58 protein-coding genes (2 of these 58 cut by a window edge) are annotated in these 56219 nt (G+C 51.0%); 36 read left to right on the forward strand and 22 right to left on the reverse strand.

All coding sequences use genetic code 11. The annotated features are described in order from the left end of the window. Positions 1–995 carry the 5' portion of a SulP family inorganic anion transporter gene (locus BM231_RS19415; protein ID WP_093521973.1) on the reverse strand. Its footprint begins 592 nt before the window's first position, so the window shows 995 of its 1587 coding nt (coding positions 1–995); its start codon is at positions 993–995; the stop codon falls past the left edge of the window. Between the two features lie 372 nt (positions 996–1367). Between BM231_RS19415 and BM231_RS19420 the strand changes: the two genes are divergently transcribed. From BM231_RS19420 to BM231_RS19430, 3 genes are all read left to right on the forward strand, one after another. Further along, positions 1368–2186 carry a nucleotidyltransferase domain-containing protein gene (locus BM231_RS19420; protein ID WP_093521975.1) on the forward strand — a complete coding sequence of 273 codons (819 nt, stop codon included), beginning with the start codon at positions 1368–1370 and terminating at the stop codon, positions 2184–2186. Between the two features lie 914 nt (positions 2187–3100). Next, positions 3101–4273 (forward strand): aminotransferase, encoded by a 1173-nt coding sequence (locus tag BM231_RS19425; RefSeq protein WP_093521977.1) that lies wholly within the window; start codon positions 3101–3103, stop codon positions 4271–4273. Between the two features lie 219 nt (positions 4274–4492). Further along, on the forward strand, positions 4493–5515 hold the full coding sequence (locus BM231_RS19430; RefSeq protein ID WP_063288143.1) for an asparaginase: 1023 nt from the start codon (positions 4493–4495) through the stop codon (positions 5513–5515). Positions 5516–5549: 34 nt separating this feature from the next. Here the strand turns inward: BM231_RS19430 and BM231_RS19435 are convergent, their stop codons facing one another. The 7 genes from BM231_RS19435 to BM231_RS19465 form a co-directional block, all read right to left on the reverse strand. Continuing rightward, a complete protein-coding gene (locus tag BM231_RS19435; protein ID WP_093521979.1) occupies positions 5550–6920 on the reverse strand; it encodes a TIGR03808 family TAT-translocated repetitive protein in 1371 nt (456 codons plus the stop codon). 19 nt (positions 6921–6939) lie between these two features. Further along, positions 6940–7938: a methylmalonyl Co-A mutase-associated GTPase MeaB gene (gene meaB / locus BM231_RS19440; protein ID WP_093521981.1), complete on the reverse strand. Its 999-nt coding sequence runs from the start codon at positions 7936–7938 to the stop codon at positions 6940–6942. Positions 7939–8080: 142 nt separating this feature from the next. Next, positions 8081–8401 carry a heavy metal-binding domain-containing protein gene (locus BM231_RS19445; RefSeq protein ID WP_063295737.1) on the reverse strand — a complete coding sequence of 107 codons (321 nt, stop codon included), beginning with the start codon at positions 8399–8401 and terminating at the stop codon, positions 8081–8083. Between the two features lie 161 nt (positions 8402–8562). Beyond that, complete coding sequence (locus BM231_RS19450; protein WP_093521983.1) at positions 8563–9321, reverse strand: ion transporter; 759 nt, start codon at positions 9319–9321, stop codon at positions 8563–8565. Between the two features lie 150 nt (positions 9322–9471). Then, positions 9472–10323, reverse strand: coding sequence for an SDR family NAD(P)-dependent oxidoreductase (locus BM231_RS19455; protein WP_093521985.1), 852 nt, complete (start codon positions 10321–10323; stop codon positions 9472–9474). Between the two features lie 304 nt (positions 10324–10627). Next, the gene (scpA, locus tag BM231_RS19460) at positions 10628–12793 is read right to left on the reverse strand and encodes a methylmalonyl-CoA mutase (RefSeq protein WP_093521987.1); all 2166 of its coding nucleotides are present in this window, start codon (positions 12791–12793) and stop codon (positions 10628–10630) included. Continuing rightward, positions 12793–14787: a methylmalonyl-CoA mutase family protein gene (locus BM231_RS19465; protein ID WP_208860513.1), complete on the reverse strand. Its 1995-nt coding sequence runs from the start codon at positions 14785–14787 to the stop codon at positions 12793–12795. Before BM231_RS19465 ends, scpA begins: the two co-directional genes overlap by 1 nt. A gap of 747 nt (positions 14788–15534) precedes the next feature. Between BM231_RS19465 and BM231_RS27385 the strand changes: the two genes are divergently transcribed. Continuing rightward, positions 15535–16236, forward strand: coding sequence for a LuxR C-terminal-related transcriptional regulator (locus tag BM231_RS27385; RefSeq protein ID WP_057465853.1), 702 nt, complete (start codon positions 15535–15537; stop codon positions 16234–16236). Positions 16237–16356: 120 nt separating this feature from the next. On the opposite strand, the gene BM231_RS19475 is transcribed toward BM231_RS27385, so the two are convergent. Further along, positions 16357–16746 carry a DUF2780 domain-containing protein gene (locus BM231_RS19475; RefSeq protein WP_093521991.1) on the reverse strand — a complete coding sequence of 130 codons (390 nt, stop codon included), beginning with the start codon at positions 16744–16746 and terminating at the stop codon, positions 16357–16359. A gap of 379 nt (positions 16747–17125) precedes the next feature. Between BM231_RS19475 and BM231_RS19480 the strand changes: the two genes are divergently transcribed. Both BM231_RS19480 and BM231_RS19485 read left to right on the forward strand, forming a co-directional pair. Next, positions 17126–18514, forward strand: a complete 1389-nt coding sequence (locus BM231_RS19480; RefSeq protein ID WP_093521993.1) for a dipeptidase — start codon at positions 17126–17128, stop codon at positions 18512–18514. Between the two features lie 97 nt (positions 18515–18611). After that, positions 18612–19193 carry an LOG family protein gene (locus BM231_RS19485; RefSeq protein WP_093521995.1) on the forward strand — a complete coding sequence of 194 codons (582 nt, stop codon included), beginning with the start codon at positions 18612–18614 and terminating at the stop codon, positions 19191–19193. A gap of 75 nt (positions 19194–19268) precedes the next feature. Here the strand turns inward: BM231_RS19485 and BM231_RS19490 are convergent, their stop codons facing one another. Together BM231_RS19490 and BM231_RS19495 are read right to left on the reverse strand one after the other, a co-directional pair. Next, positions 19269–20132, reverse strand: coding sequence for a DMT family transporter (locus tag BM231_RS19490; RefSeq protein ID WP_208860514.1), 864 nt, complete (start codon positions 20130–20132; stop codon positions 19269–19271). 231 nt (positions 20133–20363) lie between these two features. Next, on the reverse strand, positions 20364–21026 hold the full coding sequence (locus tag BM231_RS19495; RefSeq protein ID WP_093521999.1) for a haloacid dehalogenase type II: 663 nt from the start codon (positions 21024–21026) through the stop codon (positions 20364–20366). 566 nt (positions 21027–21592) lie between these two features. Here BM231_RS19495 and BM231_RS19500 point away from each other — a divergent pair. Next, positions 21593–22462, forward strand: a complete 870-nt coding sequence (locus BM231_RS19500) for a branched-chain amino acid aminotransferase (protein ID WP_093522001.1) — start codon at positions 21593–21595, stop codon at positions 22460–22462. A 59-nt stretch (positions 22463–22521) separates the two neighbouring features. Here BM231_RS19500 and BM231_RS19505 read toward each other — a convergent pair whose 3' ends face one another. Then, positions 22522–23736 carry a YbfB/YjiJ family MFS transporter gene (locus tag BM231_RS19505; protein WP_093522003.1) on the reverse strand — a complete coding sequence of 405 codons (1215 nt, stop codon included), beginning with the start codon at positions 23734–23736 and terminating at the stop codon, positions 22522–22524. Between the two features lie 236 nt (positions 23737–23972). Between BM231_RS19505 and BM231_RS19510 the strand changes: the two genes are divergently transcribed. The 5 genes from BM231_RS19510 to BM231_RS19530 all read left to right on the forward strand — a co-directional run bounded on the left by BM231_RS19510 (position 23973) and on the right by BM231_RS19530 (position 27804). Continuing rightward, the gene (locus BM231_RS19510) at positions 23973–24572 is read left to right on the forward strand and encodes a superoxide dismutase (protein WP_093522005.1); all 600 of its coding nucleotides are present in this window, start codon (positions 23973–23975) and stop codon (positions 24570–24572) included. A 141-nt stretch (positions 24573–24713) separates the two neighbouring features. Then, complete coding sequence (locus BM231_RS19515; RefSeq protein WP_093522007.1) at positions 24714–25322, forward strand: TetR/AcrR family transcriptional regulator; 609 nt, start codon at positions 24714–24716, stop codon at positions 25320–25322. Then, positions 25297–25602: a hypothetical protein gene (locus BM231_RS19520; RefSeq protein ID WP_093522009.1), complete on the forward strand. Its 306-nt coding sequence runs from the start codon at positions 25297–25299 to the stop codon at positions 25600–25602. Before BM231_RS19515 ends, BM231_RS19520 begins: the two co-directional genes overlap by 26 nt. Beyond that, entirely contained in the window at positions 25589–26749 is a 1161-nt protein-coding gene (locus BM231_RS19525) for an aromatic ring-hydroxylating oxygenase subunit alpha (RefSeq protein ID WP_093522011.1), read from the forward strand. The genes BM231_RS19520 and BM231_RS19525 overlap by 14 nt, the downstream gene beginning before the upstream one ends. After that, the gene (locus BM231_RS19530) at positions 26746–27804 is read left to right on the forward strand and encodes a ferredoxin--NADP reductase (protein ID WP_093522179.1); all 1059 of its coding nucleotides are present in this window, start codon (positions 26746–26748) and stop codon (positions 27802–27804) included. Before BM231_RS19525 ends, BM231_RS19530 begins: the two co-directional genes overlap by 4 nt. 1 nt (position 27805) lies before the next feature. Here BM231_RS19530 and BM231_RS19535 read toward each other — a convergent pair whose 3' ends face one another. From BM231_RS19535 to msrB, 4 genes are all read right to left on the reverse strand, one after another. Next, positions 27806–28069 carry a hypothetical protein gene (locus tag BM231_RS19535; protein WP_208860515.1) on the reverse strand — a complete coding sequence of 88 codons (264 nt, stop codon included), beginning with the start codon at positions 28067–28069 and terminating at the stop codon, positions 27806–27808. Between the two features lie 170 nt (positions 28070–28239). Next, positions 28240–28605 (reverse strand): hypothetical protein, encoded by a 366-nt coding sequence (locus BM231_RS27230; RefSeq protein ID WP_208860516.1) that lies wholly within the window; start codon positions 28603–28605, stop codon positions 28240–28242. Positions 28606–28925: 320 nt separating this feature from the next. Then, entirely contained in the window at positions 28926–31019 is a 2094-nt protein-coding gene (locus BM231_RS19545; RefSeq protein ID WP_093522016.1) for a S9 family peptidase, read from the reverse strand. Between the two features lie 295 nt (positions 31020–31314). Continuing rightward, positions 31315–31722, reverse strand: a complete 408-nt coding sequence (gene msrB, locus BM231_RS19555) for a peptide-methionine (R)-S-oxide reductase MsrB (RefSeq protein ID WP_063293251.1) — start codon at positions 31720–31722, stop codon at positions 31315–31317. 258 nt (positions 31723–31980) lie between these two features. On the opposite strand from msrB, the gene BM231_RS19560 reads away from it, so the two are divergent. The 10 genes from BM231_RS19560 to BM231_RS19605 all read left to right on the forward strand — a co-directional run bounded on the left by BM231_RS19560 (position 31981) and on the right by BM231_RS19605 (position 40409). Further along, positions 31981–34329, forward strand: coding sequence for a putative monovalent cation/H+ antiporter subunit A (locus BM231_RS19560; protein ID WP_093522020.1), 2349 nt, complete (start codon positions 31981–31983; stop codon positions 34327–34329). Continuing rightward, entirely contained in the window at positions 34329–34745 is a 417-nt protein-coding gene (locus BM231_RS19565; RefSeq protein ID WP_063301932.1) for a Na+/H+ antiporter subunit B, read from the forward strand. Before BM231_RS19560 ends, BM231_RS19565 begins: the two co-directional genes overlap by 1 nt. Beyond that, entirely contained in the window at positions 34745–35122 is a 378-nt protein-coding gene (locus BM231_RS19570; RefSeq protein WP_063296266.1) for a Na+/H+ antiporter subunit C, read from the forward strand. Before BM231_RS19565 ends, BM231_RS19570 begins: the two co-directional genes overlap by 1 nt. A gap of 4 nt (positions 35123–35126) precedes the next feature. Further along, entirely contained in the window at positions 35127–36713 is a 1587-nt protein-coding gene (locus BM231_RS19575) for a Na+/H+ antiporter subunit D (RefSeq protein ID WP_063311989.1), read from the forward strand. After that, positions 36710–37189 (forward strand): Na+/H+ antiporter subunit E, encoded by a 480-nt coding sequence (locus tag BM231_RS19580; protein ID WP_082827139.1) that lies wholly within the window; start codon positions 36710–36712, stop codon positions 37187–37189. The genes BM231_RS19575 and BM231_RS19580 overlap by 4 nt, the downstream gene beginning before the upstream one ends. After that, positions 37186–37539, forward strand: a complete 354-nt coding sequence (locus tag BM231_RS19585) for a cation:proton antiporter (protein WP_063296268.1) — start codon at positions 37186–37188, stop codon at positions 37537–37539. The genes BM231_RS19580 and BM231_RS19585 overlap by 4 nt, the downstream gene beginning before the upstream one ends. Beyond that, a complete protein-coding gene (gene mnhG, locus BM231_RS19590) occupies positions 37536–37898 on the forward strand; it encodes a monovalent cation/H(+) antiporter subunit G (RefSeq protein ID WP_093522022.1) in 363 nt (120 codons plus the stop codon). Before BM231_RS19585 ends, mnhG begins: the two co-directional genes overlap by 4 nt. Before the next feature lie 463 nt (positions 37899–38361). After that, on the forward strand, positions 38362–38778 hold the full coding sequence (locus tag BM231_RS19595; protein ID WP_008549808.1) for a Ros/MucR family transcriptional regulator: 417 nt from the start codon (positions 38362–38364) through the stop codon (positions 38776–38778). Positions 38779–39268: 490 nt separating this feature from the next. Next, on the forward strand, positions 39269–39679 hold the full coding sequence (locus tag BM231_RS19600) for a helix-turn-helix domain-containing protein (protein WP_159437975.1): 411 nt from the start codon (positions 39269–39271) through the stop codon (positions 39677–39679). Further along, positions 39663–40409, forward strand: coding sequence for a DUF6456 domain-containing protein (locus BM231_RS19605; RefSeq protein ID WP_093522026.1), 747 nt, complete (start codon positions 39663–39665; stop codon positions 40407–40409). The genes BM231_RS19600 and BM231_RS19605 overlap by 17 nt, the downstream gene beginning before the upstream one ends. On the opposite strand, the gene BM231_RS19610 is transcribed toward BM231_RS19605, so the two are convergent. Continuing rightward, positions 40372–40803 (reverse strand): SufE family protein, encoded by a 432-nt coding sequence (locus BM231_RS19610; RefSeq protein ID WP_093522028.1) that lies wholly within the window; start codon positions 40801–40803, stop codon positions 40372–40374. The genes BM231_RS19605 and BM231_RS19610 overlap by 38 nt on opposite strands. A gap of 146 nt (positions 40804–40949) precedes the next feature. Further along, positions 40950–41534 (reverse strand): DUF5330 domain-containing protein, encoded by a 585-nt coding sequence (locus tag BM231_RS19615; protein ID WP_093522030.1) that lies wholly within the window; start codon positions 41532–41534, stop codon positions 40950–40952. A 619-nt stretch (positions 41535–42153) separates the two neighbouring features. Here BM231_RS19615 and BM231_RS19620 point away from each other — a divergent pair. Together BM231_RS19620 and BM231_RS19625 are read left to right on the forward strand one after the other, a co-directional pair. Next, the gene (locus tag BM231_RS19620) at positions 42154–42942 is read left to right on the forward strand and encodes a peptidoglycan-binding domain-containing protein (RefSeq protein WP_208860517.1); all 789 of its coding nucleotides are present in this window, start codon (positions 42154–42156) and stop codon (positions 42940–42942) included. 33 nt (positions 42943–42975) lie between these two features. Continuing rightward, the gene (locus BM231_RS19625) at positions 42976–43362 is read left to right on the forward strand and encodes a DUF1491 family protein (RefSeq protein ID WP_093522034.1); all 387 of its coding nucleotides are present in this window, start codon (positions 42976–42978) and stop codon (positions 43360–43362) included. Here the strand turns inward: BM231_RS19625 and BM231_RS19630 are convergent. Continuing rightward, positions 43336–43992: a hypothetical protein gene (locus BM231_RS19630; RefSeq protein ID WP_208860518.1), complete on the reverse strand. Its 657-nt coding sequence runs from the start codon at positions 43990–43992 to the stop codon at positions 43336–43338. The two genes, BM231_RS19625 and BM231_RS19630, sit on opposite strands and share 27 nt — an antisense overlap. A 388-nt stretch (positions 43993–44380) precedes the next feature. Between BM231_RS19630 and BM231_RS26880 the strand changes: the two genes are divergently transcribed. Together BM231_RS26880 and BM231_RS19635 are read left to right on the forward strand one after the other, a co-directional pair. Beyond that, entirely contained in the window at positions 44381–44581 is a 201-nt protein-coding gene (locus tag BM231_RS26880) for a hypothetical protein (protein WP_139226375.1), read from the forward strand. A gap of 55 nt (positions 44582–44636) precedes the next feature. Beyond that, entirely contained in the window at positions 44637–45479 is an 843-nt protein-coding gene (locus tag BM231_RS19635) for a hypothetical protein (RefSeq protein ID WP_093522036.1), read from the forward strand. 14 nt (positions 45480–45493) lie between these two features. On the opposite strand, the gene BM231_RS19640 is transcribed toward BM231_RS19635, so the two are convergent. From BM231_RS19640 to BM231_RS19650, 3 genes are read right to left on the reverse strand one after another with little or no spacing between them, the layout of a single operon-like run. Then, positions 45494–46084, reverse strand: a complete 591-nt coding sequence (locus BM231_RS19640; RefSeq protein WP_093522038.1) for a DUF1254 domain-containing protein — start codon at positions 46082–46084, stop codon at positions 45494–45496. Further along, complete coding sequence (locus tag BM231_RS19645; protein WP_063293242.1) at positions 46081–46782, reverse strand: DUF1214 domain-containing protein; 702 nt, start codon at positions 46780–46782, stop codon at positions 46081–46083. Before BM231_RS19645 ends, BM231_RS19640 begins: the two co-directional genes overlap by 4 nt. Next, positions 46779–49016, reverse strand: a complete 2238-nt coding sequence (locus BM231_RS19650) for a transglycosylase domain-containing protein (protein ID WP_093522040.1) — start codon at positions 49014–49016, stop codon at positions 46779–46781. The genes BM231_RS19645 and BM231_RS19650 overlap by 4 nt, the downstream gene beginning before the upstream one ends. A gap of 127 nt (positions 49017–49143) precedes the next feature. On the opposite strand from BM231_RS19650, the gene BM231_RS19655 reads away from it, so the two are divergent. From BM231_RS19655 to BM231_RS19700, 10 genes are all read left to right on the forward strand, one after another. After that, the gene (locus BM231_RS19655; protein WP_057465880.1) at positions 49144–49623 is read left to right on the forward strand and encodes a YcgN family cysteine cluster protein; all 480 of its coding nucleotides are present in this window, start codon (positions 49144–49146) and stop codon (positions 49621–49623) included. A gap of 457 nt (positions 49624–50080) precedes the next feature. Beyond that, positions 50081–50593 (forward strand): hypothetical protein, encoded by a 513-nt coding sequence (locus tag BM231_RS19660; protein ID WP_093522042.1) that lies wholly within the window; start codon positions 50081–50083, stop codon positions 50591–50593. Continuing rightward, positions 50571–51857 carry a terminase large subunit domain-containing protein gene (locus tag BM231_RS19665; protein WP_093522044.1) on the forward strand — a complete coding sequence of 429 codons (1287 nt, stop codon included), beginning with the start codon at positions 50571–50573 and terminating at the stop codon, positions 51855–51857. The genes BM231_RS19660 and BM231_RS19665 overlap by 23 nt, the downstream gene beginning before the upstream one ends. Positions 51858–52075: 218 nt before the next feature. Then, on the forward strand, positions 52076–53254 hold the full coding sequence (locus tag BM231_RS19670) for a phage portal protein (RefSeq protein WP_093522046.1): 1179 nt from the start codon (positions 52076–52078) through the stop codon (positions 53252–53254). After that, the gene (locus BM231_RS19675) at positions 53247–53435 is read left to right on the forward strand and encodes a hypothetical protein (RefSeq protein ID WP_063293237.1); all 189 of its coding nucleotides are present in this window, start codon (positions 53247–53249) and stop codon (positions 53433–53435) included. Before BM231_RS19670 ends, BM231_RS19675 begins: the two co-directional genes overlap by 8 nt. Before the next feature lie 51 nt (positions 53436–53486). Beyond that, positions 53487–53666: a hypothetical protein gene (locus BM231_RS19680; protein WP_093522048.1), complete on the forward strand. Its 180-nt coding sequence runs from the start codon at positions 53487–53489 to the stop codon at positions 53664–53666. 25 nt (positions 53667–53691) lie between these two features. Continuing rightward, positions 53692–54117 (forward strand): HK97 family phage prohead protease, encoded by a 426-nt coding sequence (locus tag BM231_RS19685; protein ID WP_093522050.1) that lies wholly within the window; start codon positions 53692–53694, stop codon positions 54115–54117. Positions 54118–54200: 83 nt separating this feature from the next. Beyond that, on the forward strand, positions 54201–55532 hold the full coding sequence (locus BM231_RS19690; RefSeq protein ID WP_093522052.1) for a phage major capsid protein: 1332 nt from the start codon (positions 54201–54203) through the stop codon (positions 55530–55532). 32 nt (positions 55533–55564) lie between these two features. Then, positions 55565–56137 carry a head-tail connector protein gene (locus BM231_RS19695; RefSeq protein ID WP_093522054.1) on the forward strand — a complete coding sequence of 191 codons (573 nt, stop codon included), beginning with the start codon at positions 55565–55567 and terminating at the stop codon, positions 56135–56137. After that, positions 56134–56219, forward strand: the start of a protein-coding gene (locus BM231_RS19700; protein WP_093522056.1) for a phage head closure protein. 253 nt of this gene lie beyond the right edge of the window; the window shows 86 of its 339 coding nt (coding positions 1–86); the start codon lies at positions 56134–56136; its stop codon lies off the right edge, out of view. The genes BM231_RS19695 and BM231_RS19700 overlap by 4 nt, the downstream gene beginning before the upstream one ends.

Here is a 56219-nt window from a genome sequence, read left to right on the forward strand (position 1 = left end):
AGCGAAGAGGCAAACAGAATGAAACTGAGTAAGAACAACGCTGCCGCAATACCTGCAAGACGTGTCCGGCCACCGGATTTCACGTTGATCATGGACTGACCAATCATCGCACAACCACCCATGCCGCCGAAGAAGCCAGTTACAACGTTTGCAGCACCCTGAGCAAGACACTCTTTGGAGGCGCCGCCGCGTGTATCTGTCATTTCAGAAACAAGGTTCAGCGTCAAAAGGCTCTCAATCAAACCAATCGCTGCCAAAATAACGGAGTAAGGCAGGATGATCATCAGAGTTTCCATGTTCAGCGGAACCATTGGGATGTGGAACTCAGGCAGGCCGCCAGCAATTGGAGCCAGATCACCAACGGTCTGAACGTTAAGCCCAAGGCCAATCACCAGCACAGAAACAACAACAATAGCAGCCAGTGGGGCAGGAATAGCATTGGTCAGCTTTGGCAGATACCAGATCACAGCCATGGTCAACGCTACAAGACCAAGCATAAGCGTCAGGTCCATACCTGCAAGCCAGCTTGTTGTACCGCTCACTTCATCAACGATCTGGAACTGGCCCATCTGCGCAAGAAAGATCACGATCGCAAGGCCGTTCACAAACCCAAGCATAACTGGGTGCGGTACCATGCGGATAAACTTACCCCAGCGCATCAGGCCGAAGATCAGCTGAAGGATGCCCATCAGCACAACGGTCGCAAACAGGTATTCCACGCCGTAGGTCACCACGAGTGAGACCATAACAACGGCAAGCGCGCCGGTTGCACCAGAGATCATGCCCGGACGACCACCGAAAACAGCAGTAATAATGCCGACGATGAAGGCCGCGTACAAACCAACAAGTGGTTCAACCTGGGCAACAAATGCGAATGCAACAGCTTCTGGAACCAGAGCAAGAGCGACGGTAAGCCCGGAGAGGAGCTCAACCTTAATAGTATTGGCTGTAAAGCCAGTCTTTTCGGGCGCGTGCGCCTTCGAGGACGAATGCAAGTAGCACCTCCAATGGGATTCTTGGTACTGTTTTAAAGTAGTGGGCAAATCCTAGGCACGCACTGTGAAGTCCGTGTGAAACCAAGAGGTTTCCTGCTCAAGGACAAGAGCTATTCAGCCAGGACACCGCTAAAATTTGAGCGGTTTTTGTCTCCCTTTTGACGCGCTTATACGGGAATATCGTCAAAAACACCATCCCCCCAACGCATAATAGCCATGCACGGGGTACGGGGAGGGATGCCTGGTGGATGTTACGACCAATGTGGCCCCTGGATTTTATCTAATGGAAAAAGTGTTGGCACACGATCTATGAGTGGGGCTTCTGTTTCCCTGAAAACGTGATATGCCTCTGCCATTGCAAGGAATTTTCAGATGACAGTTTTAACACCATTCAAACCAAGTATTTCAGAGAGCATGCGCACCAGAATTTTGGAGCAACTGTATAAGATTGAGGCCGACAACGATGTAACGATCCTCTTTGCTATTGAAAGCGGTAGCCGTGCCTGGGGCTTTCCTTCGCCGGATAGCGACTATGATGTGCGGTTCGTCTATACGCATAAACTGGATTGGTATCTTTCTTTAGAAGCTGGCAGAGACGTAATTGAGTTGCCGATCGACGATGAATTGGACATCAGCGGTTGGGAAATTCGTAAAGCCTTGAACTTGATGCTCAAGTCCAATCCGGTGCTGCTCGAATGGCTTCACAGCCCTATAAGGTACATTTGGCGTGACGAATTAGTCTCGCCATTGCTTGACCTCTCAAGAGAAGCTGCAAGCCAAACACCTTGTATCCATCATTATCGAAATCTTGGATTGCGCTATTGGGAAAAATCTCACACAACTGAAAATCGCCTAAACCTAAAACGTTTCTTTTATGCGCTTCGCCCAGCACTTGCGCTTCTTTGGATTAAAGAGCACCCGACCCTCACACCACCGATGAATGTACAGGAGTTGGCTGCAGGGCTCCCACTTTCTTCAGTTGTTTTGCACGAAATGGAATGTTTGATTACAACAAAGACCCAACTCAAAGAAAAACATGAGTTAGAAGAGTTCCCTGAAATCGTGCAGCTTGAAGCCCTGGTATTAGATGCCTTCGAGTGGGCAAAAAACGTTGATAAATCAAAATACATCCCAAGTTCGAAGTCAAAGATTGAAGCCTACTTTCGTCAAGTGGTCATGGAAGTAAACTAGATCCCGCATCAAGTGCGGGAAGACGACTGTGGGTGGCTATGAGGATTGTTTGCTCGCCCCCTCGGTGTCATCCCGGGCGAAGCGCAGCGTAGACCCGGGATCCATACTACCAGTATGAGAGGTGGGTTGAAGGTCTTTATGAGAAAGCAAGGCAAGCGGATATGGATCCCGGCTCATGGGCCGGGATGACACCGAAGGGGATTGCAGGCAACCTGAAAAAACTTATCCCCCCGGCCTCAAACCGTGCCCATACTAATCCCATGCCTACGTAACGGGCTGCTGGCGGAGCGACCGTCAGTTTGTCGTAGGCTGGGCGGGGCTATTGGAAGACGTAACGCACCTTTCAGTGGTCCGGTGAACCGAACTTCAAACGTGGCCGCATGGTTTGAGGGGAAGGGCCCAGGACTATAGGGTATCACGCGGTGATAGATACTCGAGCACCGGCAGTAAAACCTGCTTTTGTGAAAGTGTCTATCAAAGACGGAGGAACTGTTTGGGCATGGAAACGTGTCTAGATAAGCCATTGTCTTTCCGGGAAACCGGCTATCGTGCCTTATAGGCAAAAGAGGCGACGTTGTTCATTACAAGAAAGCCCGGGCAAGGCGCGTAGCCAATGCCGAAGAATTAGTTTCAATAAGTAGCGCAGGTATTGCCTGCCGCCTTGCTCATCCCGACTTCCGGGAATTCTGGTTCCACACTGCATGAGAGGTCATGTGGTGCTATTGGTGCTTCTACAAACGTCAAAGCGTATTGCTGAAACTTGAGAAACGGTTTGGGCACAAAAATCCGCAATAGATGAAACCGCTTTATGTGGAAATACGCAGGAAATGCATCTAATGCAGACTTTGCAGGATGCCGCCTAATCGTTAGCTTGTCGTCCTGCAAAGAAGCGTGTCAGGCAAGGAGCACCCCGGATGAAACCGACAAACTCAGTATTTACCGGAATAGAAACGACGGTATTTGAGCGCATGTCGCGTCTGGCTATGGAACATCAGGCCATCAATCTGGGGCAGGGCTTCCCGGATGTAGATGGCCCGCAGGATGTGAGACAGGTTGCTGCTGACACTTTGATGGAAGGACCAAACCAGTACCCGCCTATGTTGGGCGTTCCGGCCTTGCGACAGGCTGTGGCGGACAACAACAAGCGCTTCTATGATCTGGATGTAGATTGGCAGAGCGAAGTACTCGTCACCTCAGGCGCCACCGAAGCGCTGGCAGACAGCATCTGCGCGCTGGTTGAACCGGGCGATGAAGTCATCCTCATAGAGCCGCTCTACGATTGCTATCTCTCGCTAGTCAAACGGGCAGGCGCCACTCCGGTCTTCGTGCAGGTAACACCGCCAAATTGGGAGCTGCGTGAAGAGACACTGCGCAAGGCGTTCTCCGGCAAAACCAAAGCCATCTTGCTCAACAACCCAATGAACCCAAGCGCAAAGGTCTTTTCCACGAAGGAACTGCAACTCATTGCAGACCTGTGCCTGGAGTTTGATTGCTACGCGATCTGCGATGAAGTCTACGAGCACATCGTCTTTTCCAAGGACAAGCACAAGCCACTCATGACCCTTCCGGGGATGCGTGACCGCTGCATTCGCATCGGCTCTGCAGGCAAGACGTTTTCACTGACAGGCTGGAAAGTTGGCTACATCACAGCCGCCTCAAACCTGCTGGAACCAATCGCCAAGGCGCACCAGTTCATCACCTTCACCACACCGCCCAACCTGCAAAAAGCAGTCGCTTACGGTCTGAGCAAGGAAGATGACTACTATACCTCACTGGAAGACGACCTGAGAGCAAAGCGAGACCTGATCACCAAACCGCTGGAAGACATGGGCTTTAAAGTGCTGCCGTGCGAAGGCACCTACTTTGTCACCTGCGACTTCTCTCCACTTGGCTTCAAAGGCAATGACGTAGACTTCTGCCAGAAGATGGTGGAACAGGCTGGGGTCGCAGCTGTCCCAATCTCGGCATTTTATGGCACCGAAGGCCCGCAAACATTCGTCCGGTTTTGCTTCTGCAAAAAGGACGAAGTCCTGCAAGAAGCACTGGGCCGTTTGCGTGCATGGATGGGAGAACTGGCAGTTTCCTGAGAGCTCGCATCAGACGATAGACACTGCTTCTCTGATAAGCAGTTCTGGCTTTCGGGAATACGCGTAAAAATAAAGACAAATTCGCAAAAGTAGCTCTGCGTTTAAAAATAGGGTATGCAGACTACAACGAGCCGGAGCTGCTTGGTCAGGCAAGGACGACTGACAGCCTCCCGCAGATAACCAATTGGCCTGTAATCCAACCCCTGGAAGTTTGAGTGAATGGATAATCCCGTACTCGTCGAAGTGACACGCGGCACCACAGTCGAGAGCCGTCACCGTGGTTCAATCGCTATCGTTGATGCCGATGGTAAGCTGGCATTCAGCGCAGGTGACGTGGAGCAGGGCATCTTTGCACGCTCCGCAATCAAAGCTCTTCAGGCAATTCCAATGGTGGAATCCGGAGCGGCAGAAGCCCTTGATTTTGACGATGCAGAACTGGCACTAGCCTGCGCCTCTCATAACGGCGAAGAAACCCATGCCAACTCCGCACGCATCATGCTCTTCAAAGCTGGCCTGACAGAAGAAGACCTGCTGTGTGGCGCACAATGGCCAAAGCACATGGATGATTGCGTCGGCCTTGTGAAGACCGATGACAGCCCATGCCAGCTGCACAACAACTGTTCTGGCAAGCATGCCGGTTTCCTTGCCATGGCCAAGACCTTGGGTATTCCAACCGAAAACTACATCGACTTTGACCACCCAGTTCAGATGGAAATCCGCAACGTTTTGGAACAGATGAGCGGTGGCATTCTGGCGCGTGATGTATGCGGCACAGATGGTTGTTCCATCCCGACCTACGCCATGGACCAACAGAAAACAGCGCTGGCCTTTGCGCGCTTTGCAACAGGTGTTGGCCTCGATCCGGTCCGCGCCAGTGCAGCGGAAACGCTCTACGAGGCGTGCGTCAACGAGCCATACATGGTCGCAGGCAAAAACCGCTTCTGCACCGAGATCATGGATATCTTCAAAGGCCGCGTCTTCGTAAAAGTTGGCGCAGAGGGTGTCTTCTGTGCAGCCTTGCCAGAGCTTGGCTTCGGCGTGACGCTGAAATGTGAAGACGGTTCCGTGCGTGGTGCTGAGGTGATGATGGCATCCACCATCAGATCGCTTCTGGATATTTCTGATGAAGAAGAAAAAGGCCTGAACGCCTGGGAACACCAGCAGTTGAAGAACCGCCGCGATGTTCTCGTCGGCGAAGTACGCCCTGTTGCAGACTTCAAGCGTCTTCTGAACGCCATGTGATACAAGGCAGGAGTTTCATCTCCTGCCGCCTCATCTAAACTGCACTGACAAGATTGTCTGTCACGCGAATGGAGTGTGGCAGATCCTCCGTTGAAACTGCCAGATCGCCGCTCACTTGCTCATCCCATTTGAAGCCAGCGATATTCACGGCGCAGTCAGCAGTGATATTCTGGGAAATGAGCGCAATTTGTCCTTCAGCTGCAAAGCTGACGGCAATACCCACCGGGGCAGAGCGCACAGTATTTTGAGCTGCAATCAAATTACGTAGATACGGGCCCCAACCCAGATTAATGCCAACAACCCGCGCATCCTCGACAACATTGCCAGTCACACTGGTATCCGCCTCAACCGCAATACCAACCCCAAAACTCGGATTGTCCTTCGCATAAGGCCCAGTGCCAGTAATATCGCGCAATACATTGTTGGAGCACACGGCCAGACGACCACCCTCGCGGAAGTTGGTGATGGAAATCCCGTTGGCGGCTGTCTCAATCAGGTTACTGCTGACAATAGCGCCCTGAAAACCGAACTCAACAAACAAAGCCACCTCGCCGGAACGATGGCAGGTATTGCCAAGCACCTGAACATTAGACGCAGCATTGGCGCGGATTGCGGAGAACGTACAATCACTCACCTTGTTGTTGGAGATGGTAACATTGTCCGCCCGAAACACATTGATGCCATTGCCATTTTGACCGGTTCCACCACTTTGCGCTCGAATGTTGGAGACTTGATTGCTGGAAATGGTAGAGCCATCATGCCCTTCAGACCACCTATGCACCAGAATACCACCGTTTCCGCAGTCAGAAACGATATTCCCCTCAATCTGAAGCGCTCTAGCATTGTAGCTGAGAAGGGCAACATCTCCGATTGCTTGGATGTGGTTACCAATAACAGAGCCTGAGCACTGCTCCAGCACCAAACCAGCCTTGCTGCTCTTGGTTATCTCACAGGAACTGAGATCAAGCCGCTCACATTGAGAAAACCACAACAGCGCCGAGACGTCGTCGGAAAGTGGCAGGCTGTTGCCATCGCAGATAACACCACTCAGGCTGATATGATCTGCTTGAATGCCCTGCAGAAGAGGACCGCTTCCACTGAGTGCCAGACGCGTATGTCCGGGTACACCACGTAAGGTCAGTCCACTGGGCAGAGTAAGGCCCGAGCACAAATAGCTGCCAGCACCAAGCTGAAGGATTTGCCCCTGCGTTGCAGTCTCATTCATCGCGGACTGCAGCGCCTCAGAGATATCTTGCTGTAACGGAGGAGCTGGAAATTCCACGATTACCGGTTTTAAAGGAGCTGCCGCCTGGGTGTCTTTAGCAGCAACAAGTGTCCCGGCTCCGGCAATGGCACCAGCACCAAGGAGGGCACGTCGCGAAAGTCTCTCTTGATCCTCTGTCATCTTGTCCCCCAACGTTTGTTTAAATCCCGAACAGGCTCGCTAGTTTACTCGCCGCAGCCGTTGCTGGCAGGTTGCCGGACTTCACCGCGCTCTCAACGTCAGGCAGAGCGGCTTGAATATCAGGGTTTGCCTTCAAAGCTGCCTGAAGCTTCTCGTTCAGCAAGCCCCACATCCACGCCAGCTGCTGTTCAGCGCGTTTGTTGTTCCAGTCGCCGCTTGCCTGCATCCGTTCTTTGAAGATGCCGAGCTGCGCCCACACCTCATCAAGGCCTTCATTCGCAAGGCCGGAAACAGTCAGGACTGGAGGAGACCAATGCTTGGACCGCGGTGCAAGGATATTGAGAGCCGCACGATATTCAGAAGCTGCGGATCGTGCTCGCAACAGCCCGTCACCTTCTGCCTTGTTCACGGCAATAAGGTCGGCGATCTCAAGCACGCCCTTCTTGATACCTTGCAGCTCATCACCAGCACCCGGCAACATCAGCACGAGGAAGAAATCAACCATCTGCGCAACCGTCGTCTCGGATTGCCCGATGCCAACCGTCTCCACCAGGATGACATCAAACCCCGCCGCCTCACAAAGCAACATGCTCTCGCGGGTCTTAGCCGCCACACCGCCAAGTGTGCCTGCAGAAGGGGAAGGGCGGATGAAGGCATTGCGATCTATAGCCAACTGGGCCATACGGGTCTTATCACCCAAAATGGAACCGCCAGTACGCGTTGAAGACGGATCAACAGCCAGCACAGCCACTTTGTGCCCGGCTGCTGTCAGATTGGAGCCAAACGTGTCGATGGTGGTGGACTTGCCAACGCCTGGAACACCAGTGATGCCAATACGGAATGCATTCCCGGTGGAGCCCATCACCTTGGTCAGCAGCGCTTCGGTCTGCTCACGGTGGGCTGGCTTCTTGGATTCAACAAGCGTTATGCCGCGTGCAAGTGCTGCACGCTGCCCATTCAGCAACCGCTCGGCAAGATCATCAATGTTGTCTCTGGAAGAAGCGAAGCGTGCATTCATTCAAATAAGTCCGGTCAGAAGAATCTCTTCTGCCAACCTTGAACAGATGACGCCCCTTTGCAAGTCAGCGACTTGGAGAAGTTGTGGGGCAGGGCAGAACCCTGCACCAGTTCTTCAGGAAGGATACGCGAAGAATAATGCGTTAGCGATAAGTGACAGCAGTACCAGTTGCAGTCACCATCAACATGGAACCGTTGCTGCCAACAGTTTCATAATCAATGTCGATGCCGATCACAGCATTTGCGCCATAACGCGATGCTTCCTCAGTCATCTCATGCAGCGCAATCTGACGGGCTTTCTTCAGTTCACCCTCGTAGGCGCCGGAACGACCACCGACAATATCGCGAATACCAGCGAACAGATCCTTAAAGACGTTCGCACCCAGAATTGCTTCACCGTGAACAATTCCTTTGTACTCAGAAATCTCTTTGCCATCTAGAGAGTTAGTGGTCGTAGTAAGCATATGTCATCCTCAAATCCGTGCCATGGCCCTCAGCCAGACACACATCAATCCGTTCAATCAAAACCAACAAGCCAAGATCGAAGTGCCCGAGCCCATAAATCAAATGAGCGCTTACCTCATGTAGGAAAGGATCTGGAAAATTCTAGAGGCAGCTAACTTAGTCAGATCTGTGAACTTTCTTTTTGCTTGCTTAACTCACGTCTCATCTCGGCCAATTCAATGTGAAGCGCGTCAAGCTTAGCCTCTAGAGCCTGTAAATCCTTAGTGTCCGTCTCTTTGTTCTCATTGATAAAAAGATTAGCAACGATTGTACCTGTCAAAGAGGCAAACATACCAACGCCAACGGTCATCAAAAAAGCTGCGATCACGCGACCTACGGGGGAGACAGGAAAGAAATCTCCATAGCCTACTGTTGTGATGGTAACGAAGGCCCACCAGATAGCATTTCTCAGGGTGAGAATATTTGCGCCTTCTGCGTTTTTCTCTACCTGAAGAACAGCAATTGCGGCAAGGATGACAATCAGGATGGAACTGATGAATACAAGAGTGAGAACGCTGTTTGTTCTCTTATTATAGATGTACCGTACAATGGTATGGGAAGCACGAATTGCGCGAATTATTCTGAAGAGCCTGATTACACGTCCGTATCGTAGAGGGTCTACCAATGGGATGCTCGAAACGAGGTCGATCCAGCCCCATTTCATAAAGTCAACTTTCCGTTCTGCTTTTATGAAGCGGATAAGAAAATCAATAAAGAAGATTCCGCAAATTGCAGTATCTGCGTAAATCAGAAGGGTAATGGTTTCTGCATCAAGGTGCATTGCATCCTGAATAAGAAGTGCAGCAATGACATATATTGAAAGGATGACGATAAAAAAATCAAAAAGATGAGGTGCCGTTTGCAAAGAACGTTGGTTCATTACAGAAAATACCTAAAGTTAAATTTGAACGCTATTCCACCGGGATTGAAAAAAATAATCCGATAGATTTGATGCTGATACTTCCTGCTCAACACAATGACTTATGCAATTAATAGTTGCTGGTGTCTACAATGCACTAGCTAGCAAAGACTACCTGATCTTCCCAGATTTCTGGAAACTGGCAAACTTCTCGCTGTAGTCTGGATGCCAACGTGAAAGAGCCGGGCGATTTTCGATAAGATCGCCAGCTGCCCAGGCGATCCGCAGCTTGTCGGTGTTGGAGTCCACAGCATTGTCCGGGCACAGAATGTAAAAGTCATCTTCCGCCATACGCTGAAGAAAGTAGTCGACCGTTTGCTCGCTGGTCCATGCATCCGTAGGCTTCTCTGGATACTGAGCCATATTTATGCCCGTGTGAGTAAAGCCCGGTACAAAGAGATGCACTGAGATAGGCGCATTCGCCTCTCTGAGCTCATGGCTGAGTTGCTCACTAATAACTTTGATACCTGCCTTGGTCGTGTTGTAGGCAGGATTGCCGGGAGGGGTTGTGATCCCTTGCTTTGAGCCCGTGTTGATCACAACAGCCGGACGGTTTGCATCCACCATGCGCGGCAAGAAAGCATGAACGCCGTGGATTACACCAAACAGATTTACCGAGATGAGCTTCCGCCAATTCTCCATCTCACCCCAGCTTGAAGATGGAATTTCAATCCCGGCATTGTTCATAAGAACGGCCACATCACCAGCCTCAAAGGCTTTGTCGGCCAACGTTTTCACCTGGCTCTCATCAGAGACATCCGTAGGAACACCAAACACGCTCGCAGAACTGGAAGCAACCGCGCTAACGTCTTTTACAGCTTGCTCGAGTCGCGGTCCGGGCAGATCTGCCAGAACCACGCCTAACCCCTGTTGGGCAAACCGAAGGGCAGATGCTTTGCCGACACCACTCGCTGCACCGGTAACGACTGCTAAACCACCGAGTTCAAGAGCTTCTTTAAACATTGTTATTCGCCTGATGACTGGAAGTTCTATTATGGAAGGAGACCTGCTCTTTCTACCCCACCTGTATGAGCTTTATTCATTAAGGGTTCATTGCAGCACAGATCGCACGCATCTGAGAGCCAGTCTGTCACGACCATCTGGCGCAGCAGGAGATTTTTAATTTTGGGGGAGGTGTTCGGGCAAAGCTGACTTGCCATCCGCCGATAGAGTCCAGCGAAGGTAAAGAGCATGAAGGCGAGAACAAAAGTCTCGCCTTCATGCTGGGTTAAAAGCAGTCCTCAACTGCGGGAGTGCCGATCGGTTGTCACTCAGCCGCTTTTTGCGGCTCGTAGCCAAGCTTACCGTTGAGTTCGTGGATGAGGCCTTCAGCGGCCTCGGAGATCACAGTCCCTGGAGGGAAGATCGCGGATGCGCCAGACGCATAGAGCTCATCATAATCTTGAGGAGGTACAACGCCGCCTACAACGATCATGATGTCTTCGCGGTCTTCATCAGCCAGTGCCTTTTTCAGAGCGGGTACAAGAGTGAGGTGACCCGCGGCAAGGGAGGAAACGCCAACGATATGAACGTCGTTTTCAACAGCCTGACGGGCAGCTTCCTCAGGTGTGGCGAACAATGGTCCGATGTCCACGTCAAAGCCAAGGTCAGCAAAGGCAGAGGCGATCACCTTCTGCCCACGGTCATGACCATCCTGCCCCATTTTAGCAACAAGAATACGCGGGCGGCGACCGTCGTTTTCTTCAAACGCCTCAACCAGTTGTTCAATTCTGGAGATGCTCTCAGACATTTCACCAACCTCGCGCTTATAAACGCCAGCAATGGACTTGATTTCAGCTTTGTGGCGGCCAAACGCGTTTTCCATTGCCAAAGACATTTCGCCAACAGATGCCTTCACACGAGCGGCTTTCACGCAAAGGTCCAGCAGGTTACCCTCACCAGAGCGTGCTGCGTCTTCAAGTGCTATAAGCGCTGCCTGAGTATCCTCTTCGTTGCGCTCTTCGCGCAAACGATTCAGCTTCTCAATCTGCTTGGCACGAACCTCTTCGTTGTCCACTTTCAGAACTTCAAGTTCTTCTTCGCGATCAGGGCGGAACTTGTTCACGCCCACAACAGTCTGATGACCACTGTCGATACGCGCTTGTGTCTTTGCTGCGGCTTCCTCAATGCGAAGCTTCGGAATGCCTTTCTCAATGGCTTTCGCCATGCCGCCAAGGCTTTCGATCTCTTCGATATGCTTCAAGGCTTTCGCAGCCAGATCAGCGGTCAATCGCTCCACGTAATAAGAGCCACCCCATGGATCGATGGTTTTGGTGGTGCCGCTCTCCTGCTGCAGGAACAGCTGAGTATTACGGGCGATGCGGGCAGAGAAGTCAGTCGGCAACGCCAACGCTTCATCCAGAGCGTTGGTATGCAGAGACTGCGTATGCCCCTGTGTCGCTGCCATCGCTTCAACAGTCGTACGGATAACGTTGTTGAATACATCCTGCGCCGTCAAAGACCAGCCAGAGGTCTGGGAGTGTGTTCGCAGCGACAAACTCTTTGGGTTCTTTGGCTGGAAGTTCTCCTGCATCAGCTTCGCCCAGATCAGGCGCGCAGCACGCAGTTTGGCAACTTCCATGAAGAAGTTCATACCAATCGCCCAGAAGAAGGACAGGCGCGGAGCAAAGGCATCAATATCCATGCCTGCAGCCACACCAGCGCGGGCATACTCAATGCCATCCGCAATGGTAAAGGCCAGCTCCAGATCAGCCGTCGCCCCCGCTTCCTGCATATGATAACCGGAAATGGAGATCGAGTTGAACTTCGGCATATTCTCCGATGTATATGCAAAAATGTCGGAGATGATGCGCATGGAAGGTACAGGCGGATAGATATAGGTATTCCGCACCATGAACTCTTTCAGAATGTCATTCTGAATGGTCCCGGAAAGCTTTTCAGAAGGGACACCTTGCTCTTCAGCAGCCACCACATAAAGCGCCATAACGGGCAAAACTGCACCGTTCATGGTCATGGACACACTCATCTTGTCCAGTGGAATGCCGGAGAAGAGCGTGCGCATGTCATAGATGGAGTCAATGGCAACACCCGCCATACCCACATCACCAGCAACACGGGGGTGATCACTGTCATAACCACGGTGCGTTGCCAGATCGAAAGCGATGGAAAGACCTTTTTGCCCAGCCGCCAGATTGCGACGATAAAAGGCGTTGGAATCTTCCGCAGTTGAGAACCCGGCATACTGGCGCACAGTCCATGGTTGCTGAACATACATGGTTGGGTATGGCCCGCGCATATACGGCGGTAGACCCGGCCATGTGTTCAGGTGTGTCAGACCATCAAGATCCTGAGGCCCATAGGCAGGCTTAACAGCAATACCTTCCGGCGTGTCCCATGTGGCTTGCGCGTCAGTGGAGGTAGACACAGAACAGTCTTTGTAATCAATCTGGGTGTAGTCAGGAAACAAGCTCATCAAATTGCCTCCACTTCATCAGCCAGCGAAACGCCAACCACTTCAAAACATGTCTTCAGTTCAGCAAGCATATCACAGCCTTGGTATATGGTCCCATCAAGGCCATTCTCGGTCAGTTCAGGAAGAAGTTCCTTCGGACGCCCGGCCAGCGTAATGCGTTTCGCCCCAGCTGCTTTCAGTTGTTTTAAAACGGCTACAGCCTGCTCTTCATAAACCTTGTCAGAGGAGCACAAACACACAACCTTGGCATCGCTGATGCGGAAACAGGAGATCATGTCATCAAGGCTGTCAAACTGCTTGCCACCACCACTGACAAACCCGCCAGTTGCATAAAAGTTGCTGGCAAAGGTTGCGCGGGCTGTATGCTGAGCAACCGGCCCCAGCGTTGCCAAAAAGACTTTCGGTGGGTTGCCCTGAGTTTCCTGGAAGGCCTCGGCTTTGTCGCGGAGACTCTCAAATGGTGCTGCTAGACGAGAAAGCTTCAGAGCTTGACAATCATTATCGCCCAGTTGTTTACGGCTGGCCTGAATGTCAACAAGACCAGCACCCTCAGTCAGGGCTTTGGCAACAGCCTCAATCAACTGCCCGTCTGCGCTTGGCTCTGGCAAATCCATGCGTGTTGCAATTTCACCAATCTGGTCAGCATCTGCTTTCAGCACGTCAACATCAAGCTCGCCCAGGTTCGGGAAAGCGCTTGTGCCAGTCAGTGGATGACGCCCCGTCGCGACCAACTTGTCCTCTTCACGTCTGGCCGTGGTAACATCAGAATAGATCACGCCAGACGCCAGTGCTCCAAGCACGCCGCCTTCCTTCTCTATCTTCTGGAAGTACAACCATGCCGCATTGGCAAGGTCCTCAGTGCGCTCTTCAACCAAACCACTCCCGGCAGCAGGGTCACTGACCTGGGCCAGATTGCTTTCTTCAATTAAAATAAGCTGGGTGTTTCGGGCTATGCGCCGAGCAAATGCATTCGGCAAACCAAGAGGGCTTGTGAAGGGAAGAACGCTCACACTGTCAGCACCACCAATCCCGGCTGCAAATGCAGCAACTGTGGTGCGCAGCATATTTACCCAAGGATCGCGCTTGGTCATCATACGCCAGCTGGTTTCCATATGAAGATGGAGTGGCTGCGTTGGCAACTGAGCAGCATTTAGCAAACGAGACCAGAGCTGGCGCATCGCACGTGCTTTGATGATGGTACCGAACTGGTCAGCACTCGCACTTAGGCAGGCCGATACATGTCTTGGAAGATCCTCGGCAGACACACCGCCTTTTTCCAGCGTGCGCATATAATAGAGCAGGCTGGACAGGATGAGGCCGAGCTCTTGAACGCTGTTAGCGCCTGCATCGTGGTAGCAACGCCCATCACTGCGCAAAAGACTGCCCTGAAGGCCGTTGTTGCGGGCGTATCCCGCAAGATCCTGAGCACGCAGTTCGAGCCGCTCAAAAGAATTACGAACCCGCCCGGAGTTGACAAACACACTCAACGGATCGGAGATACCATGAACCGTCAGCTGGTTTGGCTCGATACCCAGACGCTTGCAGGCTTCAACGAGAAGCGCAAGTGTTGCGCTGCCCTCATAACCACATTCAAGACGGAAATCGATCAGGTCAGGTTGTACACCCTCAAGGAGGCTCAGCATATCGTCTATACGCTGAACACTCAGCCCACCACTCAGAACACGTGGGGAGGCGGGAAGAACCAGCTCAATGCTGTCAGCGCCTCCTTCGAGGTCTTCAAGCATCTGGGCGTTGGCCTCGGAAATGATGGGATGATCACTTCGCTGAACGATCTTCCAAGGGTGAGAGCACTCCCTCAATTGCAATGGAGCACTGTCCGTGCGCCCTTGGTATAATGGCTTGTTCTCAAGGCCACCGGCAATTGGTGTGTTTAAGGCATCCAGTGCCGCGCCTTTGAGGGCACGCAGAGCAGATGCTTCCCAGTCGCTGTGCGTCGCTTCTAGGAAATTGCTTGGAAAATCAATGTTTTGCATGTCCATCCCATGTCCTTCTGATAACTTTATACGAAGGAACCTTTGATGGTTTCAAGCTATGCGTTAGGACGAGATTGGAAAACAACTGCCTCAAACACTGCGTAAATTGCAGAACTACTGATGTGACAATGGTTAGATAGTTTTCGCATTAGCTTAATTTATCCTAAATTTGTCGCAATTGACCCTAGGGCATGTAACGCTGTTACTATTGCCGAGAGCTAAGCAGTAGTTTCGTACTCTTACTATAGATATTTCGGAGTTTCTGCGAAATAGCTCCTAGTTAAACTGTTGGGGTAATGAGTTTCTGGGGCAACAGCGGGGCCACTATTTACAAGTACTCTGAATACTTGGAGGTCAGTTGATCTACCTCCGAAAATGAGAATGACGGTATTGCCGAGATTGCTGTAATAACAAGTGGTCTAAGAGTAATGCAAAATACAAGAGATGGTTACATCTTGTAGAAGCGAGGCAACTCAAAGAATTGCCAGCAAACTACAAAATACAGCGATTAACAGGCGTGCAATTTATTTTCTGAGCATGAGATATGGCAACTGCCATAACTCCACGATGATGCAGTCCTGCGCTGAATAACCATTCAAAATGAAGAGTTTTCGAATTTACCTGCGCAAACCATCGGTTTGCGAAAGTTAGTTGGCATGCCTTCGGTATGTCAGGTGGGCAAGTGCGTCTTCAATCCAGCAGCACACGAGCGAGTGCCAGGCGGATAGAAACGGGAAGGCAGGGCAAATGAACGATACTTCAGATATCGAAGCAAAGGTAAAAGCGATTTCAGAAGCACGGGCAGCGAAACCGGTTCTGGATATTGTGGAGTCTTATTTAAGGCGATTGGGTGCGTCCCATATCCTGATCACAGGTCTACCTATGCCAAACAGAACAATTGACAGTTTGGTTCATAGGTTTAGGTGGCCTGATGAAAGAAACGGCGGAGTCGAGCGGACAACGCTGAGCGCTGGTGACAGTGCGTTGATGTTGGGATTATCCGGCAATCGCCCGGTGGTCTGGTCCGTATCCAGCACGGACACTGGCAACTCCGAGCTCTTTGCTGCAATTGGTGAGGGTGCACGGGTCATGGTGATCCCGGTAGATGCTCTTCATCCGTTCCAGGCAATGGTGGTTGGTGCAGGGCATCAGATCGCCGCTGAACCTTATGATCTGGCATCGCTGGAAATTGTATGCTCGGCAGCATTCCGGCGCTTGTTCGAGCTGGGCGTGATCTCTGATCAAAGACCGGGAGATTTGTCAGCACGCGAACGCCGTGTTCTGGAATTGACCGCGCTGGGCAAGACGGCTCATGAGATCGCGGAACTTCTGGAGATTTCACAAAGAACGGTTCATGCGCACCTGCAAAACGCAAGTGCCAAGCTCAATGCATCAAATAAGACCCACACGGTGGTCGAGGCATTGCGCTACGGGCAGATCAAAATCTGACCTAAATGTTCTCTCAGTACTGGTGAAAAGCAGGCTCATTTTAAATGTGTCTGCTTTTTGCGCGAGCGGATTATATGGAGAGGCGCTGACCTGAGTTACACCACGAAAGTCCCAAGACACCTATGTTATTTCTGCAAGTCCGGGTACACGAGCCACGATTTCATCTGTCATTTCTGGACCGACTTTTTCGCGAGTATATTGAACGGTTTCTTTCGCGACCTGTTGAATTTCTTCAACCGAGAGTCCAAGGCTGGTCATCTCATTCAAGGCAGCCAATACGCCAACACTGGCATTCATTTTGCTGGCAAGTCCGCCCAGAAGTCCTTTGTTCTCAGTGGCTTCATCAATTGCAAGAAACCCCTCGGCGGCAGGGAAGGCCTCAAGCAAAGCCTCGACTTCTTCTTTACTGCTGTTTTTGGCAATGAAGTTCAGCATGATCCCAACAGCAGGTTGAGCCTTCGCAGGATCCAGCCCGGTTCTTTCGGTAATGCGATCAACAAGTACGTGCATTGTAATCTCCTGTCCCCTAATGAATCTAATATAGTGATCATCGGGTGCAATGTTAGAGACAACGGAACAGGCGCAGGGCAACTCTGTGTTACCATCCCTTAAAAATCAGGCCTGGTCTCGCGTGTTTCCTTCAAATTCCGCATCGCATGGCTTCTTATGTGCCTTCGTTGTACAAAGTATCGCTCACGCTCCTTAAAAGAGTTTAACCGACCTGTTTAAACAGTGCAGCGGAATTACAAGTGGTTACCAAGGCAAAGCCGTAGCTTTGGCTTTGAAAATTATGTTAGAGCTTCTAACAGCCTCATATCTACGCAGTGACCTGCGTCCTATCCCATCCTACAGGTGATAAACACGAGCCTGCACTACAAAGGAATGAACCATGTCGAATCTCGACAAAGTCCTTGATCGTATTGACCAAAATCTGGATCAAAGTCTCGATCGGTTGTTTGACCTCCTGCGCATCAAAAGCATTTCTACCGACCCTGAATATAAGGGTGATTGCCGTGAAGCAGCGGAGTGGATGGCCAGAGAACTGACAGCAATTGGCATTCCTTCAGAGGTCAGAGATACCACTGGCCACCCAATGGTTGTTGGTCATCGTGTTGCTGATGGAAAGCCGGGTCCACACGTTCTGTTTTATGGTCACTACGACGTGCAGCCAGTTGATCCGATTGAACTTTGGAATGCTGATCCGTTTGACCCGCAGGTTGTTACCCGTGAAGACGGCTCCAAAATGATCGTTGCACGCGGTGCAAACGATGACAAAGGCCAGTTGATGACCTTTGTTGAAGCTGTCCGTGCCTGGGTTGAAGAATCTGGTGATGTTCCGATCAACATCTCCGTGCTGTTGGAAGGTGAAGAAGAAAGCGGGTCTCCGTCTCTTCAACCGTTCCTGGATGCAAACAAAGAAGAGCTGTCTAAGGATCTGGCACTCGTTTGCGATACATCCATGTGGGACAAAGGCACCCCTGCAATTTCCGTCATGCTGCGTGGTTTGGTTGGCGAAGAAATCACCTTGAAAGGCCCAAGCAAAGACCTTCATTCCGGCATGTATGGAGGGGCAGCACGTAATCCGCTTCACGTTCTTTCTGATATGGTCGCTGGTCTGCGTGACGAAAACGGGCGCATCACGCTTCCTGGATTCTACGATGGCGTTTTGGAACTGCCAGAAGACGTCAAGAAAATGTGGGATAATCTCGGCTTTTCTACTGAGGAGTTCCTTGGTGGCATCGGCCTAAAAGATCTTGGGGGCGAGAAAAACCGCTCTGGCCTGGAGCAGATCTGGGCACGCCCAACCTGTGAAGTAAACGGCTTGTGGGGCGGTTACACCGGTGCGGGCTTCAAAACAGTTATCCCTGCAGAAGCACATGCAAAAATCTCCTTCCGTCTGGTGGGCGATCAGGACCCTGAGAAAATCAGAGAGGCATTCCACTCTTACCTCAAGTCCAAAACGCCAGCTGACTTTGAGTTGGAACTGCATCCTCATGGTGGTGATCGTGCGCTGCGCATGGACTTTGATGCACCAGCTCTGGCCAAAGGCCGCGCTGCGCTCTCTGCTGAATGGGACAAGCCAGCGGCTTTGGTTGGCTGTGGTGGTTCCATTCCTATTGTTGGTAGCTTCAAGCGTACACTCGACATGGATAGCCTACTGATCGGCTTCGGTCTGGATGAAGACCAGATCCACTCACCAAACGAAAAGTACGAGCTGAAGAGCTTCCACAAAGGCATCCGTTCCTGGGCGCGTGTTCTGGAAGAGCTGGCGAAGTAATCAGTCATTGAAAATTTCTGGCTCTGGATTGCTTAGTTCAGAGCCAGCATCTTTGAATTGAAGTTGTATTTTGGGCTCAGCCGACTGGAGAATTGAAATGGCATCTATCTGCGTGTTTTGCGGATCATCAATCGGGAAACGTCCGGAATATGAAGCTGCTGCCCGCGTTTTGGGCACCGAAATTGCAAAGCGCGGCAATCGTCTCGTTTATGGGGGTGCTGAGGTCGGGTTGATGGGTGTCGTTGCAAATGCAGCGCTGGAAGCCGGCGGTGAAGTTGTTGGCGTATTACCAGAAGCACTTGCAGCAAAAGAACTGGCACACAGGTCCCTGACAGATCTCCACATTGTTGGCTCTATGCACGAGCGTAAAGCGATGATGGCTGATCTGTCTGATGCGTTTGTGGCACTTCCAGGCGGCATCGGCACCATGGAAGAGCTCTTTGAGGTTTGGACATGGGGACAGCTCGGCTACCACAACAAGCCATGCGGCCTTTACAATGCGAACGGTTTTTACGGTCGCATGCTGGCATTTCTGGACTTCATGGAAGAAGAAGCGTTCATGAAGAAAGCACACCGTGACATGCTGTTGGTTGGTGACAATCCAAGCCAATTGCTGGACCAGATTGAAAACTATCAGGCACCGATCGGCCATAAGTGGATCACACGCGCCGAAACTTGATAACTTGCTGCTCTGCAGGACTGATTATCTCCTGATTAAAGCATGTTGCGTGAATGCATATGACTGCAACGTGCTCTAATCTTGCAAATATCGCGGAAGACGGGAAGGTTCGTTTGTCAGGTAAAGTGCGCCCAGCAAAAAAATGAAGCCGGTAGCTTGTCCGATACCCAAAGGCTCTGCAAAGACCCAATACCCTGTCAGGATAGCCAATCCAAACTCAATGAAGCCGGTGGTGTACGCTGTCTTTCTACCGGATTTATCTGAGCTTCCATAGGCAAGCAAAAGCTGCGGCAACAATCCTGCAATGAGTGCCAGCCCCAGAATTGGAAGGGTACTCGGCATAGAACTTTCACTGTGCCAAACCTTAAGTTCGACAAGAGCAAACGGAAAAGCTGTCAAAACCGCTCCGGCAAAAATGCAAGCGGCAATGGATAATGAGGGTAGGTAACTCGGGGTTCTTCGGCTGACCATCTGCAAACCGCCGTAACACAAAGGCCCAACCAACCCGATTGCAACGGCGACAAAATCCACATCAGGCAACGGTGTTGAGGCAATGATGATCAGCAGTGCTCCAAACACCAGTCCAAGCGTGAGTTTGTCACTACCTCTCAGCTTTTCACCGCCAATAGCTCTCAGGATCACCAGAAGTGCGGGATAGGAGAAAAATAGGCTGGCAGCCAGATAGATCGGCAAAACGCTCAGAGCATAGAAATAGCTCCATGCGCCAAGTCCCATTATCATACCGAACAGCACATAATGTCTGCTGCTTGGGCCGGACTTAAGCGCTTGTGGCAGGTAGGGAGCAAGCAACACGGCTGGCAGAATATAGCGCAAGAGAACTGCTGCGCCAGGTGAGATTCCGGCAGCAAAGCCGATCTTTGCAAAGTAGGGGATGCTTCCAAAACAGGCAGCACCCAAACCTAATGCAATCAGGCCCACAGCCCTGTGGCCTCTGCCTCCACTTTTAATTCCATGAAACATGAAGTCTAAGTAACGCCGATTGCTTCTACTCTGAAATAGGTTCTGGCCTCAAAGCCGCCACAAATATGAAACCTGCACGGGCTAAGAGCAAGTTTATTCGCTGAGCCAGCTGAGTTCGAGCTCAGATGGCCACAGAAAACACACCTGCAAAGAGGTTTATGCCAATTCAGAGTCAGGTGCACTCAAGGTTCAACCCAGTGCAGGAAGCCCGCTCAGGTCTCTCAAAACAGCAGATGGCGCCAGGTCTGTATATTCATCTGGCATCTGAGAGCGATTGATCCAGACCGTCCGCATACCGTACTTTGTTGCACCTGCGATATCCCAGCGGTTGCTGGACTGGAATGAAATCGCTTCCGGATACATACGGAAATGAGTGGTCACAAGATCATAAACATCTGGATGCGGCTTGTAGGTTTGTACCGGATCAACCGAGAAGACTTCGTCAAAGGAATCCGTGATACCAGCGTTCTTGAGGGCACCATCCATCATCTTCATAGGAGCGTTTGACAGGATCGCAAGCTTGGAACCACGTTCACGCAGATCTTTCAGAAGTTGAGGAACTTCCGGATAGCAATCCAACTCCCAGTAAGCGGCCAACAGCTCATCGCGGGCGCTTTTGTTTGCTTCTGGTACAAGCGCAAATGCAGTGTCCAGGGCTTGAACTGTCAGCTCCCAGAAATCTACATACTGCCCCATAAGGGAACGAACCCAGGAGTACTCCAGCTGTTTCTCACGCCAGATGGATGAGAGTTTTTTGCCTTCAGGACCCACGGCACCCATGTGTTTTCTGGCGGCAGCATGCACGTCAAAAAGAGTTCCATAGGCATCAAAAACATAAACTGAGTGGCTCATCTCTGCTCTCCGGCTTTGCACCAAGCGTCAAGATTGGCAAATTCCAATACCTCTAAGAAAGCCATGTCATGCGTGTTCGTCAAGGGATGGGAAATACGTGCTCCCTATGCTTTGGGCGCAAAAATTTAACAACTGTCCCATGAAAACAACATTTCACTCCAAAATTGCTGGTATGCGCACAAAACACGGTCAGAATCTTTAGCCAGCTCTCACGAAGGTTGCGGCAATCTCAAAAGTCTTCAAAACACGATTGCGTTAAAACTGTGCAAAAGAACAAAGAAGAGGCGTCAGGCCTGCAAACTACACCTAAGTCACAAGTCGCAATGTAATTGCGTTTTCGCACCATTTATGTAGGTGCAGTGATATTTAATTGCGTTTCAAAGCTGAAATAACTGCGGGATATAACTTTGAGCCTGTTCGTGTTGGGCATGATGACCGCACCTTGGTGCTTTATCTTCTTTGTCGAGAGTATGGTTGACCCCATTTGAATTCTCAGGTCGACTGACAAAATATAATTGGGCGGGGCCTTTCAGGCTCATAAGCCGGCTTTTGAGGAGAGATTAATTATGGCCGAAATGTCGAAGACTCGGACATGGGTTGAAGGCAAATGGTACGAGGGCAATCCGCCACTGATTGGTCCGCGTACGCATTCTTTTTGGTTGGGTTCGAACGTATTTGATGGTGCCCGTGGATTTGAAGGCGTTATGCCTGACCTTGATTTGCATTGTGAACGTCTGAACCGGTCTGCCGTAAACCTTGGTATGAAACCAACCATGCGCTTTGAAGAAATGGTTGAGCTTGCGACAGAAGGCATGACCAAGTTTGAAGCAGACGAAGCAGTTTACATCCGTCCGATGTATTGGGCTGAACACGACGGTCCTGGCATTATTGACGGTGACCCGGAATCAACTCGCTTCTGCATGTGCTTGTTTGAAGCTCCAATGCCCCCCAAAGGTGCATCCAACAGCCTGACATTGTCTCCATTCCGCCGGCCAACAATGGAGTCTATGCCAGTCAATGCAAAAGCTGGCTGCTTGTATCCAAACAATGCGCGTGCATCGCGTGAAGCGAAGTCTCGTGGCTTTGACAATGCAATCATGCTGGATGCTCTGGGCAATGTTGCGGAGCTGACCTCAGCTAACATTTTCATGGTCAAGGATGGTGAGGTGCTCACCCCTTACTGGAATGGCACCTTCCTGAATGGCATCACCCGCCAGCGCATTATCAAACTGCTGAGCCGTGCGGGTTATAATGTGCATGAAACAACGCTGACCTTTAAGGACTTCCTTAAGGCTGATGAGATCTTCTCAACCGGTAACTATGGCAAGGTGGTTCCAGTCCACAAACTGGAAGATCGCACAATGGACCATGGTCCTGTTGCTGCCAAAGCAAGAGAAATCTATTGGGAGTTTGCGCACGCCAAAGTGCCTGCATAATCTCAAGAACCAGCAAATTATGAAGGGGGGGCTGTTGCCTCCCTTTTTTATGCCGGTTTTTATGCCGGTGTGAAGCGCTTGATCGTGAGTAACGCGGCAAGAATGAGAGCACCAGCAGCGACAAGTGACGCCAGCAAAAAGTCGCCGTTCAGCTCATAGAGGTAACCGGCAAAGCTCGGGCCAAACATCTGGCCTAAACCAAAGGCAGCGGTCATCAGACCGACGATCTGGCGAGGGTTAGAACTTGCAAGACGACGCGCCTCAACAAGCCCGATCGATGTAATGCCAACAAACGTGCCGCCCAGCAGGATCGCAGCCGCAGAGAGCCCGGCAATAGTTGGCATCAGCACACTTAAAGCTACGCCAATGGCTTCTAGCGTACAGGCAACTGCAATTGCCCGGCCATAACTGATACGGACTGCCAGCTTCTCCCAAAAGAAGACGGAAGGTATGATAGCAAGTCCAACCAGCAGCCAGCCAAGGGATTTCATTGGCGCCAGCTCAGGCGTCGAACTAGCCAATGCGCCGAGGAATGTGGCGGTGATGACGTAGCCAAAACCGAAGCAGCCGTAAGCAAAGATCAAGCGCCACGCGCTCAGGTTCAGTGGCTTGGTCGTAGTCTCTGCTTGGATGGCATGAGAAGCTGATCGAGGATGAAGCTCTTTTCGTGGCGGCAAAAGAAACGGCACGCACAATGAGAGCAGAAGACTGAGCGAACCGCTTGCGATCCAAAGTTGAGATGAACTTTCCAAGCTTGCACCAAGCCATTCAATCATAAGGGACGAACCGGCTATGCCTATGCCTACCCCAGTGAAATGGATCGGAAAGAAATGAAGGCTACGGGTCTCTGCTAGCCGTTGCATGACTATATTTGCAACCAAAACAAATGCATAGGCGCTTGCCAGACCAGCTAGAAAGCGAATGACAACGAACCAGTAAGCGCCAAGGCTAAACGCCATGAGAAAGGTGACTACGGTGCTCGTGATTAACGCGATCATGAAGATACGATAGGGACCGCCGGGCAGGGGAGCGCGAGCTGCCAGCAATGCTCCAAGCAGATAACCAAGATAATTGGAGGAGGCGATAAAACCTGCGCTGACTTCGTTTAATGTACCGTCTTGCAACATGAACGGCAAAACCGGCGTATAGACAAATCTTCCGATACCCATGACTGCAGCCATAGCAAGGCACCCACCCACCGCAGAAAGGACTGCAAACTGGTCTTTTTCGGGCGTAGTGGATGTTTTCATGAGTTTTTCGGAGGCATCTGTCACAAATTGATTCCTTATAAGCCGCAGAAAACAGCCATTAATGTGACCTCACAGCTCCTATAATTTCCAACTTAGAAGTTCTACTTACAAAAAAACAAGAAAAATATTTGCAAATTATGCTCTTCACCCGTTGCTCATACGGAAAAACATCACTATTTTGCACCATGAGTTGCAGCGCTGATTGGTTGTAAAACCGAAAAGTACTGCGCCTAAACTTTCCTTTCCCATGGAGGTATACCATGTCTTTCGCTCTTGAAGACCTGCCATACGCATACGACGCTCTGGCCCCTTATATGTCTGCTGAAACTCTCGAGTTCCACCATGACAAACACCATATGGCTTACGTAACCAACGGCAACAAGCTGCTCGAAGGTTCAGGTCTTGAAGGCAAAAGCCTTGAAGAGATCGTTAAAGAAAGCTACGGCACCAATGCAGGCCTGTTCAACAACGCTGGTCAGCACCTTAACCACCTGCACTTCTGGAAATGGATGAAGCCCAATGGCGGCGGTTCTTCCTTGCCAGGCGTTTTGGCTAAGAAGTTTGACGAAGACCTCGGTGGTTTCGACAAGTTCCGCGCTGACTTCATCAACGCTGGTGTAACTCAGTTTGGTTCCGGTTGGGCATGGCTTGCTCTTAAAGATGGCAAGCTCGTAGTGATGAAAACACCTAACGGTGAAAACCCAATCGTACACGGCGCAACCCCAATTCTTGGCTGCGACGTATGGGAACACTCCTACTACATCGACTACCGCAACGCGCGTCCTAAGTACCTGGAAGCGTTCGTTGATAACCTGATCAACTGGGAATACGTGGAAGAGCTGTACTCTGCAGCTGTTTAATCCCAAAGACAGATTATAATCAAGGCGGCCTCGTGCCGCCTTTTTTGTCTCGATGGCTTTGATTTTTTAAATTGTCACTATTGACAGTTAATTAGTTGGAGCCTATCTCTACTCGTGTCCGATGAGTGAAAGCACATACCCATGCCGCGTCCAAGTGTTCAATCCGCCAGACTGAATGAAATCGTTGAAGCTGCTGCAAAATGCGTTGCTCAATATGGTTTGGAAGGTGTGACGCTGGATCGCATTGCTGAAGAAACCGGACTGAAACGACCGCTTATCAGGCATCACGCCGGTAATCGGGAAGAGATAATAAACGCTGTTGTAACCCATGTTCTGTCAGGCTTTGGTGAGCTAACGACAATGTTCGCAAACGCTTTGCCAGCAAAACGTGGTTCCTACGCTGCCGTTGACCATCTGTTTGATGATCATGGCCACTCTGATCCAGCTGAGATGATGGTATTCCAATCCATCGTCGCAGCAGCAGACAGGTTTCCTGCTGAGGCAGAAGCTCTTCTGAAATGGGTTGGTGATTTTACAGCAGTTGTCGTCGAGGCAATTATACGAGACTTTCCTGAAGTGGAGAGTGAAGCTGCAGAAACCGTTGCCCATGGCATCGTGGCGCTCTACTTCAACGTTGATTCCTTGGCTCCCCTCAGGCCGCCACATGCGTGGAGGCGTTATGCAAAAAATGCAGCATTGCTGCTGTTGAGGTCCTTGGAAGATAATGCAGGTACTCAAAGAGCTCCTTAGAAAGATAATCAGCTACGGCAAGTGGCGAACCATTTTTGCTCTGATCCTGATTGCCGCCTCGCTTTACTACGGCTGGCAATGGGTTTGGGGTGCGCTTTTCCTCCTTTGGACATTTAGAGCGTGGCGGAGCCAGTCCGTCTATGTTGTCGAAACTCTCACACGTGGTGATAACCCGTTCCTGTTCTGGATCACGATCATCCTGTGGGCGACGCTTTCGCTCTACCTCATCCTCGCAGACCTGATAATGAAGCTACGAGGCGTTCCCCATGTCTACTCATAGCAACGGTATGCCCGTTCTGCCCAAAGAGGCCTACACCTCGCAAGAGTGGTTTGATCGAGAGCAGGCCCAAATTTTCTCCAAAACCTGGTCGCTCGCAGGCTTTCGGGAAGACATCACTGAACCGGGCCAATACATCTCCGTTCAGGCTGGCCTGAACAATATCTTCATCGTAATGGGTCGTGACCATCGCTTGCGTGCGTTTCACAACATCTGCCGCCACAGAGGCACCCAGCTTCTGCGGGCTGAAGGCAAAACGCAAAAAGCGATCACATGCCCTTATCATGACTGGACTTATGACCTTGAAGGCAATCTGATTTCTGTCCCGGAACAGGAAAAAGAGTTCCCAGGTATCGATCTGTCCTGCAATGGTTTGAAAAAAGCATCTGTCGATATCTGGCGCGGAATGCTCTGGGTACACCCAGATGAGAATGCTCCATCCATCATCAATTGGTTTGGAGAGGTAGAGCCATACCTTGCGCCTTATGATCCCGCTGGATTAATTGAGACGGAAGAAGGCTACTCAAAGCACGAGATCAAGGCCAACTGGAAGATCATTGTCGAGAACTACATCGACGGATATCATCTGGCACACCTGCATTCTCATACGCTCAACATGTATGACCACTCGAAGATCGAGTGCGAGTTCATCGGCCCGCACTTCGCCTTCTGGGAGCCTCTTGCAGATTTCTATGCTGCTGAAGTGGAGAAAGTCACACCAATGCCGCTCATTCCGGGCATCCCAAAAGATAAAATGGGGGCCTGGGTGCCAATGTTATTCCCCGGGATTGGATTGGGTGAATCTGAAAACTCATGGTCCACCTTCCATATAACGCCAATCGCCCCGGACAGATCTATGGTTGAGATACGGACACGTGTAGCAAATGAATCTACTTGGGCCTTCACAAAAGCGGCCATGGCATCAGCCTCCTTCTGGGATAAGCATCTGGGCGCCAAATACAACGAAGATCCAAAAGTAGATCCAATGTCGTCTGGCGACTTTATGCAGGAAGATATCTATGCCTGTGAGCAACAGCAAAAGTCCCTGCAAAGCCCATACTTCGAGCACGGTCCATCCTCCAAGCACGGTGAAAAGCCCGTTCGCGATCATCAGCGTGTCGTGGCTGAATGGGTGGAGTGCAAGCCGTGAGAAATATCATTTATTCACTGAGGGTTTCAGAGGTTATCTCTGAAACAAAGCATGCGAAAACCATCAGGTTTGACGTCCCTGCAGAGCTGAAGGAGGAGTTTTTCTGGAAGCCAGGACAGCACATCACCATTGAGCTGGATGTAAATGGTGAGAAGGTACGTCGTCCCTTCACGATTTCAGCGGCCCCCAGTCGCGGAAAAGCGCTACAGATCACAGTCAAACCCAATCCAGATGGGATTGTCTCCAAGTTCCTCTGCACAAAGGTGAAGGCAGGTCAGCGGCTAGATGTGATGCCACCCTTTGGAGGTTTCACGCTTGAGCCTCAGAAAGACCAGCAAAGAACACTCTACTTCTTTGCCGGTGGAAGTGGAATCACGCCTGCTATCGCAATGATTGAAGCAGCATTGGACAAAGAGCCACGTGCGAAACTGTTCTTGCTATATGCTAACCGGACAGCTGATGACATCATCTTTAAGGAACAACTGGAGCAATTGGAAGAGCACTTCTCATCTCGGCTGGAAGTCAGACATATTCTATCAAAACCGTCCATGTGGTCTATGTTCTCACCCTGGAAATCTGGCCGGATTACCAAAGACGTAACCGTGGAGTATTTGTCCGAATGCCGCCCGGTTGCTCAGAATACGCAATACTTTATTTGCGGTCCCGGCACCATGAACGCAGATGTGCGCAAGGCTCTTCAAAACTGCGATGTTCCGACAGATCGTATCCATGCAGAGAGTTTTGGTGGAAACCTTGAAACGCAAAAAGAAGTGTCCAGCGTACCAGCTCTGCTGAAGCTCGATTATTACGGCGAAGCCATCGAGCTGGAAGTTGCAAAGGGACAGTCGATTATGAATGCTGTCCGGGCAGCGGGCTTAGAGCCACCTTACTCCTGCCAGTCAGGAATCTGCGGAGCATGCCGGGCGCAGATCAAGAGTGGTGCGGTGAACATGCAGGCCAGAATGGCTTTGGAAGACTCTGAAGTCGCCAAGGGGGCTATTCTGACCTGCCAATCCTATGCAAAAACCGCAGAACTATCGATCAGCTTTAAGTAATTCAAGATCCGAACAGCTTGGCGAAGAAGCCCTTTTCATACCCAAGTTGACACCGGGATGTAATGATCTGATCTAAAACTCCGTTCATGAGATAGAGGAACGCTTCGCACTCATTCTGAGTTGTGAAGCAAGCCTCTGTCGAAACGTTGTAGGGCTGGTTATCACTCAGGACGCGCCCGCCAACATTTGCCTGCCAAATATTGGCTGCGCCGTGTTCTGCAGTCGCAATGGAACAATCATACTGAGTGCCTCTTACACGCGGCATAATCGGCCCTGTACGAGGTATGAGCTGTCGTTCTAGATAATTGGTGCTTGGTGGTTGACTGCAGCTTACAAGAAAAAGAGACGCTGCTGCAAAGCAGGCGAGTGGGGCAATTGTCTTCATTTACTCAACGCTTTCGGGCCTTATCGGCCTCTTCTGTCAAAAGTGTACTTTTAAAACCAGCCAAAAAGACCTTTGTAATATCCGTGCTGGCAGCTGGCACTGCGCGTAAGTTCCAAATACCCACGCATGAAATTCAGATAAGCCTGACACTTCTTCATTGTACGGAAGCAGGCAACGCTGGAGATATTGCGGCTGGGATCGCTGAAATATCCGGTCACAAACGCCTGATAAACATTCTCCGCCCCATCCTCTTTCACTCTGATCCGACAATCATACTGCGACCCATAAATGCGCGGCGCCGACCGTAAGTCATTCGGGATCAGATGATTAAACGGATAAAGCTTATTGTTGACCTGAGCGGCTGTGGGCGCAGGCAGCATGATGGTAAGAAGCAAGATAACCAGAATGGCACGCACAGGATGTTCCAGACTTTTTTGTTGTTTATGTCTTTAACATTGAGCGCCAAGAGGAGTTAAAGCTCCTCATTCGACCAAATAATCTTAGTCCTATGTTGGTTCCAGTATTCTTAACGGAGTTTTTGAACTGAGAATAAGGTTAAGGTAAACTTGCAGCTATATTACAGCGTATCGCCGAAAAGTGTGAACCGGTTTTCGGATAAAGATACGCAAAAACAAAGGCTAAAGCAGTTCAGGTGTTTCAACCTAAATGCGAACTGCTTTAAATAGAAAAGGCGCCCGTTTGAGGCGCCTTTTTGAAATTGCTCTTTGAAGGCTGGTTAGGCCTTGCCAGTCTGTTTCAAAGCAAAGGCATAGACCAACGCGACCTCTTTTAGGCGGTCAAAGCGGCCTGATGCGCCGCCGTGTCCAGCATCCATGTTGGTGCGCAACATCACCAGACTATCGTTACTCTTCTTCTCACGCAGTGTCGCAACCCATTTAGCTGGTTCCCAATAGGTAACGCGCGGATCTGTCAGGCCGCCAAGTGCGAAGATCGCCGGATAGTCTTTCGCTTCCACGTTATCGATAGGAGAATAGGAGGCGATATACCCATATGCGCTCTTATCACGGATCGGATCACCCCATTCTGGCCATTCAATCGGGGTGAGCGGTAAGGTATCGTCCAGCATCGTGGTAAGTACGTCCACGAATGGAACTTCGGCGATCATTGCAGCAAAAGCCTCTGGTGCCATGTTTGCGCATGCGCCCATCAACATGCCACCAGCTGAGCCTCCATGGGCTACGATCCTGTCATGAGCGGTGAAGCCTTCGCTGGCCAGGAACTTTGAGGCTGCGATGAAGTCATAAAAGGTGTTCTTCTTGAACTCACGACGCCCGTTCTTGTACCAGGCATAGCCTTTGTCTTTGCCGCCACGAATGTGCGCAATCGCATAGACAAAACCACGATCAACCAGTGACAAGGCATTGGTGGAGAAGCTTGCAGGAATTGAAATGCCGTAGGACCCATAACCGTAGAGCAGGCATGGGGCGCTACCATCAAGAACTGTTGAGCGTTTGTAGAGTAAGGAAACCGGAACCAGAGTGCCATCATGGGAAGGAGCCATCAAACGGCGCGTAATATATTCTGATGCATCGTGACCAGATGGCACTTCCTGTCGCTTGCGGAGCACTCTATCACGCGTAGCAAGGTCATAATCGTAAACCTCGCTTGGTGTTGTCATGGAAGAATACGTGAACCGGATAGTTGTGGTGTTGTACTCAAACCCTGCAGCGATACCGAGGCTATAGGCTTCTTCATCAAACTCAATGCTATGTGAAATGCCATCAATGAAACGATGGACGACAATGCGCGGTAAGCCATCAACCCGCTCAAGCCACACCATGTAATCTTTGTAAACATCGTGCGATAGGATCAGGCGACCAGGTTTGTGGGCAATCAGATCAACCCAGTGAGACTTTCCCGGAAGGGCAAGTTGAGCGACAAGTGGCACGCTGATAATTTTGAAATCTTCAGCTTCACCAGCGTTGGTCAGGATCAGCAGACGATCACCATTGTCTTCAACGGAATATTCCACGCCAGTCTCGCGTTTGGCAACCAATGTAGGAGCCGCCAAAGGTTCATCTGCTGAGATGAGCCAGACCTCGGTGGTTTCATGGTCGCCAGAACCAACACAAATGAAGCGTCCGGACTGTGTTCTGCCAAGCCCCACGAAGAAGCTTGTGTCCTGTTCTTCATATACAAGAACATCTTCAGACGGAGCTGTACCAAGCTTGTGGCGGAAGAGCTTGGAAGGACGATGGTTTGCGTCTACCTGAACATAAAACAGATACTGACCATCCGTAGACCAAACGCCACCAGCACCCGTGTCTGGAATGGTGTCCTCCAGATCCTGTCCTGTTGTCGTGTCACGCACTTTCAAAGTGTAGTATTCGGACCCTTTGTCATCGTAGGCCCAAGCCAGATACCTATGGTCATCGCTGTGAGATGCGCCGCCAAATTTGAAATAGGATTTGCCGTCAGCTTCAAGGTCGCCATCAACAAGAGTTACGGGGTCACTACCGTCCCGCTTGCTGCGTACAAATTTGGGATGTTGGCCACCTTCAACAAACTTGGTGGCATAGGCGTATTCTCCATCAGGAGCAGGGACCGAACTGTCATCTTCTTTGATGCGGCCCTTAAGCTCTGCAAAGAGTGCCTTCTGCAGCTCTTTGGTGCCTTCCATCTCGTTTTCGGTATAAGCATTTTCTGCTTCAAGATAGGTGCGGATCTCAGCATCAAGCAGAGTGGGATCTCGCATAACCTCCTGCCAATTGTCTGCGCGCAGCCAGGCATAAGGCTCGTTGCGAGTAAAACCATGATGGCTGGTTTCATGAGTGCGCATCTGGGCGCGAGGTGGAGCTGACTTTTTCATTATACCTGACTGAGTTTGCGCTGATAACTTTGAGATCTGATTTCTGTTGTTCAGCATTTTAATCGGGAACGGCCATAAAGCCAGTTCCCGATTAAAACTTATCCCTGAGAAGATATGCGCTCTATCGAAGGTATAAATTTGAAGTCAAAGCTTTTTACACCGATAATTTTTATGCTCATATGTCTTTCGAAGAGAGCAGATAATATTATTTCAATGTAGTTGGAGTTGTTCTTCCACAGCTTCAAAACGTCGCTCTTTCGCCTCGCGATAACACCTATCTTGGCTTTGATCAAAACTACGTGTCAGGTGTGAAGGTCATCGAAGTACCATTCATGCAGTAGCGAAGTCCTGTTGGTGGTGGGCCGTCAGGGAAAACGTGTCCGAGATGTCCTCCACAACTTGCGCAGCAAATCTCCGTACGCACCATGCCAAGAGTAGCGTCTTTATGTTCCGTCACCGCATCAGGTGAGACCGCTTCAAAGAAACTTGGCCAACCGCAACCTGCATCAAATTTTGTATCTGATTTGAATAGCTTAGAGCCACACGCAGTGCAGCTGTAGGTGCCAGTTTCAAAGGTGTTCCAGTAGGGGCCAGTAAAGGCGCGTTCGGTACCTTTTTCCCTAAGGATACGATATTGCTCTGGGGTCAGTTGTTCCCGCCATTCCGACTCGGTCATGTCCTTAGGTGATTTTTTGTTAAACATGATAGAAATCCTTATTCAACGGGCTCAATGGTAGGGCCATGTTAAGTTTACCAAGACATAAACAAACAGCCAATGTCTAAAAGGCAAGTTACAATTAGGTGAGGTTAGAGTTTATTGAAACCTGACAAAACTAGAATGTGATGAACTTGCCCTGCTTGGGTGGGCAGATTATGTCTTTGGAGTGGTCGGGGGAGCGTGTTTGGCAAATTCGACTCGGTCTTATAGGTTAACCACACTAATAAATTTACGGAGTGCTACATGCCTTTATTCGGTGTCGAGGCAACGTTCTGGGCGTTATTAGGCCCGTTTGTTGCCGCTGCGCTTAGTCCCTTTCTGGCAAAGACTCTGAAACACAATGCTGCATGGCTTCTCGCTGTTATTCCTGCATTGGCGTTCTTACAGTTTCTCTCCTTTGTGCCAGGAATTGCCGAGGGGCAAACATTCAAGGCGAGCTTGGAGTGGGTTCCCACCTTCAACGTAAATTTCTCGATTTATCTGGATGGCCTGTCTGTCTTATTTGCGCTTTTGATTTCGGGAATTGGTACACTCATTACGCTCTATGCAGGTGGATACCTGAAAGGCCATGAGAACCTTGGACAGTTTCTGTCCTACCTGTTCCTGTTCATGGGAGCCATGCTGGGCGTTGTTGTTGCTGACAACGTCATCACGCTCTTCGTTTATTGGGAGTTGACGTCCATCACGTCCTTCCTATTGATCGGGTTCGACCACCTGCGCCGCGCCTCGCGCCGCTCTGCTGTGCAGGCGCTTGTTGTGACTGGCGGCGGTGGTCTGGCGCTGATGGCTGGTCTGATCTTAGCTGGATACCAAGGCGGCAGTTTCGAGTTGAGTGAACTGCTCAATTCTGGCGACGTTTTACGCGAAAGCCCGTATTACACCGCGATATTCATTTTGGTCGTTCTTGGCGCCTTCACAAAATCTGCTCAGTTCCCATTCCATTTCTGGCTTCCAAACGCAATGGAAGCACCGACACCGGTTTCTGCGTACTTGCACTCTGCGACTATGGTGAAAGCTGGTGTTTACCTGCTCATGCGTATGCATCCGGTTCTGGGAGATACTGAACTTTGGATGACTGTGCTTCCGATCTTTGGTGGCATCACGCTGCTTGTCGGCACCATCCTTGGCATTCGGCAGACGGACCTCAAACTCGTTCTGGCGTACACAACAGTTGCATCTCTTGGGCTGCTTGTGATGCTGACGGGCACATCAGATCCAGTCGCTATTCAAGGCGCCGTTATATACCTGTTCGCGCACTCTCTCTTTAAGGGCTCTTTGTTTATGGTGGTCGGAACCGTCGACCATGAATCAGGCACACGCGATCTGAACAGGGTAGGGGGCTTGTTCTCTCTCATGCCGATCACCGGAACGGCTGCAGTTCTCTCAGCTCTATCAATGGCGGGTTTACCACCCCTTGTCGGCTTTGTTGCAAAAGAAGTTCTTTATGACGGAACATGGCACACAGTGAATGGCGAACTTTGGACTGGCTTTGCCGTGTTGGGCAACGCCATGATGTTTGCTTTGGCTGCAACCGTTGCCATCAAACCGTTCTTCGGTGCCAAGGTGAAAACACCAAAAGTTGCTCATGAAGGAACAGTCCTACTCATTGCAGGGTCAATCACTCTCGCGGTTCTGGGTTTGGCTGCAGGCGCATTCATTGCATCAGTTGGTCATCAGCTCTTGTCACCAATGACCTCTGCAATCCTCGGCGTACCGTTTGATGAAGAGTTACATCTGTTCCCGACATACCTGTCACCTGCGCTTTATCTATCTTTGGCGACAATTGCCCTTGGTATTATCATCTTCATGTACATGGATAAGCTTCGTGTGATTGTTGCCGATGCTCTGCGTGCCATTGGGTGGGGACCGGATAAAGGTTTCGACCAGGTCCTGGAAATCATCATTCGCTTTGCCACCACACTGACCCAAACTGTTCAAACTGGCAGTATGGTCACTTACATGCGTGCCACGTTCACTGTCATTGCATTCATACTATTTGTGCCAATGATCCTCACTGGTAATTGGCCGAAGCTGCAAGGTATAGGTAGCTTCTACGCCTATGAGTGGTTTATCGCGGCCATTGCCGTGATTGGCGTTTATGCTGTGCTGACAGCACGCTATCGAGTAACTGCGATTGTCCTGCTTGGTATTCAAGGTTTTGCAGTGGCATTGATCTACCTGCTCTTTGGTGCTCCGGACCTGGCTTTCACGCAGTTTATGGTCGAAACCCTTTCCGTTGTGATCCTCGCATTGGTAATGACCCGCCTGAATCTGAAGCCAACCGATGCCCGGTCGTCACGTGGCAAGGCTTTCGACATCAGTCTGTCAGTGCTTTGCGGTGCTGGTATCAGCATGTTGCTCATGTCTATTGTCCAGCTGCCGTTTGACCCAACGCTTTCTGAGTTCTTCACGCAGTACAGTAGGACGATCGCGCATGGCCGGAACATCGTGAACGTTATTCTCGTTGATTTCCGTGGCTTTGATACCATCGGAGAGATCTCTGTTGTGATGGTAACCGGTCTGGCGGTCCTTGCACTTATCCGAGTGCGACCTAAATCAAACGGAAACTCGAACTCGGAGAAAAATCGCTAATGAATACCCTTATATTCAGAACGGTCGCTCCGTATCTCTCTGCTCTGATGATGCTCTTTTCCGTCTTCGTTTTGCTCCGTGGGCATAATGAACCAGGTGGAGGCTTCATCGGTGGACTTATTGCTGTCTCCGCCTTTGCAATTTATGGCATTGCTTGCGGTGTCTCAGCAGTTCGCCGGGCAATGAAATTTCATCCTATGTCCATTGCTGCATCAGGCTTGCTCCTGGCGGTGGTATCTGTGTTGCCAAGCTTGTTTTTGGGTCAGCCGGCAATGACAAGCCAGTGGCTTGCTCTCCCGTTCTTGGGCACTGTAATTGATCTATCAACACCGCTGTTTTTCGACATCGGAGTGTATCTGGTGGTGGTAGGGGCGATTTCGTCGATCGCTCTTTCTCTGGAAGAAAGGGCAGACTAATGGAAACGCTTTTCTCTGTTCTGGTCGGGATCCTTTTTGCTGGTTCCATTTATCTGCTACTATCTCGCAAACTCGTGCGGATCCTGCTGGGCATTGCCATTCTTGGGAATGCCGTGAACCTCTTGATCTTCACAGCAGGACGTCTCACACGTGATGTCCCGCCAATCATTCCGCTTAAAAGCTATCTCCCGGTAGAAGCAACAGCGAACCCTCTGCCTCAGGCATTGGTGCTGACCGCAATTGTGATCTCGTTCTCCTTCCTGGCATTCTTCCTGGTTCTTGGCTACCGGGCCTATCAGGAACTGGGAACGGATGACTTGCTTGATATGCGCGTCGCAGAACCTAAAGAACATTCTGAACCGCCGCTGGGGTACTAAGTAGATGGCTGCAACGAAGACTACAGTTGATATTACAGCGGCAATGGTGACGGAGGCCGTGCCTCTTGCAGACTGGCTTTTGGTTGCTCCTGTTCTGCTCACCATGGCAGGCGGTGCAATTTCAATTATTTTCCGAAAGAAATCGGCGACTCAGCCTTGGATCGCGATCACAACAATCGCATTGGTGATCCTTTCAAACATTGGCTTGCTTAACCACGTTCTCACCAACGGTGTCGTGACAATGGTGATGGGCAGTTGGCTCCCGCCATTCGGTATCGCTTTTACGGCTGACCCACTTGGTGCGTTGCTGGCGCTGACAGCCTCTGTAGCAACCATGTGTGTTGCCGTCTTCGCAATGAACTCAATTGCCGAAAATGAACGGCGTTACGGTTTCTATCCGTTCCTTCTGATGCTGCTCTGCGGTGTCACTGGATCATTTCTAACGGGTGACATCTTCAACCTTTATGTTTGGTTTGAAGTCCTGTTGATCTCATCCTTCGGTATGCAGATCCTCGGAAATGAAAAGGTGCAGATCGATGGTGCCGTAAAATATGCAGTGCTGAACCTGATTGCGACAACGCTGTTCCTTGCAGCAACTGGCTTGCTTTACGGGCTGGTTGGTACGCTGAACATGGCGGATATCGCTGGCAAGCTGAAAGCCTTCGACAATTCTGGTCCAATGCTTGGCTTAGCGACGCTTTACTTCCTCGCATTTGCTATGAAAGCAGCGGCATTCCCGGTCAACTTCTGGCTTCCGGCTTCTTATCACACGCCACGTTTGGTAGTGGCCGCAATCTTTGCAGGTTTGCTCACCAAAGTCGGTGTTTATGCGCTGCTCAGAGTGATGCTTCTGCTGATGCCTGAGGGTCGTGACTGGCTCGCCTCATTAATCGGAATAGTCGCAATCGCAACGATGCTGACCGGCTCGCTTGGTGCGCTGGCTCAAACAGATATCCGACGCCTGATGGCTTATCTCGTTATCGCCGGTATCGGTGCCATGATGGCAGGTATCGCGGTTGGCAATGAAGTTGCTGTATCTGGCGCAATCTTCTACTCCATGCACTCCGTTCTCATCATGACCGCGCTTTATCTTCTGGTCGCCTTTATGTTCCAGATGAGCGGCACATTTTCCTTACGCGAAATTGGTGGTCTCTATATCCGCACGCCTTTGGGGGCCGGAATTGGCTTGATCCTCTTGCTTGCAGTGGCAGGCTTGCCACCTTTTTCTGGTTTCTGGGCTAAATTGCTCCTCGTAGCAGGTGCGTTAGAAGCTGGTCGTGGCTGGGTCGCAGCAGGTATTTTGGTCTCAGGACTGTTTACGACCATCGCTGTAGGACGTCTTTGGATCTTCGCATTCTGGCGGGGTGGCAACGAGCACACGGTAGATGGCATTCAAGCTCTTCCCATTGCAGGAAGCTCTGACGCCGCCGATATATCCTGGAGCATCTGGTTACCGCTCATCGTACTGACGGCACTGATCTTCGTGATTGGAATCTTACCGGAAACCATGATGTCCATAACTGAAAATGGAGCAAAAACGCTGATTGATCCGACAGCCTATATCGGTTCCGTGTTTGGAGGTATCCGATGAACAATATGGTCTTTCTCATGAACTTGCTGCTTGCGGCAGCATGGGGGGCGGTCACCGGCTCATTCACACCGCTCAATCTGATTTTTGGCTTTATCTTGTCCAGCATCGCGCTGTTCCTGATCCGGGAGCAAATCGCATTTCGGGATTACTTTCAACGCGGAGGGAAGGTCCTCATTCTTGCAGGCAGTTTCTTCAAAGAGTTGGTTCTGTCCTCATGGCGTGTGCTGATGATTGTCATCAAACCGAAGATCAAGCTCCATCCGGGCATTATCGCAGTGCCGCTCTCAGTCAGCGAAGACTTTGAGATCACATTGCTGGCAAACATGGTCACACTGACGCCGGGAACGCTATCGGTCGATGTATCAGAAGATCGAAAGGTCTTGTTTGTGCATTGCCTCAATGTACCAGACCCAGAAGAAACAATTGATGGCATCAAGAATGGTTTTGAACGTCAGATCTTGGAGGCGTTTCGATGAACGGATTTGAGGCTTTTGCAGCAGATTTCCTGTATGCCTGTGTGAGTATTGCACTCTTTATTCTCGGCCTGACATTCTTGTTAATTGTCTATCGCATTATCAAAGGCCCAACTTTGCCTGACCGTATTGTTGGACTGGATCTATTGGTGGTTGTCGCTATCGGTCTGATCGCCACGGTAGGTGTTGGGTCATCGTACACGCTCTACATCGATATCTCGCTTGCACTCGGACTTGTCGGCTTTCTGGCAACCGTTGCCTTCGCTCGCTTCATCTTGAACCGAGGACAGGCGAAAGACTTTATTATTATGCAGGAAATCAAAGATTCCGAAAAACAGGAGGAGCAGAAATGATGTCAGCAGTTATCTCCATCCTAACCGGGATTATGCTCATTATTGGAGCAATATTTGCAGCTGGTGCAGCACTAGGCATCAATCGCCTGCCAGACGTCTACACACGCATGCACGCAGCATCAAAAGCTGGAACCTTAGGGTCTGGTTTGATGGTGCTGGCACTTGGGCTCTACTCACAGCAGTGGGATGATTTCATGCGCGCTGTCGCGACCGTCTGCTTCTTTCTGTTGACGGCTCCGGTTTCTGCACACCTCATCGCACGAGCAGCCTATGTGGTGGGTTACAAACCTTGTAAGGAAACCAAGTTGGACGAGTTGAGCGTGATAAAGAAGTCTACGGAGCCCGAGGCTCCGCAATAATATGTCAGCTTTAACCAAAGTTTCTGGGCTTTAGTGCAGTCAGACCACCAGAAATAATCGACAATGCCCCTTGGGACGGCGATTGACTAGGAACTGGAGTTTCACCGGCATCGCCTTGCCAACAGCCAATTACGCAGTACAGTCACATTCTTTTGCCTGTACATTACGGCAAGCAGTTTATCTAGTTTACTTCTATGATTTCTCAAGTTTGTTGGAAGTCTGTAAGGTCCTTCTAAATCACAATGCACAAAAAACCATAGTAAATCTGCTTTTTCTTTCCGAATTTAACTTGTTATCCTTATTTCCTGTCTCTATAAAAGCCCCCTATGGTTTTTGCTTGTTTAGAGTCGAAGCTCAGCTGAGATCAGTACGGATCTAACGTTTAATCTTCGGATTGAAGTATTAGTTCTGTAATATACAAGCACACCTACGAAATTTAGATCCACAAGATGACAGGTTAGTGATGAGCGAGATCCCTGCAGATAACAATTTGATGGAACTGACTGCTGATATCGTGTCAGCCTATGTTGGTAATAACACTGTGGCCTCTGCCGATTTGCCTGTGCTGATCAACGACGTTTACGTCGCTTTGCAGAAAACCAGCGGTGATCTTTCCGAGCCAGAGCCTGAGCCACTCAAGCCAGCTGTGCCGGTTAAGAAGTCTGTCACAAACGATTACATCATCTGTCTTGAAGATGGTAAGAAGTTTAAGTCCCTGAAGCGTCATCTACGCACGCATTACGATATGACACCTGAAGAATATCGTGAAAAATGGGGTCTGCCTTCAGACTACCCTATGGTTGCTCCTCATTACGCAGCAGCTCGCTCTGAGCTTGCTAAGAAAATGGGTCTCGGCCAGCAGCGTAAACGCGCTAAGTAATTTCAGGAAATATCCTGATGAAAAACCAGCCTCATTCGGGGCTGGTTTTTTTTATTCCCCTTCTGCTATTTCTTATTCCCCCATTATTGATGAATTTCCCTTAAGGGTGCACGGGTTGTGCATAGTGATCACACACGTCTTCTCTGACCTCCCGTAAAGGTAAATTTCACTCATCTCACACTAGAGCTTAAGTTCTAATTTTCACGCGCATTCCTGAGTTGTGATCTCAAAATGCCTGCAAGTTTCAAGAGTTAATTCAAAAATATAATTCGATAAGGTTTTAAGGAGAGCTTTTGCGACTCCAAAACTGAACTCAAGAATCGGTTTATTTCGCCAGTCGTTTAGAAAAATTTATGTGTTGAGGCTGCGAGGTTCCAATCTTATCCCCCCCGAGTATCGCTAGGGCAACAATCAATTGTTCTTTGACGATAACCAATCAGTTCATTGGAGTAATTAAATGCCAAGATTTTCTGAGGGGGAGAAAAATAAGATGTCCAAGAGTCCGTGTTCGGAGTCTTCGGTTCATTCTGGACTGTTGCAAAAGCCTCTGTCAGCGGTGGACTGGATGGCCACAGGTCATGTCGCACTTGCGTTTGGTTTGAAGCCTGAGGAGCTTCACTCTGCTTCTCGTGGCTATGCAAGGGCTGCGCAAGCACGACAAGTCTCAATGTATATTCTTCACGTCTCAATGGGCATGACCCTGTCCCAAGCAGGTGCAGTCTTTGGTCGTGACAGGACAACCGCAGCTCATGCCTGCAAGGTTGTTGAAGATTTAAGAGAAGATCCAAGATTTGATGCCGTCCTCTCTGAGATAGAGGGCCAGCTGTCGGCCTCTGTTGCCAGTGCCCGCATGCATTCTTCTCTGAGCTCAGGAGGTCAATCTGATGCCTACACAGCCTGAGGAAGCAGTATCTGAAATGCAACTCATCAAGTTCTGTAAAGGGCTCGCAGTTGCAAAGAAGCATGCGGAACCTAAGGGGGATGCTAAAGCTGTTTTATCGCGTGCAATGGCCCTGTCGCTGGTTGCTTCCCATGCGGAGGGCTACCAGTTGACCAAAGAAGGCAAAAGCTGGTTGCGGCGAAAATTGAGCCAAGGAGGATTGGAGACTCAATCCAAAACGGAGCAATCTCAGATCAACACCATCAACTCAGAAAGCCCGCTCGCCTGGCTAAAGAGTAGAAAAGACAAAACAGGGAGAGGTTACATCTCCGAACTGCAATTTGAAGCAGGTGAGCGATTAAGAGAAGACTTCACCTACGCGCAACTTTGGGGAACCGTTAGATCGAACTGGCGCACTGAGCAATCATCACGATCGAGTACCAAGGTAGATGATGTATCCGACAGCGTTTACGATGCCAGAGATCGCCTTCAAAGAGCTCTCTCAACTGTCGGACCGGAGCTCTCCGGCGTTCTCATGGATGTATGCTGTTTCTTGAAGTCTCTGAAACAGGTAGAGAGCGAACGCCAATGGCCACAACGAACGGCTAAGATTGTTCTGGGGTTGGCGCTAGATCGACTTGCTACACATTACGGTTCGTCTCGTAATCGTGCGGTCGGTCCCAAAAACGCTCAGATGGCGAGCTGGGCAGCGTCTAATTCTGAGTTAGAGCTGCAGACGCATCATCCTTGATACGCTGAACCATGGAGCTCAGCCCATTGGAACGCTGAGGCGTCAGATGTTCTTTGAGGCCAATCTTGCCAAATATGCTTTCGATGTCCGTTGCAAGAATTTCCTTTGCAGAAACACCGGAGTATTGCGCAAGAACGATAGCAACAAGACCGCGAACAATGTGGGCGTCGCTGTCTCCCTTATAGAATAGGATTGGGCCTTTATCGGTATCTTCCTGAATGTTCTTCGAAAGCCAGACTTGAGAAACACAGCCATGAACGCGGTTTTCCTCACTGCGTTCATCATCTGTCAGAGGTTCAAGTTCTCGGCCCAGCTCGATGACATAGCGATAGCGGTCTTCCCAGTCTTCGAGGAATTCAAAGCCTTCCAGAATATCAGCGATCGCAGTGGTCATAATACTATTCTTTCACTCAGGGTTTTGCAGGCGTTTCTACCGTGCCAATCGGTCAGGGGCAATACGATTGGATTCAAAATATAAAACGGCCCACACCCCAAGCAAGAGTATAGGCCGTAAAAGGCTCAGTATTATGGAGATTGGTCTTAATTCCGGCCGTAATAAAGCGGATTAGGACGCGGCAACGGCACAGCAGCAACCGGAGTTGCATAGATTGGCTGAACTTCAGCAAACAGACCTTGTTCAGATGGATCTGCCTGCGCAGAACTGTTCTGTTGCTGGTCTTGATTGAGCTGCCATGGTATGTCCCGATCAGCTGAACTAAGTGTACCGGAATGTGCAGGCTCGTCAGATGGGCTTGTAAGGCTCGGCAGCAACTGGCCAGCTGCAACCTCATCAAACGGAATAGCTTCGATAGCATCTTGCGCTGAAGGCAGAGCAGCAAACTTTGTGGGTTGCAGGTCTTCCGCCTCACTGTCACTGAGGTAATTGTAAGTGAGCCTAGCAGCTTCTTTTGCCTTTAATCCGACGAGCGTGATGACAGAGCCACCCATCTCGCAGGCATTCGGATTGCGATCGCAAAAGCCACCGAGGTCCTTCACTGTGGATTGCGCAGCAAGATAAACCTGAACGATCCCAATAGATGGTGCATCTTCATCGCTACCAGTTCCGATTGGAAGCAGAAGCAATACAAGTCCGATCCAAAATGTAGTTCTAAGCAAAAAGAACATTGGTTTCGCCCGTGGGTTTCAATTGCGCCGAAGAGGCCGACAACTTTTAGATAGTCACTTAACTTGTTGAAACTATAGGGTTTACTCTCAAATATAACATATATTGTTCTCAATAAAATTGAATCAAATTTTATGTAAATTTGAAAACTACTGAAATTTATGGCTATTTTTCGTCTTTATGAATTTTCGGAAACCGTGCCTATGATTAATAAAAGGTGTAGAAAAAGTGTCCCAGCGGCGTCTCGTTGAAGTGAAAAAGCCACCAAATGAGGCTCACAATTAAAACTCAAAAGTGCATATAAGAGCTTTTTTAAGCAAAACTTGATAGAAACAGTAGGCTTGGAAAACTGAAAGAGAGCCCAATTTAACCCAAGGTTTTATGGTTGTTCTCAGTGGGCAGAGATCTATTCAAAGTGGACTTGCTGAGGTGAGGGCGATATCTCTAACCTCTCAGGAAGGCACCAGTTAGAATTGGTGGTGACCGAGTACTCGGGTAACACATGAATTGCGTTGAAAGAGGTAGTGCTTGATGGTGGGGCGAAAGCCAAACGGTAAAAAAGCGAGCAAAGGTGGAGCCCGTAGGGGGGCTGCACAAACGCAGCCTGATGGTGATTACCAAATGCACGTAGATTATGACGAAGACGGTGTTTTCTATGAAAATGGCGAAGTCGATCATGCTGCTGTTGCAAACGCTGCCTCCAAAAAGTCCGCTGGCATGAACAAGCTTTCAACGCTGGTGTTGTTAGGTTTTGTTGGTATGGCATCACTGATCGCGGTTAATGCAGCCTTTTTGCAAGATGCCAAGCATCCCTCTCCAATGATCGCCACTCGGATCTCTCAAAGCCAGTTAGACAGCTCAGAACTTGTAAGAGCAACTCAAAGATTGAGGCAGCAAGAGCTGGTCGCTGAAGTGCAAAAGGAGTTGCGTCGTTTAGGTGTCTACCCGGGCAGCCTTGATGGCCAATTCGGTCCTGCAACAGAGCGTGCGGTCCGTGCTTATCAAAGACAGCGGGCGATGAGTGAAAACGGGCAGGTGACTGAAGCACTGCTCGCACGACTTACAATGGACTTTGACGCGTTTACGCCTTCCCCCAATACTGCAGCTGCCGAAGGTGCTGAGATTCCTATCCCTCGGGCAAGCCCTGAGGAAATAGAGGCGCTGACGCAAAGTGGCTCTAATCTGACGCAAGTCTCGGGTCAAACGGATGCAATGACTGAGCGCATCAAGCGCCTACAAAAAACATTGGCGGACCTGGGGTATGGCCCGCTTACAGTTGATGGCATTCCAGGTGGTCAGACTGCCTCTGCAATTGCCGCATTCCAACGCGATAATGCTTTGCGGATAGATGGGCAAATGAGCGAAGCCCTCTTCTCCAAACTTGCAGCAATCAGTGGTACACGGATCTGATCACGCGACTTCTTCAATAAGAAAGACAACTTGATGCGAGTAACCTCTGAATTCTGGGTCGCTGCTTACACACGCCGGTGCTTCGCAGAAGGTGCTTTCGCAGGTATACGCCGCAAAGGTGCGCTGGAAGCCGGTGCCATCTTCATCATTGTTGATCGGTTGGACACGACCTACGACTTCTATGGTCCTGCCCCACAGTCTTTCTTTGAAGGGGAAAAGCCACTTGATCGCGAGTTTGAATGTTTGATGGAAAAGACTTCGCGAGAGGAAATTGAAGCCAAACTCGCACGCGAAGAGCGTATGGATCCTGACTTCTGGGTCGTCGAAGTGGAAGATAAGGAAGCCAGAAGCTTCCTGACACTGCCAAAAGAGCCGGGGCCTGAAGACTTATTCTCAGGCTTTAAGGGTCGCAAGTTCTGAATGGTAGTGTGAGGACCGCGTCAAAGATGTGCCCTGAGCTTTTAGTTCCCGCACTACTGTCTCAGTTGCTTCAAAAATCGTATGATAGCGCGGCTGAGAAGGCTCATCACTCCAGCTGCTGAGCAATTGACGTGCAATCTTCTTGTTAACGCCAGCAGCAGTTTTTTGCAGGTCTCTCATGTGATCCGTCTCAATGAGTGTGCCCCAAAACCGTACAAGCAGCTGATCAATAAGGCGCGAAGAGAAACCAAGACCAACGAGCATGACAATGAACCCGTCTGGAGAAGAATGCGTGCAGCATTGATGAACCTGATCTGGAGACATGCGGCAGGCTTGAGCCAGCTGACCAACCATGCTCGTGTGGCCGTACTTTAATCCCCGAAGCGTAAGCTCTTGCGCCTCATTCTCCGTCAGGGCGTCGACCGCGTCATCTGAAGCTGAAGCATCTGTCAGGCTTGCTGAAAGGTCTTTGTATGATGAGATCGGCGCGCTGTCTAGGAAGAGGCCAACCAGATCTTCTACAAGCTCATCAGAGGAACTGGCTGGATGTGAAGGGGCAACGGTACTCTTGGAATTGAGAGCAACGTATTCTCCAATCATCTGGTCATGGTCATTTGCAAGAGCTTTCATCACGGCCTCCGGAGCATGAGAGATTGGGCACAACAGATGCGCTACCTTCAGTCGACTTGCCCTGGTGGCTGATGACAGGTGTTGCAGCGCTAACTCCTCATACATATGAGAGCTTGCATGAGAGTGGCCGGTTTGAGCAAAAGCCTCTGTTGCTGCAATTAAGAGTTGAGACCTGTCTTCCATGAGTGAAGGAACCTGTATACGCAAAACAATGATTTATCGATGTTTTTCGCATTCGCCAGAAAAACGCAGCGATACATATGACATCGAATAGAATTACTAGCTAAATTTAGGAGCAAATGCTTTACAGCTCATTAACTGAAACTCCGCTTAACTGGGAGCTAGAAGAACCACGAAACTGACCCGTAAATGTGCCAGAGGACAAGCAATGGGTACACTTCATGATCTCGTGACTGAGCGGTCTCGCAGGCAGCCCTTGCAGATACGTAGAGGCTTTGACCGTCAGGTTTCATCTGCCCAGATCCATATCTTCCCAGGTGTTTACAAAATGCCGTCGGGACTGGCCTGTGGGAGCAGAGTTGGCATCATTCGGGTTGTAGAAGAGCACTCGGAATACGAGAGGGACTAGCTTCCTACGTTTTTTGCCTGTATCTCCATTGCTGCAAGCAGTGGGATTGTGAGTCATGGGCAAATTCGGGAAAACAGGGTTGATCAGCAAAGGCCGCACCTTTGCGACTTGTCTCCTACTTGTGTCTTCAACCAGCCTGCTGTTGTCTGCCTGCGCCAAGCCCACTGGAGATTTTGGCCGAGCAAAGCCCAATTTCCTTCATGATCGAGTTGCGTCAGATCTGGGCATGCTCTACCGCTATTCCCAAAAGCAGGACGTTTCCAACCTCAATTTGACAGATCAGGAAAATGAACTTCGTGATCGCGGATGGACACTGGTTGTGCCGCCGGCCTCTGAGGATTGGATTGGAGCCAACAAGGCTCAGTTGGAACGCCAAGGGTTTTTGAAAGATCCTTATGCTGCGATCAATCCATCAAACTACTACGTTTATCTGCGTTCGGATAAGTACCGCTCTAGTGAAACGCGTTATACCCGCCTGATTGATGACATGAGGTCGGATCAGAAACTCCTGCTGCCGTTTTGTAAGATCGCTCGTCAGGTGCTGGTGAGTGATCATGAACGCCTTGAGGCACTGAACCGCCAAACTCAGGTGAACCCGCAGTTCGCGACGGGAGTAAAGGCGAGAGTGCGCGAGAATAAGTCCTTTGTGGATTGGGTGCTCCGTGCCACTGGTCGCCGTCTGCAGGCCTATCAGATCGCCATCAATGCGCTCGAAGTAGAAACCCCGTCTGCCCAGCAGATTTGGGATGCGAGCAAAGGCTACGAGCAGCTGCGTCGCACCTACGAAGAGCTGCCATCCAAATGCTATGCCGAAGTTAAGCGTCCGGCCGAAAAGGTTGAGAAACCGTCTCGCATCTTTACCGGATGGGGTTTAGAAAGCGCTGCTCCGCAAAAATAGCTGGAAGGTTTGCTCTAAATCTTTGGCAGATCAGAGCAAGTTGCGGATCGTAGCGCTGCTGAGATCTGTGGCAGATACGCATTGGACGGTGCAAAGGCGCGGAACAACGCAAACCCCTTCAGCTCATTCGTCTCAACCACAATCATCTCTTCCAGATCTTCTGGCGGGTTTTCGCGCAGTATCGAAAGCTGCTGTGGTGTCAACACCAGCATGCGCACTGCTTCGCCTTCAGACGTCTTGTCATTCAGACTGTAAGTCACCTGTCCCTTTTCATTAAACAGGCCAAGTGACCAGAACGGAGAGGGAGCAAATGCGTTCACAATCAGTGGCCCATTTTCGAGGGAATAACGACAGATCGCATGGCGCATAGATGGGTCGAGATCTGGCAGCGGCTCACTGCGTGGTAGGATCGGTGGCAGCATCTGAAAACTGCGGTCCGCGCCAAAGCTGCCAACGCGCTCATAAGGAGAATGCGGAACGTAAGCGGGAACGCTCAAAACAATGGCCACATGAATTATCCCCGCGACGAGCAAACCACCCATGCCCCACAAAATCCAGCGCGGGGAAATGTAAAGGTCCTGCAGTTTTTTGAGGAGATCATTCATTTGCAACTCACCAATTCAACAGCGGGCATCACTGGGGCACTCAAACCGGCACCCGTGGTATAGGGGATATCGTAAAGACGCATGGCAAACACCAGCCCGTTACTCCCCCCAGTTGGCAGCCAGTTCCCTGGCCGCGCTTCAGGCGAAACCTGAATTGCAAACGCACCTGTGTGATCCGTCAAAATGCCATGGCTATGCAAGGAGGCGCGGCCAGCATCGGTCGCAAGCAGCTCCAGCGCGTTGTTCAAAGCCGTGATGGTCCAAAGCCGGGTAGAAGGCACCTTACCCGCAATTCGGTAATTGCACTGGGGGTCTAGCGCCCGTCCGCTGTCATCAAAGGCAGCGTAAAATGCAATGCCTTCACCACTTCCAAGCGGCACTCGCCCGGTTCGTGCAAAGATCGCCGTACTGTAAGGATCACTGTCGATCGTTCCCGCATGCGGGTGTGCTACCCACACGCCACTCTCCAGTGCGCTGAACGGTGAACCTCTGTTGAGCGACAGATAAGCACTGCCTATCCCCACGATCAAAGCGATCATGATGGAGAATAAAAACGGCCCGAATGAGAAAAACGGCGCTTTGAAAAGCAATGGCGAAATATGAGGCCAAGGCTTTTGCCAGGAGGTTTCTCCATCAAAAATCTGGGTGGTTTCTGGCTCGCGAACCGCCACCAAAGGCATGTGAGGGGTGTGTGTCATCGGGTATAAGTCACATCCGCCTTTGTGTCAGAGCCCAGTTGGGCCTGCACGTTTGACTGAGAAATACTGTTGAATGGAAGTGCACGCAGCCGTTTCCCAAGCGCTTCCAGAACTTGCTGAGACGTTCTGTTGAGCAGCTCTGGCGGGCCAGTAATCTCAACATCACTAAGACCGTTTGCGGCAATAACATCCTTACCTTCTGGCGGCTCCACACCGGGCATAGCTTTTAGCTCCAACCCCTGGTGCGCATACTTCATAAAGTTGCCCCAGGTCATCGCAGGTAAGCTACCACCGGTCATGCGGCGCGAGGAAGAAAAGTCATCGTTTCCATACCAGACCGCAGCCGCAAGATTGCCTGTGTATCCAATAAACCAGGCGTCACGATAGGCCTGCGTTGTGCCCGTCTTTCCTGCCGCAGTTATTCCCTCCAGCCGGGCGCGTCGTCCAGTGCCGCGTTCCACCACGTTTACCAGGATGTCATTCATCATCGCCACCTTATCAAACGGCAGAATGCGCAGAGAAGGGCCAGCATCACGGTCATGATTGTAAAGCAACTCACCTTTGGAGTTGCGCAACTCTAAGACGGCGTAAGGATCAACCTTCTTCCCGCCAGCTGCGAAAGCCGCATAGGAACTTGTCATATCCAGAACCGTCACTTCAGAGACACCAAGCGGCATCGCGCGTGTAATCCGCAGCTCGCTGTTGATGCCCATCATATAGGCTGTGGTTGCAATCTTATCGCGCCCGATGGCTTGTGCCAGACGAACAGGAATGGTGTTGATTGACTTGGTCAAGGCCGTTTTCAGCGTCACGGCGCCCGCATAGCTGCGGGTATAATTGCGTGGGCTCCAGCCGCCGATGTTGACCGGACGATCGGGGACAACACTCTCGCTTTCATATCCATTCAGGAAGGCCGTCATATACACAAATGGTTTGAAAGATGAACCTGGCTGGCGAAGTGCATCTGTCGCTCTGTTGAACTGGCTTTCATCATAATCACGCCCACCAACCATAGAGCGCACAGCGCCTTCGGTGGTGATAACTGTCATGGCTGCTTCTTCAACGCCGTAACGTTTGCCGTATTGGCGCAAGGTGCTTTCGATTTGGTTGGTAGCTTCCCGCTGCAGGCCCGGATCAAGCGTGGTGCGAACGGAAATAACTCTGTCATTACTGAGCTCCGGGTACTGTTCCGCTAGGTCTTTCACCTGCTCGAACGCCCAATCGAGGAAGTGATCCGGAGCCTGACTTTTGCTCCGGTCAATCGCCTCGGCCGGATTACGCCGGGCGCCAATAACTTGTCCCTCAGTCATGAAGCCAGCTTGCACGATATTCGTCAGCACCTCATTGGCGCGGGCACGGGCCGAGGGCAGGTTTTTATGCGGGGCATACTTGGAAGGGGCCTTATAAAGCCCTGCTAACATTGCAGCTTCTGCCAGCGAAATTTCGCGTACGTCTTTGCCGAAGTAAAATTCTGAAGCGGCTGCAACGCCAAATGTCCCGCCACCCATATAGGCGCGATCGAGGTATAATTTGAGAATTTCTCGCTTCGTCAGGTTCATCTCAAGCCATAAGGCGAGATAAGCCTCTTTGATTTTGCGTTGTAATGTGCGTTCGTTTGAAAGGAACAGGTTTTTTGCGAGCTGCTGTGTAATCGACGAGCCACCCTGCACAACAGAACGTGCTTTTATGTTGGCAACCATGGCGCGGAAGGTACCAACAAAGTCAATTCCCAAGTGATCAAAAAACCGTCTGTCCTCGGTAGCAAGAGTGGCCTGGATCACGTGATCAGGAATTTCATCCAGCGGAATTTTGTCGTTCAGCAAAATGCCACGTTTACCGATCGGGTTCCCGAACCGGTCAAAAAAGCTGACAGAAAAGTCAGAGGTGGTTTTCCAGTCAGAGCGTTCCGTTGCTTTAAAGGCGGGCTGCGCGAAGGTCAGCACAATCAGAAAGCCGAACGCGCAATAGGTCAGCCCTTCAGAAGCAAGCCCTGCAACAAACTTGGAGGGACCGCGTAGAGAGAACCGGCGCATGAAGGCCGAGTACTCACGAAAGAAGACCCCAAGAAACTGGGAGGTGTGCCAAAGCGCAGAATCCAGCCATGCATCGGTTGCAAGCATCCGCTGAGATAGATCCTGAAGGGTAAAAGATCGCTCCTTACCCTTTTTTTTCACATTTTCAGCAGAATTTTCCGTGACATTCTGCTTTTCGCTGTTATCAGAGTTCTCTTCCAAACTGATTACCCGTAGTACCGGTCACTCCCCTGAATGCGCAAAGGGGGACAATGAACCAAACCGAAGAACTAGCTAAGCGACATCCTCGCGATATTCCCATCGGAATTTTGCAATGAGAACGACATAAATGGTATCCGTAAACTCTGAGAGTCATCGCCCTTTCTGGCAGACCAAAACCCTAGATGAGATGACCCATGAAGAATGGGAGTCTCTCTGTGATGGATGTGGACGCTGCTGTCTGAACAAGCTTGAAGATTGGGACACAGGCGCAATCTACTGGACAAACGTCGCGTGCACTCTGCTGGATGGAACCACATGTAGGTGCAAAAACTATGAACAGCGCTTCGACACTGTGCCCGATTGCGTACAGCTTTCGCCGGAAACTGTAAGAACTTTGAAATGGTTACCGCCAACATGTGCGTATCGTCTAATCCGTGAGGGCAGGGATCTGTACTGGTGGCATCCGCTTGTTTCAAAAGATCCGCAGAGCGTGCATGACGCCGGAATCTCAGTCCAAGACAAAACCATCAGCGAAGATGGAATGGAGCCAGAAGAGTTCGAAAACTATCTCGTCGACTGGCCGGATGAGGAATACACCAAAGACTGATCCTGCAAAATATGTTTATTTTCAATTACTTCTCCACAGGTGAGAAGCGGGTATAAGTCAAAATTCAAAGCAATTGTAAAGCCAGCGCAGTGCCTCAGGGCCTGCGCTTTTTTGAATGTCTCATCAAAGCCTTACAGCTTTCTTTATTTAAAGTTGAACGAGTTTCAATCCTAACGTGAAACGGGGATAAGTGTCCATGCCTCTTTGGGTGACTTGGCTTAGGAATATAATCTTGACAGCGCACCGTTGTTTTGATAGGGTTTGGGCATGCTAGAGAAAGTGTGACGGTGCCTGCAGAGGCAATTCAACTCTTTCTATCTGCACTACATTTTAGAGAATTTACCAGCTGCTCCTTGTCTCAATGGGCGGCTTTTTTTGTGCCTAAAGCGTATCGCCGAAAAGTGGGTACCGGTTTTCGAACAACGATACGCAAACAGCTTTAGCGGCAGGAGGAACGATGGTGGAGGAGCAAGAGCCTCAACAAGAGGATGAGCAGGCAGCACGACTGCGTGTGCCATTAGAGGTCTGGCAGGTTGTTCGCCGCATGGTGGAAGAAGAAGCCATCTCAATTGCGGATATTGCCCGCAAAACAGGCCTGCCGAGCAGCACTATTACCACCAAGATCAAACGGGAAGGATGGCTGCGGAAGTGGGAACTGGCGCAGGAGCTTGCCAGCTCTAAGCCAGAAGAACGCAAGCGCCTGATCGCTCGTCTCTATGCTGCCTTCGAAAAGCAGGTCAGCACACTGGAAGCCAAACTGAAAAAGCTAAGTGGTGATCCGCAATCAGCTGCGGGTGAGATGGATGCTACGGCAAAAGCCATTACCAGCCTCGCCAAGACGCTGGATATGTTGATCGAGCTGCAGCAAGCACACGGTGAGGACAGCACAGAAGAGGTGAGTGATGACCAGATGCGACAACAGCTTTCGCAGCGCATTGAAAGCTTGTGTGGCGCAGGGCAAACTCCATGACTTTGTAGCCACCCTGAATAAGAGTGAACTGAGTTATCTTCAATATAACTGGCAGGTGTTCGCACACGCCCATCAATGCCCGCCAGATGGAAGCTGGTCCACGTGGCTGCTCATGGGCGGACGCGGTGCAGGCAAAACCAGAGCAGGGGCAGAGTGGGTCAGAGGCAAGGTTGCAGGGGAAGCGTGGAGTGGTCCAACCGCAGGCAATATCGCTCTGGTCGGGCAAACCTATGCAGATGTGCGGGAGGTGATGATCGAGGGTGTTTCTGGTCTGCTCGCCGTCCATCCGGCAAGTCAGAAGCCTCAGTGGAATCCAAGCCGTCGCAGGTTGGAATGGGCGAACGGAGCTGTTGCGCGGGCATTCTCCTCAGAGGATCCGGAAGCGCTGCGCGGCCCTCAATTTGACGCCGCCTGGTGTGATGAAGCAGGCAAGTGGAGCAATGCGACCCAGACCTTTGATATGCTCCAGTTCGGTCTGCGTCTGGGGATGCAGCCACAGCAATTGGTGACGACAACGCCTAAGTCGACTCCGCTATTGAAACTGCTGCTGCAGGATAAAGGCACTGTGGTGACCAAGGCTGGCACGAAAGCGAATGCCGCCTTTCTGGCAGAGGTTTTTCTGCAACAAATGACAGAGCGGTATGGCGGCACACGGCTCGGTAGGCAGGAGCTGGATGGCGAGCTGATTGAAGACCGGGAAGATGCGTTGTTCGCCCGTAAATGGTTTGAGATGGGCCGGGTAAGAGATGTGCCTGAACTTCAGCGCATCGTGGTTGCTGTGGACCCGCCAGCCACATCGGGCAGGACTGCAGATTCCTGTGGCATCGTTGCAGCAGGTACCACAGAGGCAGGCGACCTGTATGTCTTGCGAGACCGAACCGCACAAGGCCTGCGACCCGCCTTATGGGCTGAACATGCCATCAAGCTCTATCATGAGCTGGAGGCCGACTGCCTGCTAGCGGAGGTCAATCAGGGCGGTGAGATGGTGCATGAGGTCATTGAAAGTGTTGATGCCAGCGTGCCGGTAAAGTCCGTCCACGCGACAAAAAGCAAACGCCGCAGAGCTGAGCCGGTCGCCCTGCTATACGAGCAAGGGCGCGTTCATCACTGCGGTGTTTTTCCTGAGTTGGAAGATGAACTCTCCGACTTTGGAGTTGGTGGACTGAGCAACGGAAGATCACCCGATCGGCTGGATGCACTGGTTTGGGCCATGACAGAACTCAACCGCCGCCCGGCAGGCAAACCACGCCTGCGCAAACTGTAAAAACACTAATAATCTGAAGGGTTAGCTCGTAAATTTGAATCTGTTTGTGAGGATTAGCCCTCCGTGTATCGCCGAAAAGTGGGAACCGGTTTTCGGATAAGGATACGCGAGAAAATGAGTTAAAGCTGTTTATCAAGGCAGACCAAAAGCAAACAGCTTTTGTGCACTCAAATACATGAATCAAAACATTAAGTTAGAGCGAAAAGGACTCTGATCTCATGGGGTTACGCAGACTTCTTGATTCAGTTTTTTCACCAGTAACTGAGCAAAAGGCATCACGAGCAAAATCCGTCGCCTTTATGCGGTTTGGTGAAGGGGCCGCCTGGACCCCGCGCAACTATGAATCACTTATAAACCAAGGGTATTTACGAAACCCTATTGCCTACAGATGCGTGCGCCTTATCTCGGAGGCTGCCGCAAACGTGTCCCTCACTGTGAAGGTCGGCGATGAAGAGCTGGAAGCCCATCCCTTGATGGAACTTCTGAACAAGCCCACTCGCATGCAAACACGGCGCTCGTTTCTGGAGGAGGTCTACGGCTTCCTGCTGGTCTCCGGCAATGCGTATGTGGAGGCTGTCTCGCTGGAGGGCGCACCGCGTGAGCTTCATGCCCTGCGCCCGGACCGTATGAAGGTGCTGGTGGATGAGGCTGGCTGGGTGGAGGCCTACGAGTATCAGGTAGCCGGTCGCAAAGTGGAGCTGCGCAAAGCACCAGGCGATAAGCTCCAACCCGTCCTGCACATCAAGCTCTTCAATCCGCTCAACGACCACTACGGCTTTGCGCCCATTGAGGCCGCGCAGATTGCTCTTGATATCCATAATGCCGCCGGAGACTGGAACAAATCACTGCTTGACAACGCGGCTTGCCCGACGGGGGCGTTGGTCTATGGCGCAGGCGATGCTATGAATATGACCGACGACCAGTTCCACCGCCTTAAGGAAGAGTTGGAAAGCTCCTATCAGGGGGCGAGGAATGCAGGCCGCCCCATGTTGCTGGAAGGCGGGCTCGACTGGAAGCAGATGGGCATGTCCCCCAAAGATATGGACTTCATTGAGCTGAAGAATGTCGCTGCCCGCGAAATTGCACTGGCCTTCGGCGTGCCGCCCATGCTGCTCGGCATTCCGGGAGACAACACCTATGCCAACTATCAGGAAGCCAACCGCGCCTTCTGGCGCTTGACGGTCGTGCCGCTCGCCGCACGGGTTCTCTCCGAGCTCTCCAACTGGCTCTCTGCTGCTTATGAGGAGCAGGTCACGCTGGAGCTGGATCTCGATGCAGTAGAAGCGCTGGCGCAGGAACGCAAAGCACTGTGGGATCGCATCACCGCAGCAGACTTCCTCTCCCGCGATGAAAAGCGCATCGCCGTTGGATATGGGGCGGAGGGTAAAGATGAATGAGTTACTGGCAGCGCTCGCTGCAAAAGGAGATCTCGCCCATGTGGCGCTCGGTGCCTGGGCAGGCACGTCCACATCACTGCTCTTGTGGGCACTAAAGCAAGTCATCCGGTTCAATCGCAGGTTCGAGGAGTTCATGAGTGAACTGGAAAAACTCAACCAGTTGCTGCGTATGGATCCTTGAAAACCGGGTACTCTGACTATTGAGATAATTTGAAAGGTTGAAGGTGAAGCCTTGACCCAAAATTACAAAACACAAGCCGTGCCCGTTGAGCAAAAACAACAGCCAACTCAGCGCGGCAATGAAGCCCCTGTACAGACCTTCGCCAACTTCACCAAGGCACTCGCCGGAGCATTGGTGGAACGACGCGCGGCAAAGTCGGAGGGAGCAAACTCCGGCAGAAAAAGCAATTGAAAGCTCGCTAAGGGAGGCAATCAATTTGAACACAGATCACCCCATCGCCATTGAGGGCTACGCCAGCCGGTTTGAACTAAGCGATCAGGGCGGCGATGTCATGCGCAAAGGTGCATTTCAAAGCACGCTGCAAAAGCAAAAGCTCACGGATGTAAAAATGCTCTGGCAGCATGACCCGTCCCACCCCATCGGCAAGTGGCTACACATTCAGGAGGACAGCATCGGCCTGTTTGTGAAGGGCTTGCTCTATCCGGGCATCACGCAGGGCCGGCAAGCCATCGCCATGGTGCAAACGGGTATACTGGATGGATTGTCCATTGGCTTCAAAACCCGCCGCGCCCAGCGCAACAGCAAAACCGGCAGACGGGATGTACTGGCGGTAGACCTCTGGGAAATCTCTCTGGTTACGTTCCCGCTGCTGCCATCAGCACGCCTGACCGTGGTCTCCTGAAGTTCCTGATTAATTGAAAGTACGATCTGTGGTCCCAATTGGCACCGCAGTTTTTTTATATGCTTTATGAGGAAAATAATCCTATGAAAAATACATACAATCCCGCATTAGAGACCAAAGACTTCGCACGGGAAGCTGCAGGAAAATCAGCTCATCCCGCACTTTCTGGCCCGGCAACAGGGCAGTTTGTGTCTGGAATGGAGGCTTCCGGCAGCTTCAACCAGCTAAACCACGCTTATTCCGAATACACCCAGACCAACGACATGCGTCTGGCCGAGTTAGAACAAAAATCCAGCTCTGACGTGCTCCTGGATGAAAAACTGGCCCGACTGGACGAGATCATTGATGGTCAGCTGCGCCATCTGAACGAACTCCAACTCAAATCCCAGCGCTTGCCGCGGTCAACGCCAGAAACCACAGGCGGCCCATCAGCTGAAGTTGAACATAAATCCGCGTTTGAGACCTATATGCGTGACGGACAGGAAACCCACCTCAAAGCGCTGGAACAAAAGGCCATGTCCTCTGGCACTGCTGCTGATGGCGGGTATCTGGTGCCGGAGCAACTGGAAACGGACATCCTGCGCCGCATCACGGCTCTGTCCCCCATCCGCTCCATCGCCTCCAATCGCAAAATCTCAGGTGCATCCTACCGCCGTCCCGTTGTAACGGTGAACCCGGATGCGGACTGGGAAGGCGAAACCGACGCTCGTAGCACTCCCACAAATGCAATGAAGTTTGAGATGCGAGAGGTGAAGATCTTCGAGCTTTCCGCTCTGCCAGCCGTCACCCAAACCCTGTTGGATGATGCAGCCGTCAACATCGGTGAAATTCTGGCAGAAGAGGTGGAAACGGTCTTTGCAGAAAAGGAATCGGCAGCTTTCCTCAATGGCAACGGCACCAGTCAGCCGCAAGGGCTGCTCAAGGGCACAATTCACGGCACACTGGATGATACAGGCCTCTCCATCGGGTCCATCAAAACAGGGCAGGCAGGGGCGTTTCCCTCTTCCAATGGAAGCGATCTGCTGATCTCGCTGATTTACGGTGTTAAAACCGCTATCCGTCGCAACGCCCGCTTCCTCTTCAATCGCAGAACACAGGCGGCCATCCGCAAGCTGAAGGACGGGCAGGGCAACTACATCTGGCAACCACCCGCAGCTGCCGGCGCTGACCCAAGCCTCATGGGCTTCCCGGTCACTGAAGCTGAACACATGCCGGATATGACCGCAGCCTCAGATCCCTACGCCATCGCGTTTGGTGACTTCCACCGCGGCTACATGGTGGTGGACCGTGTCGGTATCTCTGTTCTGCGTGACCCATACACCAGCAAACCGAACGTGCTGTTTTACATCACCAAACGCGTCGGCGGCGGCATCATGGATTTCGATGCCTACAAACTGCTGAACTTCAGCGCTTAATCATCTTCATCAACAATCGAGGAGGGGCCGCCGTGACGGCTATACTCACAGTGCCACCGGCTCTGGAGCCGGTTTCGCTCGCCCAGGCGCATGCTCAGCTCAGGGTCTCCCACACCCACGAGGATGATCTGATCCTACGTCTGATCAAAGCCGCGCGGGAGCAAGTGGAGACCCTCACACGGCGGGCTCTTATCGATCAGGAGTGGCGACTGCTTCTGGATGATCTTTCACCAGACCGCCTGATCCGCCTGCCGGTTGCACCCGTCGCCCAGATCCTGCAGGTCTACACCTATGATACGGAAGGCAACCAACAACTGGTGCCAGCTTCAAACTATCAGTCGGATCTTGCTGGGAACCCCGCCCGCCTGCGCTTTAAGGCTGGCGCCATCGGGCCTCTGCGTGACCTTAACGGCATCGAGATTGACTTCAAAGCAGGCTATGGTGTGGCGGCAACTGCCGTCCCTGCTGGTTTGCAAACTGCGATCCTGATGCTGGTTGGCTTCTGGTATGAGCGCCGCTCCATGCTGGAAGAAGACCGCCTTACAGGCCTCATGCCCCATGGCTTTGAGGCAGCGCTGTCTCCTTACAAGGTGCTCAGGATATGAGGGCGGCGGGCACTCTCAACGAGCCTCTGCTGCTGCTTAGGCCAGAGATCACCAACGGCACGGATGGCTCGATCACCAAAAG

Source organism: Pseudovibrio ascidiaceicola (assembly GCF_900114245.1).
GTDB classification, from domain to species: Bacteria; Pseudomonadota; Alphaproteobacteria; order Rhizobiales; family Stappiaceae; genus Pseudovibrio; species Pseudovibrio ascidiaceicola.

Excerpts from the sequence above, each read along its gene's own strand:
- msrB (WP_063293251.1), bottom strand. The coding sequence starts at position 31,722 with ATGTTTAACAAAAAATCACCTAAGGACATGACCGAGTCGGAATGGCGG.
- BM231_RS19615 (WP_093522030.1), bottom strand. The coding sequence starts at position 41,534 with ATGTTCTTTTTGCTTAGAACTACATTTTGGATCGGACTTGTATTGCTT.
- BM231_RS19565 (WP_063301932.1), top strand. The coding sequence starts at position 34,329 with ATGAATACCCTTATATTCAGAACGGTCGCTCCGTATCTCTCTGCTCTG.
- BM231_RS19420 (WP_093521975.1), top strand. The coding sequence starts at position 1,368 with ATGACAGTTTTAACACCATTCAAACCAAGTATTTCAGAGAGCATGCGC.
- BM231_RS19500 (WP_093522001.1), top strand. The coding sequence starts at position 21,593 with ATGGCCGAAATGTCGAAGACTCGGACATGGGTTGAAGGCAAATGGTAC.
- BM231_RS19640 (WP_093522038.1), bottom strand. The coding sequence starts at position 46,084 with ATGAATGATCTCCTCAAAAAACTGCAGGACCTTTACATTTCCCCGCGC.
- BM231_RS19620 (WP_208860517.1), top strand. The coding sequence starts at position 42,154 with ATGCACGTAGATTATGACGAAGACGGTGTTTTCTATGAAAATGGCGAA.
- BM231_RS19645 (WP_063293242.1), bottom strand. The coding sequence starts at position 46,782 with ATGACACACACCCCTCACATGCCTTTGGTGGCGGTTCGCGAGCCAGAA.
- BM231_RS19525 (WP_093522011.1), top strand. The coding sequence starts at position 25,589 with ATGTCTACTCATAGCAACGGTATGCCCGTTCTGCCCAAAGAGGCCTAC.
- BM231_RS19575 (WP_063311989.1), top strand. The coding sequence starts at position 35,127 with ATGGCTGCAACGAAGACTACAGTTGATATTACAGCGGCAATGGTGACG.
- BM231_RS19605 (WP_093522026.1), top strand. The coding sequence starts at position 39,663 with ATGCCTACACAGCCTGAGGAAGCAGTATCTGAAATGCAACTCATCAAG.
- BM231_RS19675 (WP_063293237.1), top strand. The coding sequence starts at position 53,247 with ATGAATGAGTTACTGGCAGCGCTCGCTGCAAAAGGAGATCTCGCCCAT.
- BM231_RS19625 (WP_093522034.1), top strand. The coding sequence starts at position 42,976 with ATGCGAGTAACCTCTGAATTCTGGGTCGCTGCTTACACACGCCGGTGC.
- BM231_RS19570 (WP_063296266.1), top strand. The coding sequence starts at position 34,745 with ATGGAAACGCTTTTCTCTGTTCTGGTCGGGATCCTTTTTGCTGGTTCC.
- BM231_RS26880 (WP_139226375.1), top strand. The coding sequence starts at position 44,381 with ATGGGTACACTTCATGATCTCGTGACTGAGCGGTCTCGCAGGCAGCCC.
- BM231_RS19435 (WP_093521979.1), bottom strand. The coding sequence starts at position 6,920 with ATGACAGAGGATCAAGAGAGACTTTCGCGACGTGCCCTCCTTGGTGCT.
- BM231_RS19635 (WP_093522036.1), top strand. The coding sequence starts at position 44,637 with ATGGGCAAATTCGGGAAAACAGGGTTGATCAGCAAAGGCCGCACCTTT.
- BM231_RS19535 (WP_208860515.1), bottom strand. The coding sequence starts at position 28,069 with ATGCCGCGTGTAAGAGGCACTCAGTATGATTGTTCCATTGCGACTGCA.
- BM231_RS19520 (WP_093522009.1), top strand. The coding sequence starts at position 25,297 with ATGCAGGTACTCAAAGAGCTCCTTAGAAAGATAATCAGCTACGGCAAG.
- BM231_RS19425 (WP_093521977.1), top strand. The coding sequence starts at position 3,101 with ATGAAACCGACAAACTCAGTATTTACCGGAATAGAAACGACGGTATTT.
- BM231_RS19475 (WP_093521991.1), bottom strand. The coding sequence starts at position 16,746 with ATGCACGTACTTGTTGATCGCATTACCGAAAGAACCGGGCTGGATCCT.
- BM231_RS27385 (WP_057465853.1), top strand. The coding sequence starts at position 15,535 with ATGAACGATACTTCAGATATCGAAGCAAAGGTAAAAGCGATTTCAGAA.
- mnhG (WP_093522022.1), top strand. The coding sequence starts at position 37,536 with ATGATGTCAGCAGTTATCTCCATCCTAACCGGGATTATGCTCATTATT.
- BM231_RS19600 (WP_159437975.1), top strand. The coding sequence starts at position 39,269 with ATGTCCAAGAGTCCGTGTTCGGAGTCTTCGGTTCATTCTGGACTGTTG.
- BM231_RS19670 (WP_093522046.1), top strand. The coding sequence starts at position 52,076 with ATGGGGTTACGCAGACTTCTTGATTCAGTTTTTTCACCAGTAACTGAG.
- BM231_RS19630 (WP_208860518.1), bottom strand. The coding sequence starts at position 43,992 with ATGAAAGCTCTTGCAAATGACCATGACCAGATGATTGGAGAATACGTT.
- BM231_RS19545 (WP_093522016.1), bottom strand. The coding sequence starts at position 31,019 with ATGAAAAAGTCAGCTCCACCTCGCGCCCAGATGCGCACTCATGAAACC.
- BM231_RS19585 (WP_063296268.1), top strand. The coding sequence starts at position 37,186 with ATGAACGGATTTGAGGCTTTTGCAGCAGATTTCCTGTATGCCTGTGTG.
- scpA (WP_093521987.1), bottom strand. The coding sequence starts at position 12,793 with ATGAGCTTGTTTCCTGACTACACCCAGATTGATTACAAAGACTGTTCT.
- BM231_RS19450 (WP_093521983.1), bottom strand. The coding sequence starts at position 9,321 with ATGAACCAACGTTCTTTGCAAACGGCACCTCATCTTTTTGATTTTTTT.
- BM231_RS19480 (WP_093521993.1), top strand. The coding sequence starts at position 17,126 with ATGTCGAATCTCGACAAAGTCCTTGATCGTATTGACCAAAATCTGGAT.
- BM231_RS19465 (WP_208860513.1), bottom strand. The coding sequence starts at position 14,787 with ATGCAAAACATTGATTTTCCAAGCAATTTCCTAGAAGCGACGCACAGC.
- BM231_RS19690 (WP_093522052.1), top strand. The coding sequence starts at position 54,201 with ATGAAAAATACATACAATCCCGCATTAGAGACCAAAGACTTCGCACGG.
- BM231_RS19445 (WP_063295737.1), bottom strand. The coding sequence starts at position 8,401 with ATGCTTACTACGACCACTAACTCTCTAGATGGCAAAGAGATTTCTGAG.
- BM231_RS19580 (WP_082827139.1), top strand. The coding sequence starts at position 36,710 with ATGAACAATATGGTCTTTCTCATGAACTTGCTGCTTGCGGCAGCATGG.
- BM231_RS19595 (WP_008549808.1), top strand. The coding sequence starts at position 38,362 with ATGAGCGAGATCCCTGCAGATAACAATTTGATGGAACTGACTGCTGAT.
- BM231_RS19660 (WP_093522042.1), top strand. The coding sequence starts at position 50,081 with ATGGTGGAGGAGCAAGAGCCTCAACAAGAGGATGAGCAGGCAGCACGA.
- BM231_RS19655 (WP_057465880.1), top strand. The coding sequence starts at position 49,144 with ATGGTATCCGTAAACTCTGAGAGTCATCGCCCTTTCTGGCAGACCAAA.
- BM231_RS19560 (WP_093522020.1), top strand. The coding sequence starts at position 31,981 with ATGCCTTTATTCGGTGTCGAGGCAACGTTCTGGGCGTTATTAGGCCCG.
- BM231_RS19515 (WP_093522007.1), top strand. The coding sequence starts at position 24,714 with ATGCCGCGTCCAAGTGTTCAATCCGCCAGACTGAATGAAATCGTTGAA.
- BM231_RS19495 (WP_093521999.1), bottom strand. The coding sequence starts at position 21,026 with ATGAGCCACTCAGTTTATGTTTTTGATGCCTATGGAACTCTTTTTGAC.
- BM231_RS19455 (WP_093521985.1), bottom strand. The coding sequence starts at position 10,323 with ATGTTTAAAGAAGCTCTTGAACTCGGTGGTTTAGCAGTCGTTACCGGT.
- BM231_RS19510 (WP_093522005.1), top strand. The coding sequence starts at position 23,973 with ATGTCTTTCGCTCTTGAAGACCTGCCATACGCATACGACGCTCTGGCC.
- BM231_RS19610 (WP_093522028.1), bottom strand. The coding sequence starts at position 40,803 with ATGACCACTGCGATCGCTGATATTCTGGAAGGCTTTGAATTCCTCGAA.
- meaB (WP_093521981.1), bottom strand. The coding sequence starts at position 7,938 with ATGAATGCACGCTTCGCTTCTTCCAGAGACAACATTGATGATCTTGCC.
- BM231_RS19430 (WP_063288143.1), top strand. The coding sequence starts at position 4,493 with ATGGATAATCCCGTACTCGTCGAAGTGACACGCGGCACCACAGTCGAG.
- BM231_RS19485 (WP_093521995.1), top strand. The coding sequence starts at position 18,612 with ATGGCATCTATCTGCGTGTTTTGCGGATCATCAATCGGGAAACGTCCG.